Origin of the sequence: Streptomyces sp. NPDC059852, assembly GCF_042731455.1 — a bacterium.
GTDB lineage: Bacteria > Actinomycetota > Actinomycetes > Streptomycetales > Streptomycetaceae > Streptomyces.
Window position 1 is genome coordinate 428,664 of sequence record NZ_JBHWJK010000001.1, and the last position, 57,671, is coordinate 486,334.

Here is a 57,671-nt window from a genome sequence, read left to right on the forward strand (position 1 = left end):
CCCCGCGGGCAGAACTCCGTGTGCACGGTGACCTCCCCGCCCGGCTCGACCGAGGACGGGAACACCTCCAGGCCGCCGCTGTCCCCGCCGTGGGCGGGGGTGACGACGAGCCCCACGGCGCCGGCGGCCAGCGCGGCGCCGGTCAGCAGACGGGCGGTACGTCGCATCGATGCTCCTCCGAGCGGAACACGGCCCGCGGCATCCCCATGTGCCACCGTCTCGGCCGAGCCCCTGCCCTTCCGAGGAAAGTCGCAGCGGCGCGTGAGCGCTTGTCGAGACCGGTCCGTGAGCGGGGTGAACGGGTGCCGCGGGGGCCGCCCATGACCCCGGCGCGGGCGCCGTTTCAGCAGGTCACCGGGTCATCGGCGGGACCGGAGGAAGCGAATCGGTTGTCCGGCGGGACACGCGTGTGAACGGGTGACGCGACCCCCGTTCCATGAACCCCGGCCCCCCGCCCCCGTGTCACCGGTCGGCCAGTACCTCGGCCACCGTCCGCCGGGCCACGGTCGCCAGCACCGGGTTGGTGCCGTTGCCGCAGACGTCGCCGTAGTAGTGCTCCGCCGTGAGCCCGAACCGCAGGGCCCAGCCCCGGCCCCGCTCCCAGGTGGCGTCGTCGGCGCCCGCCGCCGCGCGGAAGACCTCACGGGTCCCGGCGTCCAGGACGGTCCAGGCCGGCATGAGGTCGGCGGCCGGGTCGCCGGTCCCGAAGCAGCCGAAGTCGATGACGGCGGTGAGCCGGCCGGAGGAGGTCAGCAGATTGCCCGGCAGGAGGTCGCCGTGCAGCCAGACGGGGGTGCCGTGCCGGTCGGGGACCCGGAGCACGTCCTCCCACACCCCGGTGGCCGCCCGCGCGTCCAGGGCGCCCGCCGCCCCCAGGTCACGGATCGCGGCCCGTACGTCCGCGTCGCCCGCACGGACCGGGCCGCCCCGGTACGACGGCGGGCCGCCGTCGGCGTCCACCGAGCGCAGCGCGGCGACGAAACGCCCCAGGTCACGGGCGGCCGTGGCGAGGTCGGCGGGCGGGGCGTCGAAGGCGTCCGCGCCGTCCAGCCAGGCGTACACCCCCCACGGCAGCCCGTATCCGGTGTCCGGCTCGCCCAGTGCGAGCGGCGCCGGGACCGTGAGCGGGAGGTGCGCGGCCAGCCGGGGCAGCCAGTGGTGCTCGGTGCCGACCTGCCGCCCCCCGCCGGGCAGCCGCGGCAGCCGTACGACGAGGTCGGGGCCGAGCCGGAACATCGCGTTGTCGGTCCCGGCGGACGCCACGCGCCGCACGGGGAGCCCGGCCCAGCGCGGGAACTGCCCGGCGACCAGCCGCTCCACCAGCGCCTCGTCGATGTCCAGTTCGCCGGCGCGCATCCGGACCGGGGGCGACTCGGGGCTGGACGGCATACGGCTCCTCGGGACGGGCGGGCGGGTGTCGGCCGTCAAGGTACGGGTCCGCACGGCGGCGCGGCCAGCCGTTTTCGCCCCGGCCGGCCGCGCCCACCACCCGCGCGGTCAGGCCACGTTGACGGCCTTCCAGGCGGCGCCGACCGCCGCGTACTCCGCGCCGCCGGCCCCGTACAGGTCCTTCGCCGCGTTCAGCGTGGCCGTACGGGCGCCCGCGTAGGTCGTGGAGGAGGTCATGTAGACCGTCAGCGCGCGGTACCAGATCCTGCCGAGCTTGGCCCGGCCGATGCCGGTGACCGTCGAGCCGTCGCAGGTGGGGGAGTCGTACCGGACGCCGTTGAGGGTCTTGGCGCCGCTGCCCTCGGCCAGCAGGTACGCGAAGTGGTTGCCGACACCGGACGAGTAGTGGACGTCGAGCCCGGAGACGGACGAGCTCCAGCAGTCCGCGGACTTGCCGTCCCGGGACGGCTTGTCCATGTACCGCAGGGCGTCCCGGCCGAGTCCGGACCGCACGACCCGCTCGCCGATCAGGTAGTCGCCGGGCTCGGCGGCGTTGTCCGCGTGGAACTCCACCAGAGTCCCGAAGACGTCGGAGGTCGCCTCGTTCAGGCCGCCCGACTCGCCCGAGTACGTCAGACCCGCCGTCTTGGACGTCACGCCGTGCGACATCTCGTGCCCGGCGACGTCCAGCGACACCAGCGGGCCGAGCTGGGTGCCGTCACCGTCGCCGTAGGTCATGCAGAAGCAACTGTCGTCCCAGAACGCGTTGTTGTAGTCGTTGCCGTAGTGCACGCGGTTGAACGAGCCCTTGCCGTCGCCGGCGATGCCGTCGCGGCCGTGCACGTCCCGGTAGTAGTCCCAGGTGACGTCCGTGCCGTACTGCGCGTCCACGGCGACCGTCGAACGGTCGCCGGTGGTGCCGTCGCCCCAGTGGTCGTCGGCGTCGGTGAACGCCGTGGCCGGGGCGCGGTCCAGGCAGATCGTCAGGATGCACAGGTCCGTCTTGTTCGCGGCGTCACCCGTGTACGTGTTCCCGCGCGTCGGGTCCTTGAGCTGGTACGCCGGCTGGGAGCCCGAGGTGGTGAGCGGGACCGTGCCCGAGTACAGCGACTTCCCGTCGCCGGTCGCGGTCTCGATGCCGTCCCACGCGTCGATCCGGGCGCCGGTGCGGGCGTCGGTGAGCACCGTGCGGGCGACCGGGTTGCCGAGGGAGTCCTGGGCGGCGGCGTCGGTCCGCCAGGCCAGCTTCGGGGTGCCGTGCAGGGCGTCGACGACCAGCTCGGGCCGGGCGGTGAGCCGCCGCAGCGTCTGTCCGGCGTGGACGGCGCGCAGCACGCTCGCCGCGAGGTCGGCCGCCTTCGGCGCGGCGATCCGCGGGGTGACGCTCGGCAGGGAGAGGGAGCCGCGCGTGGCGCGGGAGGCGCTCCGGTAGGTGCCGTCCTTCGCCAGGTGGACGACGAAGTCGCCGCCGAGGACGGGCAGTCCGCGGTAGGTGCGGTCGTAGCGGACGTGCTGGGTGCCGTCGGCGTCGACGACGACGTCCCGCACGGACGTGTCCTGATGGGCCGTCAGGCCCAGGGTGCCCGGGAGGTCCTCGAGGACCGCCGCCGCGTTCCGCAGCGCGGTGGCCCGGGTGGGTGTCTCGTCCGCACCGGCGGTGGGGGACAAGGCGGTGGCCATGAGGGCGGCGACGGCGACGGCGACGCCCGCCACGGCCGGACGGGAACCCTTGAAGTACGGCCGTATTCGGCTCATCGCTCTCCTCGATCTCGGCGGTGACCAAGATTCAAGAGGGCGTGCACATGCCATGACCAGGGTGACGCCGTGGAGGTGTGTGAGGAGAGAGAATCGTTTCCGTGACCCTCTCTCCCCGACTGCCGTTCTTCGTCTACGGCACCCTGCGCCCCGGCGAGCCCCACCACGGCACCCTGCTGCGCGGCCGCACCCTCACCGAGGAGCCGGGACGCCTGCTCGGAGCGCTGCTGTACGACGGCCCCGGCTACCCGTACGCCGTGGAGGAGCGGGGCGCCGGCACCGTCGAGGGCGACCTCGTCACCGTCCGGCCCGAGGACTACCCGCAGTTGCTCGCCGCGCTCGACCGGCTGGAGGAGTACCGCCCGGGCGACCCGCGCAACCTCTACGAGCGGGTCGCCCGCGAGGTCCTGCGCACGGGCGACGGCACGGCCGTACGGGCCTGGGTGTACGTCGCCGCACCCGCCGTCGCCGCCCGCCTGCGCACCCACGGCACACCGCTGGCGAGCGGCGACTGGAAGACGCGGTGACCCTCTAGGTCGTGTCCGCAAAGTCCTGCCTGCCGAGCGGCGGACACGACCTAGGCCGTCTCCAGCCGTACCGCGCACGTCTTGAACTCCGGCATCCGGGACGTCGGGTCGAGCGCCGGGTTGGTCAGGGTGTTGGCGCGGCCCTCGCCCGGCCAGTGGAACGGCATGAAGACCGTGTCGGGGCGGATGCCAGAGGTGACCCGGGCGGGCGCCACCGCCCGGCCCCGGCGCGACACCACGGCCACCGGATCGCCCTCGGCCACCCCGAGCCGCGCAGCCAGGCGCGGATGCAGCTCCACGAACGGCCCCGGCGCCGCGTTGTTCAGCTCCTCTACCCGGCGGGTCTGCGCACCCGACTGGTACTGGGCCACGACCCGGCCCGTCGTCAGCAGTACCGGGTACTCCTCGTCGGGCTCCTCCGCCGCCGCCCGGTGCGCCACCGGCACGAACCGGGCCCGCCCGTCGGGCGTGGCGAACCGGTCCAGGAACAGCCGGGGCGTGCCCGGGTGCGGGACGGCACCCGCCTCGTCGCCGGCGGCGTCGTCCTCACGGGCCGGGTCGTCCGCGTGCTCGGTGACGCCGTCGGCGTCCGGCGGCGCGGGGCACGGCCAGAAGACGCCGTTCTCCTCCGCCAGCCGCTCGTAGGTGATCCCCGAGTAGTCCGCGGCGCCGCCCGCGCTCGCCCGCCGCAGCTCCGCGAAGACCTCCTCCGCGTCGACGGGGAAGCCCTTCTCCAGCCCTTCGTCCGCGCCGAGCCGCGCCGCGAGCTCGTGCAGGACCTCCAGGTCGCTGCGCACCCCCGGCGGCGGGTCGATCGCCCGGCGGCGCAGCAGGACCCGGCCCTCCAGGTTCGTCGTCGTCCCCGTCTCCTCCGCCCACTGCGTCACCGGCAGCACCACGTCGGCGAGTTCGGCCGTCTCCGACAGCACGACGTCGCACACGGCGAGGAAGTCCAGCGACCTGATCCGCTCCTCGACATGGGCGGCGCGCGGCGCCGACACCACCGGGTTGGAACCCATGAGCAGCAGCGACCTGATGTCACCGCCCAGCGCGTCCAGCAGCTCGTACGCGCTGCGGCCGGGGCCCGGCAGCCGGTCCGGGTCGACGCCCCAGACCCCCGCGACGTACCGGCGGGCGGCCGGGTCGTCCAGCTTGCGGTACCCGGGCAACTGGTCGGCCTTCTGGCCGTGTTCGCGTCCGCCCTGCCCGTTGCCCTGCCCGGTCAGACAGCCGTACCCGGACAGCGGCCGGCCCGCCCGGCCCGTCGCCAGGCACAGATTGATCCAGGCGCCCACCGTGTCGGTGCCCTTGGACTGCTGCTCGGGCCCGCGCGCGGTCAGCACCATCGCGTGCTCCGGCGCGCAGAACATCCGTACCGCCTCCCGCAGTTCCGGAACGGACACCCCCGTGATCCGCTCCACGTACTCCGGCCAGTGCGCCATCGCCGCGGCCCGCGCGTCCTCCCAGCCGGCCGTGCGCTCGCGCACGTACTCCTCGTCGACCCGGCCCTCGGCGACGACCAGGTGCAGCAGCCCGAGGGCCAGCGCGAGATCCGTGCCGGGGCGGGGCGCGAGGTGCAGGTCGGCCTGTTCGGCGGTCTTCGTGCGGCGAGGGTCGACGACGATCAGGGTGCCGCCGTTGTCCCGCAGCTCCTGGAAGAACCGCAGCGCCGGCGGCATGGTCTCCGCGAGGTTGGAGCCGACGAGGATGACACAGCCGGTGCGCGGGATGTCCTCCAGCGGGAACGGCAGCCCCCGGTCGAGGCCGAACGCCCTGATCCCGGCCGCGGCCGCCGACGACATGCAGAACCGGCCGTTGTAGTCGATCTGCGAGGTGCCGAGCACGATCCGCGCGAACTTGCCGAGGCTGTACGCCTTCTCGTTGGTCAGCCCGCCCCCGCCGAACACCGCGCACGCGTCCGGGCCGTGTTCGGCGCGGGTGCGGGCCAGCCCGTCGGCGATCCGGTCGAGGGCCTCGGGCCAGCTCGCCGGCACGAGCGCCCCGCCGGACCGCACCAGCGGCGTGGTCAGCCGGACCCCGGAGGCCAGCACCGCGGGCGCCGTACGGCCCTTGCCGCACAGCGCGCCCCGGTTGACGGGGAAGTCCGGGCGCTCGACCACCGCGACGCCCCCGTCCTGCGAGGGCGTGAGGTTCATACCGCACTGCAGGGCGCAGTACGGGCAGTGCGTGGGCGTCGCGATGTTCGGCATGCCGTTCAGCGTGCGTCGGCCGTGTTACGTGCGCGGCGGCTCCCCGGTTACACGGGCGGCACGGTGACCTCCCCGCCCGCCCGGCGCCGCCGTGAGGCCCCGCTACCCGGCCGTGGCCAGCGCGTCCGCGACCCCGGTCTCGCGCCGGCCGAGGAAGCGCGGGTCCGGTTCGACGACGGCGTCCAACGCCGCCTTGCCGGCCGCGAACAGCTCCCGCACCCCGCCGTAGTACCAGGTGACGTCGTGCCGGGCGGCCACCCCGACGCCGTAGCTCGCGACCCCGGCCTCCTCGCACAGCGCCACCGCCCGCCGGATGTGGAAGTCCTGGCTGATCAGCACCGCCTCGTCGACCCCGAAGATCTTCTTGGCCCGGACACAGGAGTCCCAGGTGTCGAAGCCCGCGTAGTCGCTGACGATCCGGGCGCCGGGCACCCCGTGCCGGACCAGGTAGGCGCGCATCGCGTCGGGCTCGTCGTAGTCCTCGCGGCTGTTGTCCCCGGTGACGAGGACGACCTCGATCCGTCCCGCCCGGTACAGCCGGGCCGCCGTGTCCAGCCGGTGCGCGAGGTACGGCGACGGCTCGCCGTCCCACAGCCCGGCCCCGAAGACGACGGCGACGTCCGTGCGCGGCACGTCGGCGGCGGTGCGCAGCCGGCCCTCGGTGGCCAGACGTGTCCAGGTGGCCGGCAGCAGCGCCAGCACGCTCGCGGCCATCAGGGCCTGCACGAGCCGCCGGCGCCCGGCGCGGGTGCGCGGCAGACGCGGCCTCCGCAGACGCATCCCGGCCCCCTTCCTGTACGGCTCCCCGTGAGCCTCCGGTTCCCAGGACGCCCCGGCGGCGGGCGCGGTTCACCCGCCCCCGCGTGACAGTCTTCACCCGGCCCGAACGGAACCGCAGGTCAGGGGGCCTCACACCGGCGCCGGCCCGGACCGTGAACCCGGCGTAAGAACCCGTCATTGGCGTGAAACGGCACAGCAACCTGGCCCCGCCACCATCGGTCCATGACGGCGTCGAACCCCCTGCACGACCAGTCCCCGACGGCCCACCTCGACAGTACGGCGCACCTCATGAACCGGATCAGCAGCCAGCTCGCCCGCCAGCTCACCCTCGTCGGCCCCGACGGCAGGCGCCGCCCCGACCCACCCGCGCTCGTCGTCGTCGCCCACGGCAGCCGTGACCCGCGCGCCCTGCGCACGGTGACCGCGCTGCTCGACGAGGTCCGCGCGCTGCGCCCCGGACTGCCGGTCCACCTCGGGCACATCGAGCTGAACGAGCCGCTGCTCGCGGACACCCTGGCCGGCCTCGGCGACCGCGAGGCGATCCTCGTCCCCCTGCTCCTCGGCCGCGGCTACCACATCAAGCGGGACATCCCCGGGACGGCCGCCGCCTCCCGGGTCCGCGCCCGCGTGGCCGGCGCGCTCGGCCCGCACCCGCTCCTCGCGGAGGCGCTTCACGCCCGTCTGACGGAGGCCGGCTGGCGCACGCCCGAGGACGAGGCCACCCGCCGCACGACCGCCGTCGTCCTGGCGGCGGCCGGTTCCCGCGACCCCGAGTCCAAGGTGGACACCGCCCGCACGGCCCGCCTCCTCACGGCCCGCCTGGGCGTCCCGGTCGTCCCCGCCTACGCGACGACGGCGTCCCCGTCCGTCCCCGACGCGCTCGCGGCCCTCGCCGCGCGGGGCCGCACCCGGGTCGCGGTGGCGTCGTACTTCACGGCCCCCGGCCGCTTCGCGACCCAGTGCGCCGACCAGGCCCCCTGGCTCGCGTCGGCCCCCCTGGGCACCCACCCGGCCATGGCCCACCTCCTCCTCCACCGCTACGACCGCACGACCACCCCGGCGGCGACGACCCCGTCCCTGGCCTCGGCCTGAACCCCGGGCCCACCCCGCCAGGCCCCCCTCGCCGCTCGTCTGGCCGTACTGTCGGGGCATGTACTACGACGAGTCGGCAGTCGAACGCTGGGCACCGGAACCCGACAAGCGGCCCGGGCGCACGGCCTTCCAACGGGACCGGGCCCGTGTGCTGCACTCGGCCGCGCTGCGCAGGCTCGCCGGCAAGACGCAGGTCGTGACGCCCGGCACCCACAGCAACGCCTGGGACCCCAGCCCCCGTACCCGCCTCACCCACTCCCTGGAGTGCGCCCAGGTCGGCCGGGAGCTCGGCGAGGCACTCGGGTGCGACCCCGACCTGGTGGAGGCCGCCTGCCTCTCCCACGACCTCGGCCACCCCCCGTTCGGCCACAACGGCGAGGTCGCGCTCAACGAGTTCGCCGAGGACTGCGGCGGGTTCGAGGGCAACGCCCAGTCCCTGCGCCTGCTCACCCGGATCGAGCCCAAGCGGTTCACCCCGGAGGGCTCCGTGGGCCTCAACCTCACCCGCGCCACCCTCGACGCCGCCACCAAGTACCCGTGGCCCCGCGGCGGCCACCCCACCGACCCGCACTCGCGGAAGTTCGGCGTCTACGAGGACGACCGGCCCGTCTTCGACTGGATCCGCAAGGACGCCCCCGGCACCCGCACCACGTTCGAGGCCCAGGTCATGGACTGGGCCGACGACGTGGCGTACTCCGTGCACGACGTGGAGGACGGCCTGCACGCCGGGCACGTCGACCCGAACTGCCTGCACGCCGAGCCGGAACGCCAGGCCGTCTTCGCCGTCGCCATCGGCCGGTACGTGCCCGCGGACACCGACCCCGCCGAGCTCGCCGAGGCCCTGGACCGGCTCCTCGACCAGGAGTGGTGGCCGCACGGCTACGACGGCTCGGCCGTCGCCCAGGCCCGCCTCAAGGACGCCACCAGCCAGCTCATCGGCCGGTTCTGCCTGGCCGCCGAGGGGGCGACCCGCGCCGCGTACGGCGGCGGACGGCTCACCCGCTACGCCGCCGAACTCGTCGTGCCGCGCGAGACCCGGATGGAGTGCGCGGTCCTCAAGGCCGTCGCCGACCGGTACGTCATGCAGCGCGCCGAGCAGGAGCGGCTGCGCGCCGACCAGCGCGTCGTCGTCGCCGAGCTGGCCGAGGCGCTGACGGCCCGCGCCCCCGACGGACTGGACCCGCAGTTCCGCGCCCTGTTCGACGCGGCCGGCGACGACCGCGCCCGCAAGCGCGTCGTCGTCGACCAGATCGCCAACCTGACGGACGCCTCGGCCCGCGCCCTGCACGCCCGCCTCAGCGGCCGGGCCTGAACCCGCCCCCGCCCGGGCACCCGGGCACCCGGGCACCCGAAAGTGACCCTGCGTGGCCTGATCGGGTCACCCCCCCTTCCCGCATCACGCTGCGTGCGGGACGCTCGTGGGGCGGCACCTTACGAGGAGGCATGAAGTGGTCGACGCGGATCAGACATTCGTCATCGTCGGAGGCGGGCTGGCCGGCGCCAAAGCGGCCGAGACGCTCCGCGCGGAGGGCTTCACCGGGCGGGTGATACTGATCTGCGACGAGCGCGACCACCCCTACGAGCGGCCGCCCCTGTCCAAGGGGTACGTCCTCGGCAAGGAGGAGCGCGACACCGTCTTCGTGCACGAGCCCGCCTGGTACGCGCGCAACGACATCGAGCTGCACCTCGGGCAGACCGTCGACGCCATCGACCGCACCGCGAAGACGGTCCGGTTCGGCGAGGACGGCACCGTCGTCCACTACGACAAGCTGCTGCTCGCGACCGGCGCCGAGCCCCGCCGCCTGGACATCCCCGGCACCGATCTGGCCGGCGTGCACCACCTGCGCCGGCTCGCGCACGCCGAGCGCCTCAAGGGCGTCCTGACCTCCCTCGGCCGGGACAACGGGCACCTCGTGATCGCCGGCGCCGGCTGGATCGGCCTGGAGATCGCGGCGGCTGCCCGCGAGTACGGGGCCGAGGTCACCGTGGTCGAGCACGGGCCGACCCCGCTGCACGGCGTGCTCGGCCCCGAGCTCGGCGCGGTCTTCGCCGACCTGCACCGCGAGCACGGCGTGCGGTTCCACTTCGGCCGGCGGCTGACGGAGATCGTCGGACAGGACGGCATGGTGCTGGCCGCCCGCACCGACGACGGCGAGGAGCACCCGGCGCACGACGTCCTCGCGGCCATCGGCGCCGCCCCGCGCACCGCCCTCGCCGAGGCCGCCGGCCTGGAGATCGCCGACGCCGCGCACGGCCGGGGCGTCGTGGTCGACGAACGGCTGCGCACCTCCGACCCCGACATCTACGCGGCCGGAGACGTGGCCTCCTTCCCGCACGCCCTGTTCGACACCCGGCTGCGGGTGGAGCACTGGGCCAACGCGCTCAACGGCGGCCCGGCAGCGGCCCGCGCGATGCTCGGCCGGGACGTCACCTACGACCGCGTGCCCTACTTCTTCTCCGACCAGTACGACCTGGGCATGGAGTACAGCGGATGGGCGCCCGCGGGGTCGTACGACCAGGTCGTGATCCGCGGGGACGCCGGCAAGCGCGAGTTCATCGCCTTCTGGGTGAAGGAGGGCCGGGTGCTCGCCGGGATGAACGTGAACGTGTGGGACGTGACCGAACCCATCCAGAAACTGATCCGCTCCAAGGCCCAGGTGGACACCGAGAACCTGGCGAACCCCCACATCCCACTCGAAGACCTCATCCCTTGAGTGTCCGACCGGCCCCGTAGAATTCACGCGTGGCAGGACGGATCAACGACGACGACGTGAAGGCGGTACGGGACGCGGTCCCGATCGACGCCGTCGTCTCCGAGTACCTCCAGCTGCGCAACGCCGGCGGCGGGAACCTGAAGGGGCTGTGCCCCTTCCACGACGAGAAGTCGCCGTCCTTCCAGGTCAGCCCCAGCAAGGGTCTCTTCCACTGCTTCGGCTGCCAGGAGGGCGGCGACACCATCACCTTCGTGATGAAGGTGGACCACCTCTCCTTCTCCGAGGCCGTCGAGCGCCTCGCCGCCCAGGCCGGCATCACCCTGCGCTACGAGGAGGGCGGCTACAACCCCTCCCACCAGCGCGGCGAGCGCATCCGCCTGGTCGAGGCCCACAAGATCGCCGCCGACTGGTACATGGAGCAGCTGGCGAACAGCCCGGAGGCCGACACCGGCCGCCAGTTCCTCGCCGAGCGCGGCTTCGACCAGGCCGCCGCCCAGCGCTTCTCCGTCGGCTACAGCCCGCAGGGCTGGGACCACCTCACGCGCTTCCTGCGCGGCAAGGGCTTCACCGACAAGGAGCTCGTCCTCTCCGGTCTGTCGCAGGAGGGCCGCCGCGGCCCCATCGACCGCTTCCGGGGCCGCCTGATGTGGCCGATCCGCGACATCGGCGGCGACGTCGTCGGCTTCGGCGCCCGCAAGCTCTACGAGGCGGACAACGGCCCGAAGTACCTGAACACCCCCGACACGGCGATCTACCGCAAGTCCCAGGTCCTGTACGGCATCGACCTCGCCAAGAAGGACATCGCGAAGGCGTCCCGCGCGGTCGTCGTCGAGGGCTACACCGACGTCATGGCCTGCCACCTCGCCGGGGTCACCACGGCCATCGCGACCTGCGGCACCGCCTTCGGCAACGACCACATCAAGATCCTGCGCCGGCTCCTGATGGACAACGGCTCGGCCCGCGTGATCTTCACCTTCGACGGCGACGCCGCCGGCCAGAAGGCGGCCCTGCGCGCCTTCGAGGACGACCAGAAGTTCGCCGCCGAGACCTACATCGCGATCGCCCCGGACGGCATGGACCCCTGCGAGCTGCGCCTCGCCAAGGGCGACGACGCCGTCGCCGACCTGGTCGAACCACGCACCCCGCTCTTCGAGTTCGCGCTGCGCCAGATCGTCGTCCGCTACGACCTGGACACCCCGGCGGGCCGCGCCGCCGCCCTGGACGAGGCCGCCCCGATCGTGGCCCGCATCAAGAACAGCGGCGCCCAGCACGAGGTCGCCGTCCAGCTCGCCGGCATGCTCGGCATCCTCGACACCCAGTTCGTGGTCAAGCGGGTCGCCCAGCTCGCCCGGTGGGCCCGCGAGCGCGGCGGCCGCGGCCCGGCCCCGTCGTCCCGCGGCCCGCAGCAGCCGTACGACGCCGCGCCCCGGCCCCGCGCCACCGGCCCGGCCCTCACCCTGCGCAACCCCGTCTACGCCACCGAACGCGAACTGCTGAAGCTCGCCCTCCAGCGCCCCGAGCTGGTCTCCCCGGCGTTCGACGCGTACGGCGTCGACGAGTTCACCGCCGCCCCCTACGCCGCCGTCCGCCAGGCGATCATGGACGCGGGCGGCGCGGAGTTCGGCATCCAGGACCCGCAGGAGTACCTGGTCCGCGTCCGCGACGCGGCCCCCGACGACCAGGTCCGCGCGATGGTCACCGAGCTCGCCGTCGAGGCGATCATGCGCAGGACCGTCGACGAGAACTACGCGGGCGAACAGCTCGTCACCGTCCGCCGCCGGGCCGTCGAGCGCCGGGTCCGTGACATCCAGAGCCAGCTGACCCGCCTCGGCGCGGGCGGCGACCCGGCCCAGCTCGCCGCCGTGCAGAACGAGCTGTGGGTGCTCCAGCAGTACGACCAGGCGCTACGCGCCCACGGGGCCGCCGCCCTCTGACCGGCCCGCGAAAGTCGGCGTCACCGCCCGGACCAGCCGGTCCACGAACGCCTGCTCGGCGTCGGCGTACTGCGGATACTCGGTGACGAAGTGCCGCCACTCGACGCACCGCAGCGCCTCCACCACATCGTCGAAGCCGACGTACTCCTGGTACGGGTAGGGCCACTCGCCCGAGAGCCGGAACACCTCGTGCAGCAGCTCGTACGGCAGCGGGTGCCGCTCGGCGAGCAGCACGGCGTCGTACAGGTCCTTGCCCTGCGCGTAGGCGTCGTTGATCAGCCACATCAGCTTCCAGGCCAACGACAGCGCGGGCGTGGCCGCCCGGACGACGGCGCCGCCCGGCAGCTCCACGGGCCCGGGCGGCTCGGGCAGCCGCTCGTTGAAGACGAAGTCGAGCTGGACGTGCCCCTCGGGCAGCCCCGGCGCGCTCCACGGCAGCACCATGCGGCGGCCCGGCACCCGCTCATAGGTCCAGATGTCCTCCACGGCGGCGCCCCCGGCCGACACCCGCACGCCGTCCCCGGACGCCTCCTCGGCCGCCCGCGCGATCCCCTCGAGCATCCGCGCGGTGCGCTCCTCCTCCATCCGCCAGGTCTCCGGCACGACGACGAAGTCCAGGTCACCGGGCTCCCGGGCGGCCTCGCCGAACCAGACGGACATCAGCACGCTGCCGCGCAGCACCAGGGCGTCGGCCCACTCCGACCCGGCGATCGCGCCGAGGACCAGGTCCAGGGCCCGGCGCCGGGCCGCCCGCCAGGCGTCCGTGCGGGCGGGGTCGGCGAACGCGGGGTCGGTGGCGCGGTAGGCGTTCTGATGCTGCTTCATGCTCGGGTCGAAGACCAGGCGCTGCGAGACGTCCTCGCCGGGCACCGTCCGCAGCGTCAGCGGCAGATCCTTGTCCCGCCGCGTGGCGTCGTCCAGCTCCTCCCGCGGCATCTCACGCCACAGCCCCCACTCCCGCCAGGACCCGCTCATCGCCGCCCCTCCCGCGTCATGACGCCCCCGGCACTCGCGCCGGAGGTCTCCTCGGCCCCTCCGCCGGCCCACCCGTCGATCCATCCGTCGTCCACGGACAGATCGCTGTCGTACAGCACGAACTCCCGCTCCACGTCCACCACGTCGAGCCCCGCCAGTTCGGCCAGCAGCCCCTCCAGGGCGCGTCCGGCTCCGGCCGCGTCCACCCCGCGGCACCGCTGCGTCACGAACCGCTCGTGCCGGGCGCCCACGACCCGGCGCGCGTTCCACGACAGATGCGCCCCGTACGGCACCACCCGGGCCGCCAGGGAGCCCAGGTCCGTGTCGGCGGGCAGCCGCAGCTTCACATGGTGCTCGAAGTACTGCCCGCCGCCGCACGGCCCGGCCGGCACCTCCGGCGCCCAGGGCGCCGACTCGATCTTGACGCGCACCGGGCTGAACCCGCCCGCCCGCAGCCGCGCCGCGACCTCCTCGGCGCCGGCCGCCGCCGCGGCCCACGAGGGCGCGCCGGTCAGCGTGAGCATCGGCTGCGACGGCACCCGGCCGCGGGCCAGTTCGATACAGGTCAGCTTCAGACCCGCGGCGGCCGCCCAGCGGCGCAGCCGCCCGGACCCGGCCGCGTCGGCGCAGGCCACCGTCACATGGGTCTCGTACAAGGATCCGGACACCGCCGCATCGTGTCAGACCCCGCCGCGCACGGGCATCCGGGTTTCCCCGCCGACATCACCCCGTGGTCACGGCCCGATCGCAAAAAGTCACCGCACGCCCCTCGTGGCGGCGATGTGTCGTACCCCACACTGGGGGCGGTGCCTGAGTCCTCGGAGCGCGGCCGGTCCGTCCCCCACGGATCCCACACCCCCGCGGTTCCGCTCATCGCGTACGGGACGGACAGCGGCGAGGCCGCCGACTCCGCCCTCGAAGCAGCGCTGCCGTACGCCTCGGCAGCGATCACCCTGGAGGTCGCCCCCGTGCAGACCCAGACCCTCGTCGAGACCGAGTCCCGTCCGGACGGCGCGGCGCCGGACGCGGACGACGACGTGCTCGCCGCGGTCCCCCCGCAGAACCGCGTCGCGCACCACCCGGAGTCGGAGCCGCAGGCTTCGCCCGAGCCGCCCGACCCGCCCGCGGAGGCGCTGGACGAGGCCACCGAGCCGGTCGAGGCGCCGCTCCCGGCCCGGGTCCGCCCCGACACCGCGGGCCCCACCTCCGACCTGTTCCGCCAGTACCTGCGGGAGATCGGGCGGATCCCGCTGCTCACCGCCGCCGAGGAGGTCGAGCTCGCCCGCCGGGTCGAGGCCGGCCTGTTCGCGGAGGAGAAGCTCGCCCGCACCCCCGACCTGGAGAGCCGGCTCGCCCAGGACCTGGACCGGCTGGTCGTCCTGGGCCGGATGGCCAAACGGCGGCTCATCGAGGCCAATCTGCGGCTCGTCGTGTCCGTCGCCAAACGGTACGTCGGACGCGGCCTGACCATGCTCGACCTCGTCCAGGAGGGCAACCTCGGACTGATCCGCGCCGTCGAGAAGTTCGACTACGCCCGCGGCTACAAGTTCTCCACGTACGCCACCTGGTGGATACGGCAGGCCATGTCCCGGGCCCTCGCCGACCAGGCCCGCACCATCCGTGTGCCCGTGCACGTCGTGGAGCTGATCAACCGGGTCGTCCGCGTGCAGCGCCGCATGCTCCAGGAACGCGGCTACGAGCCGACGCCGCAGGAGGTCGCCGCCCACCTCGACCTGCCCCCCGAGCGGGTCAGCGAGGTGCTGCGCCTCGCGCAGGAGCCCGTCTCCCTGCACGCCCCGGTGGGTGAGGAGGAGGACGTCGCCCTCGGCGACCTCATCGAGGACGGCGACGCCACCTCGCCGGTGGAGTCGGCGGCGTTCCTGCTGCTGCGCGAACACCTCGAGGCGGTGCTGTCGACGCTGGGGGAGCGCGAACGCAAGGTGGTGCAGCTGCGGTACGGGCTCGCGGACGGCCGCCCGCGCACCCTGGAGGAGATAGGCCGCATCTTCGGCGTGACCCGCGAACGCATCCGCCAGATCGAGTCCAAGACCCTCAACAAGCTGCGCGACCACGCCTTCGCGGACCAGCTGCGCGGCTATCTGGACTGAGCAGGGGCCGCTCACCCCGGGCGAGCGGCCCCCTGGAACCGTTCCTCAGTCCACCTCGGCCACGGCCTGCGCGAACTGCGCCTTGTACAGCCGCGCGTAGGCCCCGTCCGCCGCCAGCAGCTCGGCGTGCGCGCCCTGTTCGACGATCGCGCCGCTCTCCATGACGAGGATGGTGTCCGCGTCCCGGATCGTCGACAGCCGGTGCGCGATGACGAACGACGTCCGCCCGTGCGCCAGTTTGGCCATCGCCTTCTGGATCAGCACCTCGGTCCGGGTGTCGACGGACGACGTCGCCTCGTCCAGCACCAGGATGACCGGGTCCGACAGGAAGGCCCGCGCGATCGTGATGAGCTGCTTCTCGCCCGCGCTGACCCCCGACCCCTCGTCGTCGATCACCGTGTCGTACCCGTCGGGCAGCGTACGGATGAACCGGTCGGCGTGCGCAGCCCGCGCCGCCTCCTCGATCTCGCCCCGGGTGACGTCCCGGGCCGCCCCGTACGCGATGTTCTCCGCGATGGTGCCGCCGAACAGCCAGGTGTCCTGCAGCACCATGCCGATCCCGGAGCGCAGTTCGTCCCGGGACATCCGCGCGATGTCGACGCCGTCGAGCGTGATGCGCCCCGACGACACGTCGTAGAACCGCATCAGCAGGTTGACCAGGGTCGTCTTGCCGGCGCCGGTCGGGCCGACGATGGCGACCGTGTGCCCGGGCTCCACCGTCAGCGACAGGTCCTCGATCAGCGGCTTGTCCGGCTCGTACCGGAACGACACCTTCTCCAGCGCCACCCGGCCGCGCAGCTCCTCCGGCCGCACCCCCGCCACCGGGTCCGCCGACTGCTCCTCGGCGTCCAGCAGTTCGAAGATCCGCTCGGCGGACGCCACACCGGACTGCACGAGGTTCGCCATCGACGCGACCTGCGTCAGCGGCATCGAGAACTGCCGCGAGTACTGGATGAACGCCTGCACGTCACCGATGGACAGCGCGCCCGACGCGACCCGCAGCCCGCCGACCACCGCGACCAGCACATAGTTGAGGTTCGACACGAACAGCATCAGCGGCTGCATGATCCCGCTGTTGAACTGCGCCTTGAACCCGGCCTCGTACAGCGCCTCGTTCTGCTCGGCGAACTGCCGCGCGGACTCCTCCTGCCGGCCGAACACCTTGACCAGCGTGTGCCCGGTGTACATCTCCTCGACGTGCGCGTTCAGCTTGCCGGTCGTCCGCCACTGCTGCACGAAGTGCGGCTGCGAGCGCTTGCCCACGCGGGTGGCCACGACGAACGACAGCGGCACCGTCACCAGCGCGACCAGCGCCAGCAGCCACGACACCCAGAACATCACGGCCAGCACGCCGATGATGGTCAGCACCGAGTTGATCAGCTGCCCCATCGACTGCTGGAGCGTCTGCCCGATGTTGTCGATGTCGTTGGTCGCCCGCGACAGCACCTCGCCGCGCTGCCGCTTGTCGAAGTACGACAGCGGCAGCCGCGACAGCTTCGTCTGCACGTCCTCGCGCATCCGGTACATCGTCCGGTTCACGGCCCGGTTCACCAGCCGGGTCGCCACCGCCATCAGCAGACCCGCGGCGGCGAACACCGCGAGCGCGACCAGCAGGACGTCCCCCACGGCCGTGAAGTCGATGCCCTGACCCGGCGTGAAGTCGGTGCTGCGCAGCATGTCGGCGATCCGGCCGTCACCGCGCTCCCGCATCGCCGCGAGGACCTGTTCCTTGGACATCCCGGGCTCGAACTGCCGCCCGACGATGCCCGCGAAGACCAGGTCGGTGGCCCGGCCGAGGATCTTCGGCCCGGCGACCGACAGCCCCACGCTCACCACGACGCACACCAGCAGCGTCCAGATGGTCAGCCGCTCCGGCTTGAACCGGGCGACGAGCCTGCGGCCCGACACCTTGAAGTCCAGCGAACGCTGGTCGGGACCGCCGCCGGCCATCATTCGTCCCATGGGCCCGGCCATCAGGCGGCCTCCGCTTCCGTCAGCTGGGAGAGCACGATCTCCCGGTACGTCTCGTTGTCCGCCATCAGCTCGTGGTGCCGGCCGGTGCCGACGACCTGCCCCTCGTCGAGCACGACGATCCGGTCCGCGTCCCGGATCGTCGCCACCCGCTGGGCGACGATGACGACGGTCGCCTCGGCGGTCTCCCGCGACAGCGCCGAGCGCAGCGCGGCGTCCGTGGCGTAGTCGAGGGCGGAGAAGGAGTCGTCGAACAGGTAGATCTCCGGGCGCTGCACCAGCGTCCGCGCGATCGCGAGCCGCTGCCGCTGCCCGCCGGAGACGTTCGTGCCGCCCTGGGCGACCGGCGCGTCCAGCCCGCCCGCCAGCCGCTCCACGAACTCCCTGGCCTGCGCCACCTCCAGCGCGTGCCACAGCTCGTCGTCCGTGGCGTCCGGATTGCCGTAGCGCAGGTTCGTCGCCACCGTGCCCGCGAACAGGTACGGCTTCTGCGGGACCAGGCCGACCGTGCGGGCGAGGAGCCGCGGGTCGATGCCGCCCACGTCCTCGCCGTCGACGAGGACCTGCCCTTCCGTGGCGTCGAACAGGCGGGGGACGAGCCCCAGCAGGGTCGACTTGCCGCTGCCGGTCGAGCCGATCACCGCGGTCACCTCACCGGGCCGGGCCACCAGGTCGATCGACTTCAGCACCGGCTCCTCGGCACCGGGGTAGCGGAAGCCCGCGCCCCGGATCTCCAGATGCCCGTGCCGGCGCAGCTCGGTCACCGGCGCCTTCGGCGGGACCACGCTGGAGGAGGTGTCCAGGACCTCCTGGATGCGCTCGGCGCACACCTCGGCGCGCGGCACCATCATGAACATGAAGGTGGCCATCATCACGGACATCACGATCTGCATCAGATAGGCGAGGAACGCCGTCAGATCGCCGATCTGCATCCCACCGCTGTCGATCCGGTGGGCGCCGAACCAGACGACCGCGATGGACGACAGATTCACCACCGTCATGACGATCGGGAACATCAGCGCGAGCAGCCGGCCCGTGCCCAGCGCCATGTCGGTGAGCTCGGTGTTGGCCTTCCGGAACCGCTGCTGCTCGTACTCGTCGCGGACGAACGCGCGAATCACCCGGTTGCCGGTGATCTGCTCGCGCAGCACCCGGTTCACCGTGTCGAGCCGCACCTGCATGGCCCGGAACAGCGGCCGCAGCCGGCGCACGATCAGCGTCACGCAGATGCCGAGCACCGGCACCACCGCGACCAGCACCCCGGACAGCGGCACGTCCAGACCGAGCGCGAGCACGATCCCGCCGACGCACATGATGGGCGCCGAGACCATCAGCGTGAACGTCATCAGCGCCAGCATCTGCACCTGCTGGACGTCGTTCGTGGTCCGCGTGATCAGCGAGGGCGCGCCGAACTGGCCCACCTCGCGCGCCGAGAACGACTGCACCCGGTCGAAGACGGCGGCCCGCACGTCCCGCCCCAGCGCCGAGGCGGTGCGGGCGCCGTAGTACACGGCACCGACGTTGCACACGACCTGCGCCAGCGAGATGCCGATCATCAGCGCGCCGAAGGACATGATGTAGCCGGTGTCGCCGGTGACGACGCCCTTGTCGATGATGTCCGCGTTCAGGGTGGGCAGGTAGAGGGTGGCGCACGTCTGCAGGAACTGCAGCAGCACCAGCCAGCCGATGGGTTTTCGGTAGGGCCTGAGATAGGTCCGCAGGAGTCGTATGAGCACGCTGCTTCTCTCGGAGTGATCGGGTCGGCGACGGGGCGGTGGCTTGGTTGCCCCTGGCCCCTATCGTCCGACACTCCCGCGGCGTTACCTCAACCGATTAAGCCGTCGGCGGCGCTCCGTACGGCCATCCGGTGCGCCTTCCTACCGGCCTCTTACCTTCCGCTCACGTCCGGCCCTCCGGGGCGCCTACGGAACGCCCCGGGGTGCGTCTGCTCCCGCACCGACACGAACTGCTGGCGCACCGCCTGGCCCACGGCCAGTTCGTCGCCGGGCTCCAGCACCTGCCCCGCCGGGCCCTGCCAGATGGGCGGGGTCCGCGGGTCGAGGGTGCCCTGCGTGGCACCCAGCGCCCACGCCGCCTGCCGGGCCGCGCCGATCGCCGCGTAGTCGGCGGGCTGCGGGACCACGACCTGCGCCCCGAACAGCGACGGCGCCGCCGCCTGCACGGCCGGCAGCTCGGCGGCCGCCCCCAGCAGGAAGACCCGCCGCACCTCCACGCCCCGCCCGCGCAGCACGTCCAGCGCGTCGGCGAGCCCGCACAGCATGCCCTCGAACGCCGCCCGCGCCAGATGCTCCGGCTTCATCGACTCCCGGCGCAGCCCCGACAGCGTGCCCGCGGTGTGCGGCAGGCTCGGCGTCCGCTCACCCTCCAGATAGGGGAGCAGGACCAGGCCGTGGGCGCCCGGCGTCGACTTCATCGCGAGGTCGGACAGGCTCTCCAGGTCGGGCAGCGAGAGGAGTTCGGCGGTGCCGCGCAGCGTGCGCACCGCGTTGAGCGTGGTGACGACCGGCAGATGCATACCGGTCGCGTCGGCCAGGGAGGTGATGATCCCGGAGCCGTCCATGAGCGCCTCGGGGTGCACGGCCATCACGGACCCGGACGCGCCGAGCGAGACCACCGCGTCGCCCAGCCCGATACCGAGCCCGAACGCGGCGGCCATGGTCTCGCCGGTCCCCGCGGAGATCAGCAGCCCCTCCGGCGTCGTACCGGCCGCCTGGGAGGGGCCGATCACCTCGGGCAGCATGGCCGCGTGGCCCAGCGCCAGCTCCACCAGGTCGGAACGGTAGACACCGCCCGCCGCCGACCAGTACCCGGTGCTGGAGGCCCCGCCCCGGTCCGTGGTGCGCCGCACCGGCCGGCCGAGCAGCTGCCACACCAGCCAGTCGTGCGCCTGCAGCAGGACGGCGGTACGCGCCGCGTGCTCCGGCTCGGTCTTCGCGAGCCAGCGCAGCTTGGTGACCGGTTGCGCCGCCTGCGGCACGCACCCCACCGCCTGCGCCCACGCCTCGCGCCCGCCGAGCGCGTCGATCAGATCGGCCGCCGCGACCTGGGCCCGTTTGTCGCCGCCGACCATCGCGGGGCGCACCGTGTTGCCCTGCGCGTCCACCGGCACCAGCGCGTTCTGCTGCGCGGACACGCCGATGGCCTGCACGCCCTCCAGCAGTCCGCCGCCGGCGGCCTCACCGAGGGAGAGCAGCCACGCCTGCGGGTCGACGTCGGAGGGGCGCCCGCCGTCCGGCGACTCCACCGGGTGCGGGGCATACCCCTGCCTGAGCACGGCACCCGTGTCCGTGTCACAGACGACGATGCGAGTGAAATCGGGCGAACTGTCCAGCCCGGCGACTATCCCCATGGCCCAGATTGTGCCGCAGTATCGCGCCGGGCCGGGCCGGGGGCCGCTCAGGTGTTGCTGGTGCCCCAGTCGTCCTCGGCGCCTCCGTTGTGCGCGCTGCGTTCACGGAGGTTGCGGACGCGATCGGCGACGGACGCGGGAACGCGGTCCCCGACCTTGTCGCTGACCGTGTGGTACGCCTTGCCCGCGAAGACCCGGCCCTGCTGGGCCGCCGTCTCGGCGGTGTTGCGCACCGCGGGGTTGTGCGAGATCTCCCGGGCCGTCTTCTTCAGCTGCTCGTAGCGCTCGCGTCCGGCGCGAGTGCCGAGCACGTAACCGACGGCGAGTCCGACGACGAACGTGAGCCGGTAGCGCATGGCGGCCACCCTTCCCTTTGCGTAGGTCCCTGATACGGCGTCGGCGCCCCGGGGGGAACCGATTGGCGGAGCACCCCCCTGCTTGCGCTAATGTATGTGTCGCAGCGAGCGCACGCCCCCTGGCGAATACCCAGGTAGGTACGTTCGATGCAACGAGGCATTCCTCCGTAGCTCAATTGGCAGAGCAGCCGGCTGTTAACCGGCAGGTTACTGGTTCGAGTCCAGTCGGGGGAGCTCGGTCCTCCGTAGCTCAATTGGCAGAGCAGCCGGCTGTTAACCGGCAGGTTACTGGTTCGAGTCCAGTCGGGGGAGCATGCTGAACGAGGACCCCCGAAGGGGTCCTTTTTCATGTCTTCCCCTCTGCGGCGGGAACCGCGCAGGTCGGGGCGGTGTCCTTCAGGGCATGCGAAGTCGACCATGCGAAGCAGGAGATCGTATGAGCGGCTATGCTGCGGCAGACGGCGCGCACACATGTACGCGACACGCCGCTATGGGGCGGTAGCTCAGCCGGTTAGAGCAGCGGACTCATAATCCGTCGGCCGTGGGTTCGAGTCCCACCCGCCCCACCAGGCGCCACCCGTGCAGAAACGATGCGACCAGCCCGTTGCCGGGGAATCACTCGCAGACGATCTCGTCCCGCGGGTCGTAGTGCGTGCGGAACGGCTCCCGCTTCACCACCCGCCCGTCCTGGACGAAGACCCGCTGCACGGTGACGTCGAATCCCTCCAGTGGAGTCTGCGGGACGCACTGGTCGCCGCTCAGGACCTTCCGCTCCGGCTGCTTCACGTTGTCGCGCGGGCCCTTCACCGAGCCGATCTCGTCGTACTTGCGGGTGCCGAGGAACGAGACCGTCACCGAGTGGTCGGTGGACTCCGCCTGGATGTACAGGGCGTGCCCCGAGTCGTTGGTGAAGCGCAGGTCCAGGCTGCCCCAGGCGACCGTGGCCTCCCGGCCCTCCGGGTAGCGCTCGATGTAGAACGAGTGGGCGCCGTGCTCGACCGGCTTGACGCCCGCGAACCACAGCGCGTTGTAGACGGTCGTGGCGACGGCGGAGACACCGCCGCCGGGCGCCTTACGGAACTCGTCGTCGTAGATCATGATGCCGTCGACGAAGCCGTTCTCCGGAGTGCGTTCGCCGACCCTGCGGTTGAAGCTCCACGTCTCGCCGGGCATCACGACCGAGCCGTTGATCAGCTCCACCGCGCGGCCGATATTGCGGGTGCGGTAGGGCGCCGGCTCGAAGTTCACCGTGAACGACGACATCCGCTCGCGCAGCCCCAGCCGCTCCACGTTGGCCCGGGTCACCTTGGGCTCGCTCACGCGCGTGGCGATCTCGCCGCTGCGCGCGGCGCCCCGCCGGGTCAGCAGCGGCAGCACGGCCTTGCCCAGCGCCTTGTCGGTGACCTCGTGGCCCGCGTGGCCGTCCTCGGCGACCCCGACCCGGTCGCCGACCAGGCGCAGCTCGGCGTCGGCGGCCCGGGTGGGCAGGGCGGACAGCGGCCTGGCCACGGCCGGGTCGGCGCGCAGCCCCGCCGCGTCCAGCTTCGGCTCGAGCCGGCCCTCGGCGTCCGGGCGCATCGTCAGATAGCGGCCGAGGACGGGCTGCTCGACGGTGAAGCGGTGCCCGGCCGCGGTGAGGGTGACGGGCGCCGACATGGCCGGACGGGCGAACTCGCGCACCGCCCGGTCCAGCTCGCGCTCCGTCACCTTCGGCGCGGTCGGGCGGGCCGGGAGCGCGGTGACGGCATGGGCGTCGCCGCGCTGGAAGGCGTCCCGCAGCGGGGCGACCGCCGCGTCCGTGTCCAGGGCGTACCCCGGGTGCGGGGCGACCGTGCGGACCTCGCCGTTCCCGAATGTGACGGCACCCTCGCGGACCTTCTGGTCGGCGTCCCGTGCGACCTTCCTCAGCTCGGCGTGGGCCTTGTCCTCGTCGACGCTCACCGACGGCTCGACCGGGCCGCCCGAGCGGAACAGGCCGCCGATCACGGTGAACGGGTCGAGGGCGCCGCTGCGGCTCGCCCGGTCGACGGTCCGCTCGTGGTCGAAGGTGATGCCCAGCCGGCGGGGGTCGACGGTGCCCTCGCGGTCGCCGACCGTCACCCGGAGCTTGCGGGCGGCGGCCGGGGCGAGACGGTCGTCCAGCCTGTGCACGGCCTCGGCGCGGCTCAGGCCGCCGATGTCCACGCCCCGCACGGTCGTCCCGTCCTCTATGTCCCCGCCGGCCGCGAGGAGCCCCGCGAGATACAGGCCGCCGAGGCCCACGGCCAGGGTGCCGCCGGCCAGGACGTAGGGGCGGGCGGAGGCCGCGCGGGACGACGGGCCCTTTCGCAGTGATGAGGGGGCGCGCAGGCGCATGGGTCTCCCGGGCGGACGGATCGGCTGGACGGAGCGTCGCTCGATGCGGCGCTGTGCGCGAAGGCAAACACATCCAGCTAGCCATAAGCGGATGAAAACGCCTATGTCGAACACCACGTATGGTCCGGATCACGCCTGCGCCGTAGCCGTACGGCCCCGTGAACACGCCCCTCACGCCGTGCGCGGAGTGATCCGACTCACGTCCCCGTCCGGGCCTTCTCGGACCGCTGCGGCTCGGCGTCCCCGGCCGCCGCGAGCGCCCTGTTGCGGCGCACGGACGCCAGGAAGGACGAGGCGATCAGGACCACGCCGACCAGGCCCGTGATCACCTCGTTGATCTCGTACCGGATGGTGACCAGCAGGATCACGGCGAGGGCGCCGATGGCGTAGTGGGCGCCGTGCTCCAGGTAGACGTAGTCGTCGAGGGTGCCCTGGCGGACCAGGTAGACCGTGAGGGACCGGACGTAGAGGGCGCCGATGCCCAGGCCGAGCGCCATCCAGAAGATGTGGTTGGTGATGGCGAAGGCGCCGATCACCCCGTCGAAGGAGAACGACGCGTCCAGGACCTCCAGATAGAGGAAGAGGAAGAACGCCGCCTTGCCGGCGAGGGCGGCCACCGGCCGTCCGCCCCCGGTCCGGGCCCGCTGCTCCTCCTCCTCGTGCTCGCGTTCCTCCTCCGCCTCCAGACGGTTCTCGAAGTGCGAGGACAGACCGCCCACGGCGAGATAGGTGATCAGCCCGGCGACCCCGGCGAGCAGGACCGTGGCCGCCTTGTCCGCGTGGCCCCCGCTGACGTGCGCGTGCCCGGCGACCGTCATGGCCGCGACCAGCAGCACGATCAGCGCCACGCAGGGCGCCAGCAGGTCGATCCGCCCGAGCCGGGCCAGCGGGCGCTCCAGCCGGGACAGCCAGGTGATCTCCCGCTCCTCCAGGATGAACTCCAGGAAGATCATCAGCAGGAACATGCCGCCGAACGCGGCGATCGCCGGATGCGCGTCGGTGACGAGGGCCTCGTAGCGGTCCGGATCGTCCAACGCCAGCCGTACGGCCTCGGCGGGCCCGACCCGGGCGCTGATGGCGACGATCACGACCGGGAACACCAGCCGCATGCCGAACACGGCGATCAGCACGCCGACGGTCAGGAAGATCCGCTGCCAGAAGGCGTTCATCCGCTTCAGGATCCCGGCGTTGACGACCGCGTTGTCGAAGGACAGCGAGATCTCCAGCACGGACAGGATCAGCACGACCCCGAACGCCTCCCAGCCCCACAGCCACGCCGCGAGGACGAGGCCGATCACCGTGACGCCCATCGACCAGCCGAAGGTCTTCAGCAGCATCGCTCTCCAGGGGGTCGGGCGGCGCTCGGCGCGCGCGGCGGACGGACGACGGCCCCACCAGTACCAGGGGGATCACGGTGTAAACCGGGCCGGGCGGGCTCAGGGGCGTTCCCAGGCCCCTCCCGTCGTGCGGTCGGCCGGGCCGGCCAGCGCGACGATGTCGTCGGAGGCGACGTCGTGCAGCCGCAGCGCCAGGTCCTCCAGGGCGCGGCAGGCGGCCAGCTCGTCGCCGATCTCGGGGACGCTGCGGTCCACGGGATTGCGGTGGGCCGTGCCCCGGCCGGTGACGGTCGACGTGTCCGGGGTCGTCAGCACGGCTTCGGCGAGGGTGTCGTCGCCGTCCTCGGTGATGTGGATGCGGACGGTCCAGTTCTTGTCATCCATCGCGATCACTTCCGTGGGAAGAGGTCCCTACGCACGAGCGTGCGCCTGTTCCCCCGGCCGGGTCCACTCCGCCTTCCCCCGGGGGCCGTCTCCACCCACGGGAGCACATCCGCTCCAACCACTCCCTCCACGGAGGCATGACAACTGCCTGCGTGGGCACGATGTGCCGAAAGGTTGCGAAGAGAAGACTGGTCGCAACGGACCCGACGGACCAGGAGGGCGCCATGAAGGGCCAGACGTACGTACGCGTTCGGGTCACCCGCCGGCCGGCCGCTCCCCGTGACACGCGGGGCGAGATCGACCGGCGCACTCCCTCGGGCCGGATCCTTCCCTACTGACCGGCTCGGGCTCAGGTCGCCGGGTCCAGCTCCAGCGGCTCGATCCGGCCCTCCAGCATGGTGCCGAGGCCCTGTACGGCGCAGACGTCGGGCCGTTCGGCGATGTGCACCGGCATGCTGGTGGCCTGCCGCAGCATCTCGTCGAAACCGGGGAGCAGGGCGCTGCCGCCGACCATCATGATCCCGCGGTCGGCGAGGTCGGCGACCAGGTCGGGCGGGCAGTCGCGCAGCACCTTGCCGATGCTGTCGAGGACGGCGGTGAGCGGTGTCTGGATGGCGTCCCGCACGGCCGCGGTGTCGACCCGCACGGACCGGGCGAGCCCGGTGCAGACGTCCCGGCCATGGATCTCCGTGGACGCGGGGCCCTGCGCGGTGAGCCCGTTGCCGGACAGCGCGAGCTGGAGCGGCCGTACGTTCTGACTGGGCAGCATCAGTTCGTGCTGGTGCCGCAGGTGCTGCACGATCGCGTGGTCCACGGCCTCGCCGCCGACCCGGATCCGTTCGGCCGTCACGATGTTGCCCAGCGACAGCACGGCCACCTCGGTCGCGGCGGCCCCGCACACCATGATCATGCTGGCCTCGGGCTGCTCCACGGGCAGTCCGCAGCCGACGGCGGCGGCGATCAGGGTGTCCACCAGCTCCACCCGGCGGGCGCCGAGGCCGACCAGCGTCTCGATGGCGGCGCGCTGGGCGAGCGGATCGGCGTCGTGCGGGGTGCACACGGCGGCCCGCAGGAAGGGCCTGCGGCGCAGACCGCGGCGCATCTTGTCGCCCAGGAGGTGCCGCAGCATGCGCTGCGCCATCTCGATGTCGACGACGGTGCCTCCCGAGACGGGCCGCACGACGCGGATGTAGTCCGGGGTGCGGCCGGTCATCCGCTCCGCGAACTCGCCGACCGCGATGAGCGCGCCGGTACGGGTGTTGACGGCGGCGGCGGACGGCTGGTCGACGACGAGCCCCGCGCCCTTCACATAGACGCGGGTCCTGGCCGCCCCCAGATCGACGGCGAAGTGGCAGCGTCGCAGCTGCTCCAGCGTGGCGGTCATGGCGGTCCTCCCGAGAGCGCAGACCATGGGTCCGCCGGGTGGGTGGCGGGCCTCGCGTGGGGTGCGTGGTCGTGGTGTCGCGAGACCGTGCGTGGAGCGGCCTCCCTCGCATCGTGCGCGCCGCCGGGTGCCGGTCGCCTTCTGGAGGGGGCCGGGCGGGGTGCCGCTGAATGGGGGGTTCTGTCCCTGAGGGGGCGTCAGGGAGCGTGTCGGAGCGAGGGGAGCGGGGCCGGTTCGGGTACGGCCACCGCGTCCCCCGAGGCACGTCACTCGCCTTCGACGACGCCCCGGATCAGCCCCGCCTCGGCGAGGTCCTGCGGGCGCAGACGCAGCTGGTCCGCCGTCGCGTCCACCTCGTGCGGGCCGCGCTTGAGGATGGCCGCCGCGAGCTCCGGCGCGATCACCGAGAAGTAGCTGTCCGGTGTGGCCCAGGTGTTGCCCGGTGCCGCGAGGGCGAGCGCGCCGCCGGAGCCGCCCTCGCCGATCAGCAGGGTCGTCACCGGGGTGCGGGCGGACGCCAGCACCGTGAAGAGGTCCGCGATGGCGGCGCCGACGCCCGCGCGCTCCGCCTCCGCGTCGTTCGCGGCGCCCGGCGTGTCCACCAGGGTGAGCACCGGGATGCCGAGCCGGTCGGCGAGCCGGATCAGCCGGGCGGCGGTGCGGTACCCGGCGGGCCGGGTGGCCGTCCCGGTCTGCGCGGCGTACGCGACCGTCCGGCCGCCGTGCTCGCCGAAGCCGCACAGCATGCCCTCGGGGTCCGCGCCGCCGCACCGGTCGCCGCTGAGGGTGACGCGGTGCGTGAAGTAGGCGTCCAGATAGCGTGCCGCGCCCGGGCGTTCGGGCGCACGGGCGCGCCGCACCGCGTCCCGGCCGGAGACCGGCGCCCCGGTGTCACCGCCGAGCGCGCGCGGCGGGGGTGCCGCCTCGCCGGAGGGTGCCGTCAGCAGCCGCAGCCAGCGGCCCAGTTCATGGCGCAGCCGGCCGGGCCGGACCAGCGCGTCCACCGCGCCGGACGCCAGCTGGGCCTCGGCCGTGTAGGCGGCCGGGTCCGCGTCCTGCGGGCGGACCCGGGAACCGGCGAAGCCGACCTGGGCGCCGGGCAGCGCGAGCGTCACGTCGGCGCCCGCGCCCAGCGTCGCCCAGCCGCCGCCGGTCGTCGGGTCCCGCAGCACCGCGATCTGCGCCAGCCCTGCCTCCCGGGTGAGCGCCGACTGCCGTGCCACCCGCTGGAGCTGGGTGAGGGCGAGCATGCCCTCCTGCATCCGGCTGCCGCCCGTCGCCACCAGCGGCACCACCGGCAGGCGGTGGGCGCGGGCGTGCCGGTACGCCGCCTCCAGCCGGTCGCCGGTGCGCACGCCGAGCGAGCCGCCGAGATAGCCGAACTCGAAGGCGATCAGCACCACGCGGGTGCCCTCGACGCTGCCGGTGCCGCACACCACGGACTCCTGCTCACCGGTGCGGGCTCCGGCCAGGGCGCGGGCGTCGCCGTAGCCCCGCCAGTCCAGCGGGCCGTCGGGGCGGTCGCCGGGCGGCGGGCCGTCGAGGCGCAGTTCGGTGAAGTCCCCGGCCACCAGCGAGATGACCTGGCGGGCCGTCAGGCGTTCCGTCATGCGCCCAGCGCCCGCTTCATGATCTTCCCCATGTCGTTGCGGGGCAGGACGTCGAGGTACCGCACCCGGCGCGGGCGCTTGTGCGGGGCGAGCCGCCCGGCGACATGGTCCGCGAGTTCCTCCGCCGACGGGGGCGCCTGCGGGTCCGCCGGGACCACCCAGGCCACGATCCGCTCGCCGAGGTCCGCGTCCGGCTCCCCGGTGACCGCCGCCTCCCGCACCCCGGGGTGCTCCAGCAGGGCGTTCTCGATCTCCCCGGCGCCGATCTTGTACCCGCCGCTCTTGATCAGGTCGGTGGCCTTGCGGCCGACGATGCGCACGTACCCGTCCGGCTCGCGCACCGCCATGTCACCGGTGCGGAACCAGCCGTCCGCCGTGAAGGCGTCCCGGGTGGCGTCGGGCCGGTTCAGGTACGCGGTGAACAGGTTCGGGCCGCGCACCTGGATCTCGCCGACGCTCTCACCGTCGTACGACGTCAGCGGGGTGCCGTCCTCCTCGACCAGCCGCAGCTCCACCCCGGGCAGCGGGACGCCGACCGTGCCGGCGCGGCGCTCGCCGTCGGCGCGGACGCTGGTGTTCATCAGCGTCTCCGTCATGCCGTACCGCTCGACGACCCGCTGCCCGGTCGCGGCGGTGATCCGCTCGTGGTCGTGGACGGGCAGCGCCGCCGAACCGGAGACGAGCAGACGGGCCTTGCCCAGCGCCTGCGCCAGGCCCGGATCGTCCGGCAGGGCCTGCGCGATCCGGTGGTACATCGTCGGCACCCCGAACAGCATGGTCGCGCCGTCGTGCAGCTCCCGCGCGACCCCCTCGGTGCCGAACCGGCCGAGGTGGCGCAGCGAGCCGCCGCGGCGCAGCGGGCCGAGCACGCCGAGGACGAGACCGTGCACATGGAACAGCGGCAGCCCGTGCACGAGGACGTCCTTGCCGGTCCACGCCCAGGCGTCCGCGAGCGCGTCCAGGGTGTGCGCGACGGCCCGGCGGGGGATCACGGCGCCCTTGGGCGGGCCGGTGGTGCCGGACGTGTAGACGATCAGCGCCGCCGCCTCGTCGGGCACCTCGGCGCCGGGGAGCGGACCGGCGGCGCGTACGTCCACGTCGACGCGCTCCAGAGCGGCCGGCGCGGCGGGCAGTTCGTCGCCCGGGGCGGCGAGCACCGCCGAAGGCGCGCTGTCGGACAGGATGTGCCCCAGCTCCCGGTCCCCGGACCTCGGGTTGAGCGGGACGGCGGCGACCCCCGCCTCCAGCGCCGCCACCACCGCCACGGCGGTCTCCAGCGCGGGCGTCGCCCAGACCGCGACGCGGCCCGCGCCGCGGATCCGCGCGGCGAGGGCACCGGCCGCGGCACCCAGCTCGCCGTAGGTCAGGGCACGGTCGCCGAACCGCAGGGCGGCCCGCCCCGCCGGGGCGTCCACGAGGGCCGGGAAGAGAGAGGACACGCGTCGTACTCCTTGACTGCTCGACGGGGACGGCAGACCGGCCGTCCGAAGGACACCGCGGGCATCACGGCCACCACGATTCCTCCGTACACCATCTGCCGCCGGAAGAAACGCTCCCGGTCCGCGCCGGGCGCGCAGGCCGGGAGGGGGGACCGGCACGCCGACAAGGTCAGCCCTGGTCCCGGCGCCGCACCCCCACCAGCGCCGCCAGATCCCCGGCGAGCGGCAACTCCACCGTGTCCAGGGCCGGGTGCCGCAGCCAGTGCATCCGGGGCCGGTCCACCTCACCGGCGTACCGCGGGGGCCAGCCGGTGGCCGGGGTGAAGTCGTCGACGACGACCCGGCCGCCCGGCACGAGCAGCCGGGCCGGGTCGGCCGCGTCGTCGGCGCCGCCCTTGGCGGCACCGCCCCCGTCGAGCACCAGCAGGTCGTACCGCCCCCGCTCCGCGATCCGCCGCCAGTCGCCGTGCAGGACCTCCACCTCGGGCCGGCCGGCGAACACCTCGGCGGCGAGCCGGGCGCGCTCCGCGTCCCGCTCCACACCGACCAGCCGCACCCCCGGCCGGGCGCCCTCGGCCAGCCAGGCCAGGCCCACCCCGCAGCCCGTGCCCGTCTCACCGATCAGCCGCCCGGCGCCACCCGCGAGCGCGTACAGCAGCCGGCCCTGCTCCGGGCGGCAGGAGTGGACGAACCCATGGGCACGGGCCACGGCGAGGGCGCGCTCCACCAGCGGTGGGAGCTGAACTTCCATGGCGTAGGCGTCCGTTCCGGCGAGCGACATGGCACCGATCCTGCCGTACCGGCCGCCCGCCGGGGCGCGATCAGGCCGCGCGGTCGACCACGTCCGCCACCACACAGCTGACGTTGTCCGGGCCGCCGGCCCCGTTCGCCGCCTCGATCAGGGCCCGTACGGTGTCGTCGGGGCCCCCGGCGGAGGCGAGCAGTGCGCGGATACGGGCGTCGGGGACGGCGGTGGTCAGGCCGTCCGAACAGACCAGGTAGCGGTCGCCGGGCTGCGCGTCCTGGAGCCGCAGATCCGGTTGGGTGCCGCAGGACAGGGCCTTCACCAGCAGCGACCGCTGCGGATGCGCGACGGCCTCCTCCGGCGTCAGCCGGCCCTCGTCGATCAGCGACTGCACCATCGTGTGGTCCTCGGTGATACGGAACAGGGCCCCGTCGCGCAGCACGTACGCGCGGCTGTCCCCGATGTGCACCAGCGCCAGCCGCGAACCCGTCCACAGCAGGGCCGTCAGCGTCGTCCCCGCCTCCTCGCCGCCGTCGGCCGCGTCCCGGACCGCCTCCGTGGCACCCCGGACCGCCTCCTCCAGCACGTTCAGCACGTTCCCCGCCGGGAGTTCGTCCGTGTCCAGGACGCGCAGCGCCTCCACGGCGGCGGCGCTCGCGGGCGCGCCCGCCGGGCCGAACCCGTCGGCCACCGCGAGCAGCCGGCCGCCCGCGTAGGCGGTGTCCTGGTTGGCGGGTCGGACCAGGCCCCGGTCCGATCGAGCGCTGTGACGCAGCTCCAGCATGGTGTCGTCCTTCCTCGGTTCCGTCAGCAGATGTCCGACGAGGAACCCGGCGAGATCGCGCCGCGCGGCCGTCTCCGCCTCGACCCGCGCCCAGTAGGCGCGGATCTCCCGGGCGGCGGCGGCCGGGGGCAGCGCGCACACCTCGCGGATGCGGGCCAGCGGCATCCCCAGCCGGCGCAGCCACGCCACCAGCCGGGCCTGCTCCAACTGGCCCACCGCGTAGTAGCGGTAGCCGGTGTCCGGGTCGACCCGGCGCGGTCGCAGCAGCCGCAGTTCGTCGTAGAGCCGCAGGGCCTTGGGCGACAGCCGGCAGGCCCGCGCGAAGGCCCCGATCGTCAGCTCGTCCTCGCGCATCCGGTTCCCCCTTCGTCGTTCGCACCGATGCTGTGGCCTCCCCGAAGGGGAAGGTCAAGCGGCCCGTCCCGGTTCCCTCCGGCGCGCTTGCTAGCCTGCGCATCGCAACGTCCCCTCAGCCCGGAGGAACTCGTCGTGCCGCCCCGCATAGCCCTGGTCACCTGCCGTCCCCGGCCCGACGTCAGCGAGGACCGGGACCTGCCGGTGCTGGTGTGGGCCCTGCGCGAGGCGGGGGCCGGCGCCGACGCCGTGTTCTGGGACGACGAGGGCGTCGACTGGGGCGCCTACGACCTCGCGGTGATCCGCTCCACATGGGACTACAGCTGGCGGGCCGCCGAGTTCCTGGACTGGGCCGAGCGGTGCGGCGCGGCGACCCGGCTCGCCAACCCGGCGGCCGTGGTGCGCTGGAACGCCGACAAGCGCTACCTCGGCGATCTCGCGGCGGCCGGCGTCCCCGTCGTCCCCACCCGTTACGTCGCCCCCGGTGACACCCCCGGCCTGCCCGACGGGCACGAGTTCGTCGTGAAGCCCACGTCCGGCGCGGGCGCCCGGTTCGCCGCGCGGTACGCGCCGCACGAGCACGGCACCGCGCTGCGGCAGCTCGCCCGGATGCACGCCGACGGCCTCACCGCGATGGTCCAGCCCTATGTGCGGGCCATCGACACCGGCGGTGAGCGGGCCCTGCAGTACTACGGCGGGCGCCTGCTGCACGCCAGCCGCAAGGGAGCCGTCCTCACCTCCGGCACCCCCTACGACCAGCGCAAGGTCGCCCACCCCGGCCTCGGACCCTGGACGCCCACCCCGGCCGAGCTCTCCGTCGCCGAGCGCGCCCTGGCGGCCGTACCGGACGCGGCCGGGCTGCTGTACGCGCGCGTGGACCTCGTCGACGGGGACGACGGGCGGCCCCGGGTGATGGAACTCGAACTCGTCGAGCCGAACCTCTTCCTGTCCGTGCACCCCGCCTCGGTGCCCCGGGTGACCGAGGCGATCCTCGCCGCCGCCGGCTAGGGCCTCTCGTTTGGATCATGCCGGGCTCGCGGGGTCCGGCACCGCACCTCGCCGCGTTGTCGTCGGTTGCCATGGCTCCGCCATGGCGCCCTCCTCCGCCTTGCGATGCACGGCACCAGACCCCGCTCCCTGATCCGGCCTGATCCAAACGAAAGACCCTAGTCGGCCACCGCCACCCTTTGCAGCAGCCCCCAGGTGAACTCGGCGGCCGCCTCCCGCCGCACCCCCGAGCCGTCCGGTGCCGTGAACGACAGGCCCCAGCGGGTCGGGGCGCTGCCCTCCAGCGGGCGGGCCGGCGCGAAGGCGCGGGCCGCCTCGTCGACCGTGCAGGACCAGGGCGTCAGATCGTCCAGGGTGCGCAGCACCGGCGCCGGGACGTCCGGGGCGCGCACCAGCCACTCGTTCCACACCGCGCCGCCCGGTGCGAGCAGCACCTCGAAGCGCAGCGTCGGCCACAGCGGCACCGGCCACCGCCACGCCTCGCAGTCCAGGTCCCCGACCCTGCGGGACACCACCGACTCGGGCGCGCCCAGCACCGAGCGGTAGCGGGCGGCGGAGCCGCGCGCCCGGGGTGAGCGGACCATCGCCTGCCAGCGCTTGTTCGCCTCGCGCATGTCGGCCAGGGACACCCCCAGCTCACGTCGGGCGTCCTCGACCAGACCGGGGTTGTGGTCGGCCATCCGGCGCAGCAGGACGAGCTGGAAGTGCAGGGGGGTGAACGGACCGGCGGCGTGCGGTCCGCCGGCGGGGCGCTTTCCGGAGGGCATGGGACCCATGCTCGCGCACCGGGCCGCCGGGACGGCGGCCGTCCGGCAGGAACAGCACCGAGTCGACGCAGCGGGGCCCGCGGCAACGCCCCGATGGCTGCCCCGTCAGGCGGCCTGGCGGACCCGTCGCCCCGTGGCCGACCGGGCGCGGGCCGCCTCCTCGCGCTGCCGGCGCCCGCGCCGGGTGAGGCCCCAGGGCTTCAGCACCGAGATCACCGTCATGAAGACGTACGCGGACAGGGACACCACCGGGCCCATCAGGACGTCCTGCGTGTCCGGCAGCGGCCCGCCCGCGGCGACCTCCGCGACGGCGGCGTTCACGGCGGGCCGCAGGACGAGGGCGGTGGCCGCGGTGGTGGCCAGGGTCAGCCAGAACTTCGTGTACACCCAGCGGTGCCGGGCCAGCCCCCAGTGCGTGCCCAGCGACAGCACGAGCCCGCTGACCAGGGTGAGCACGGCGAGCGGCAGCAGCAGCCAGTCGGCGAACAGCTTCATGGCCCGCACGGACGCCTCCACGGCCGCCGCGGACCCGGTGGTCGCCGCGGTGGTCCCGAGCGCCAGCAGTCCGAGCGTGAGCCCGAGCCAGCCGGCGGAGGCGATGACATGGACGACGAGGAGGCCCCGGCGGGCCGGGCGGCTCAGCCTCGTGGCGGTGGGGGAAGCGGTGGACGACATGGGCACCACGGTGCCGCGGACCGGCCCCGGCGGCGTCTGACGGCGGGAGTAACCCGGCGTACGGGCGAGGGAGTAGGCGCGCGGCCATTGCCGGGGTGAAGGGCTCCGACTAGCCTGTGTTCGTCATTCCGATCGGCTGTTGAAATATCGAACGCAGCCTCTTCGACACCCAAGGAGGAGGCCGGACGTGGGACGCCTCGTACCTGCCGTGACCCGGGCTCTGGACATCCTCGAGCTCTTCCTCGACGGGGACGGCACGCTCTCCGCCCCCGACATCGTGCGCCGGCTCCAGCTGCCGCGCACCACCGTGCACGAGCTCGTCACCACCCTCGCCGCCCGGTCGTACATCGTGCAGGTGCCGGGCCAGCCGGGCCGGTACCGGCTGGGCGTACGGCCGTACCAGCTCGGCAGCCGGTACGCCGAGCAGCTCGACCTCGCCGCCGAGGGCCAGCAGGTCGCCCGGTCCGTCGCCGAGACCTGCGACGAGACCGTGCACGTGGCCATCCTGGAGGGCACCGACGTCATCTACATCGCCAAGGTCGACTCGACGCACGCCGTGCGCATGGTGTCCGCCGCCGGGCGCAGGCTGCCCGCCCACTGCACATCGGTCGGCAAGATGCTGCTCGCCTCCCTCCCCGAGGCGGAGCTCGCCTCCCGCCTCCCCGACGGCGCCGGACTCGCCGCGATGACACCGAACAGCATCACCGACCCGGCCGCGCTGCGCGAGGCCCTCGCCGGGATCCGCGAGCGGCAGATCGCCGTCGAGAACCGCGAGTCCAACCCGGACGTCTCCTGTGTGGCCGCGCCCGTACGGGACCGCACCGGGCAGGTCGTCGCCGCCCTGTCCATCTCCGTCCCCATGATCCGCTGGAGCGAGGAGCGCCGCGCCGAGCTGGAACAACTCGCCGTGAAGGGTGCCGCCGAGCTGTCGGAGCGCCTCGGCCACCGGGGTGCGGCATGAGCGCGGCGTACGAGGTGGCGGTGCGGGCGGAGGCCCGGCTGGGCGAGGGGCCGACCTGGGACCCCGCGGGCGGCCGCCTGCTGTGGATCGACATCCTGAACTCCCGTCTCCACACCTACGACCCCGTCTCCGGGCACCGCTCCGTGCGGACCGCCCCGCAGCACATCGGCGCCGTCAAGCCCCGCAAGGGCGGCGGACTCGTGCTGAACCTGAGGGACGGCGTGGGACTGCTGGACCCGGACGGCGGCTTCCGCTGGCTGCACCACGAACCGGTACCGGGCCGCCGCGCCAACGACGCCGCCGTCGCCCCCGACGGCTCGCTGTGGGCCGGCACCATGCGCTACGACGAGGCACCCGGCGGCGGCACCCTGTCCCGCATCACCGGGGACGGCACGGCGGAGGTCGTCCTCGACGACGTGACGGTGAGCAACGGCACCGGCTGGAGCCCCGACGGACGGCTCCTGTACTACATCGACACGCCGACCCGCCGGGTGGACGTCTTCGACCACGACGGCGGCCGGGTGACGAACCGGCGGACCTTCGCCGAGATCGAGGACGGCGCCGGATACCCGGACGGGCTGACCGTCGACGCCGAGGGCGCCGTCTGGGTGGCCCTGTGGGACGGCTCCGCGGTCCGCCGGTACACCCCCGACGGGGCGCTGGACCGGGTGATCGCCTTCCCGGTGCCCCGTGTGACGGCCTGCGCGTTCGGCGGGCCCGGCCTGACCGACCTGTACGTCACCACGGCCCGGGTCGGACTGGACACGCCCCCGCCCCTGGCCGGCTCCCTGTTCGTGGTGCCGGGCGCGGGCAAGGGGCAGGCGCAGCCGGCCTTCGCCGGATAGCGCCCAGGCCGTGTCCGCGAAGTCCCGCCCTTGGCGGACACGACCTAGGAGAGCCCCGCGTTCTTCCTCTCCTCGGCGGTCAGCGGCGGCCCGGTGAGCCGGGGCTTCAACGGCCCCACCGCCGCCGCCAGCAGCACCGAGGGGCCCAGCAGCACCTCCGCCCGCCGCTCCAGCGACGTCACGTCGGTGACGCGGCGGGCGATGCGCCCGTTGCCGGTGGCCGTGTGCATCAGCCGGTCCACGTACCCCGCCACCAGCCGGTCCCGCAGGGTCGGCCCGGTCTCGGTGGCGCCCGGGTAGAAGACGTCCTGGCCGATCGCCAGGTCCCAGGCCGCCCCGACCGGCCGCGCCACGGCCTTCTGGATCCGCCGGGCCAGCCCGGCCGCGCCCCAGCCGTACCGCCGGACCGTCTCACGCAGGATCAGCGCGCTCTGCGCCCCGACCGCCAGCCCGTGCCCGTACACCGGGTTGTACGCGGCCAGCGCGTCACCGAGGACCGTGAAGTTCTCCGGCCAGGCCGGCATCCGCTCGTAGTAGTGACGGCGGTTGGCGGTCGTACGGGTGAAGGACACACCGGACAGCGGCTCGGCCCGCGCGAGCAGGTCGCCGATGACCGGGTGCCGCAGTTCCTCTCGGGCGAACCGGACGAAGTCGTCGTCGGCGGAGCCCGGTTCACCGCCGCGCGTGCCGCTGAGCGTGACGAGCCAGCGGCCGTTCTCGATGGGCAGCAGCACCCCCGCCCGGCCGGGGCCGCCCGCGCGCGGGTCGGCCTGCACGTTCACCACCGGGAAGCCGTCCCGGGCCGGCTCGGGCGCGAGGTGCAGCCGGCTGGCGTACGCGAGCCCGGAGTCGACCTCGCGCCGCACCGGCGCGGGAAGCCCGAGCGCGGCCAGCCAGCGCGGCGCCGCCGAACCCCGGCCGGTGGCGTCCACGACCAGCCCCGCCTCCAGGGTGCTCTCCCGCCCGTCGCGTCCCCGCAGCCGTACGCCCGTGACCGCCCCCGCGTCTCCGAGCAGGGCCACGACCTCGGTGCCGTCGCGGAGTTCGATCCGCTCGTCGGCCAGGACGCGTGAACGCACGGTCGCGTCGAGGAGGTCCCGCCCGGCCAGGACGATGTGGTGCGACTCGGGCCAGCGCCGGAACCAGCCGCGCGGCGACAGCGCGACCATGTCCGTGGTGATCGGCGCCCGGCGGGCCCCGGCCGCGCGCAGCGCCTCGCCGATGCCCGGCAGCAGCTCCTCCATCGCCCGCACCCCGCCCGACCACAGCAGATGCACATGGCGGGACTGCGGCAGGCCCTTGCGCGGGTCGGGCCCGGCGGGCAGCACGTCGCGCTCCACCACGACCACGCGGTCGGCGGACCCGGTCAGGGCCCGCGCCGCGAGCATGCCGGTATGCGATCCCCCGAGGACCACGGCGACTCTGGCGGGGGAGGGACGTTCACTCATGCGCGGACATGCTCTCTGCCGGGACGGCCGCGCGGGCGCGGACCGCCTTGATCTCGTCGGGCCTGCGCAGGACGCCGGAGACGGCGTGGATCTCGCGCAGCAGATAGGTGGTGTCGGGCTCGGCGGCGCCGTCGCCGTCCGGGACCCGCCGGCCGCTCTCGACGGCGTCGAGGATGGTCACGGCGACGGCCAGCGCCTGGGCCCGGTCCGGGCCGGCGCCGAGTCCGAGGGCGGCGGCGTGGGCGCGCCGGCGCAGATCGTCGTCGAGGTGGCGGGAGAGCTGGAGCAGCGCGTCACGGATGTAGGTCTCCCGGCGGATCAGCCGGATCTCGGGCGCGGCCCGCAGCACGAACGGCTCGTGCCGGCCGGCGACCGGCCGCAGCAGCCGGGCCAGCGGCCTCAGCCCACGGCGCCGGCGCCGGACCAGCAGCCGCTCCTGGAGGTACTGGCCGGCGTGCGGGACGATCACGCCGACGGCGACCATGGTCGCGCCGATGCAGGCGGCGGACGGGGCGACGTTGGTGTTCAGCCAGTCCAGGTCGTGCCCGGTCCAGCGGGCGACGATGGCGGTGAACTTGGCCGCGCTGAACGCCAGGTTGGTGACATAGCCGACGCTGAGGAACCGCAGCCCCCAGCGCAGCCAGCCGTCCAGGCCCTCGGTGCGGATCCAGGTCCAGATCAGCCGGGCGGTGATGAGACAGGCCACCGTGTGCACGATCAGGTAGAGGAGGATCTCCTCGCGCATGAACGGCGTGGACGCGTAGTAGGTGTCCAGGTCCTCGATCTGCTCCACGGGGACGTCGGCGAGCGCGAACAGCACCCACAGCGCGACCACCACGGTCGCGTACACGGAGACCACCCAGCGGGTCGCGCGCCGGGTCCGCTCCCGGCGGTCGGTGTGGCCGCCGCCGCGCCAGTGCACCACGAGCAGCAGCCAGGACGCGGACAGCGCGGTGATCAGGGAGTACACCCAGGGCGCGGCGATGTTGGGGATGCCGACGACCCGGTTGGTCCAGGCGATGGTGCCGGGGGCCGCGAAGACGAACACCATGCAGGCGAGCAGCAGCAGACCGCCCACGGCCCGCAGCAGCGGGTCGCGCCACAGCTTCACGATGCTGGGCAGCTTGATCGCCAGGGCCGCGCCGAGGACGAGGCCCGGGAGCCAGAAGGAGATGTACAGGCCGGAGAGGAACTCGACCGGGCTTTCGGCCAGTTGCGGGTGGGTCACCGCGTCCTGCCTCCGCGTCCGCGATAGCCGAGCGAGCGGTGGACCGGGTCGGGCGAGGCGCCTTCTTCCTCGCCGGGCACCAGGGTCCGTACGGCGGCGGCCAGCCGGTGACCGAAGTCGTCCGCCTCCGCCTCGTCGGTCTGCCGGGAGCCGTCGCGCGCCGCCACGGTGAGGGCCACGTCGTCCCAGCCGGGCCGGCCGGCGAACGCGTGCGCGGCGGCGGTGCCGACGCCGTGGTGGTGGTGCCGGTGCCCGGCGTGCAGATGCCACAGCTCGTGGCCCAGTATCACCAGTTGCTGGATCGATTCGGCGCGCTCCTCGACGATGACGAGGTCGAAGTCCTGGAACTCCACCCAGAGTCCGGTCACCTCGATCTCGTCGGGGAACCGCTCGAAGCGCAGTTCGACGGGCCGGCCGCCGCGTCGGGCGCTCATCCGCGCGCATAGCGCGTGGCACACCTCGCGCACCCCGGCCGGGGCGTGGTCCGCGGACCGCACGGCGGCGCTCAGGTCGCGGATCAGGTGCCGCATGGCGACGCCGGTGTGGGCACGCCGCAGCCGTAGCGCCGAAGCGACCCGGGCCGCCGTCGTGCGCGCGCCCGCGATGTCCATCGCACCCCCTGTTCCCCCCGCCGCCTCGACGGGCTGTTCGAGCCTACGCGGCCCCCGGCGTCCCCGTCATGCGGTCCGGCGACCGTCGTTCAACGACGAACGACCGCACCCTCCTGATCCTCCCCCGGGCCATTGACGGGCAAGCGCCTGCACCCTACGGTCCCGGCCGAAGTCACGTACAGAGTCCGGTATCTCGTACAGGCGGCAGCCCGTCCCGCACCCGAGAGGCGCCCATGACCACCGCCCGCTTCACCCTCGACCCCGCCTTCACCGTCGGCGACGTCGACCCCCGGCTCTTCGGGTCCTTCGTCGAGCACCTCGGCCGCTGCGTCTACACCGGCGTCTTCGAACCGGACCACCCCACCGCCGACGAGCGGGGGCTGCGCCGGGACGTCCTCGCCCTCGTCCGGGAGCTCGGCGTCACCGTGGTGCGCTACCCCGGTGGCAACTTCGTCTCCGGCCACCGCTGGGAGGACTCCGTGGGGCCCGCGCACGAGCGCCCCCGCCGCCTCGACCTGGCCTGGCACTCCACCGAGACGAACCGTTTCGGCCTCTCCGAGTACCTGGACTTCCTGCGCAAGACGGGCGCCGAGCCCATGGGGGCGGTCAACCTCGGCACGCGCGGCGTCACCGAGGCGCTGGAGCTCCAGGAGTACGCGAACCACCCCGCGGGCACCGCCCTGTCCGACCCGCGGGTCGCGCACGGCGACAAGGACCCCTTCGGCATCCGGCTGTGGTGCCTCGGCAACGAGATGGACGGCCCCTGGCAGACCGGGCACAGGACGGCCCGCGAGTACGGCCGGATCGCGGCGGAGACGGCCCGTGCCATGCGCCAGTTCGACCCCGGCGCCGAGCTCGTCGTCTGCGGCTCCTCCAGCCGCTCCATGCCGACCTTCGCCGCGTGGGAGGCGACCGTCCTGGAGGAGACGTACGACCTGATCGACCACATATCGCTGCACGCCTACTACTGGCCCGAGGACGGCGACGCCTTCGCCCAGGCCGCGCGGTACGGCCGCGGCACGCCCTCGCGGACGCGGACCCGGACGCCCGCAACACCCTGGACGACCCCGAGCGGGTCCTGCCGCACCCCGTCGAGGGCACGGCGGTGCGGAACGGCCGGCTCACGGCGGTGCTGGAACCGCTCTCCTGGAACGTGATCCGGCTGGCCTGAGCCGGGGGCGGGGCGGCGGCTGCACACTACAGTCGATTTGCTTTCAACTACCATATAAATGGCTGGAGTTGGCCCCTGTGGAGGGCGCTTTCCGCCCCCTACGATGCGTACGCCTTCGGCCTTCACAGAAACCCCACCTTTTCTTCAAAGGTTCAATCAGGGTGGGCCGGGCCGGGGGCGCAGCCACCCCCCATCCCGAGGAGAGATCCATGGCACGTGGACTCCTGAGACTGCTGCTGAGCGGAGGCGCGCTGACCGCCCTGCTCACCGCGGCCCTGCCCGCCCACGCGGACCCGGCGTTCGAGGACCCGCCGCCGGACAAGATCGTCATCAAGGTCGCCACCGTGAACGGCTCCGGCTGTCCCCAGGGCACCACGGCGGTCGCCGTGTCCGAGGACAACACCGCCTTCACCGTGACCTACAGCGACTACCTCGCCCAGGTCGGCGGCAACTCCGACCCGACGGCGTTCCGCAAGAACTGCCAGCTCAGCCTGGTCGTGCACGTCCCCGGCGGGTTCACGTACGCCATCGCCAGCGCCGACTATCGCGGCTTCGCCGCCCTCCAGCCCGGCGCCAACGCCATGCAGCGGGCCTCGTACTACTTCCAGGGCTCCCCGAGCACCCAGTTCCGCAACCACCCCTTCAACGGCCCGCTCAACGACAACTGGCAGGCCACCGACGAGACCGACTGGGCCCAACTGGTCTGGGCGCCCTGCGGAGTCCAGCGCAACTTCAACATCAACACCGAACTGCGCGTCAACCTCGGCTCGTCCTCCCCGAGCAAGGTCAGCTTCATGACCATGGACTCGACCGACGGCGACATCAGCACGGTCTACCACCTGGCCTGGAAGGAGTGCCCGAAGAAATAGCCCCCGCCCCGCGGACACGGCCGGCCCCGAACCCTCCCGCGGGGCCGGCCTTCACGCGGACGGCGGCTTCTCCACGCCACCCCCGGCGGGCCGCCGGACGTCCAGCTCCCAGTCGATCTCCCACAGCCGTACGACCCGGTCGTCACCCCCGGACACGGCGAAGCGGCCGTCGGCGCTCAGGACCGCTGCGGCGACCTCGCCCGTGTGTCCTCGGAGGGTGTGCAGGCAGGAGCCGTCGGTCACGTCCCACAGCCGCACGGTGCCGTCCCAGCTCCCGGAGAGCGCGAAACGGCCGTCGGCGCTCAGGCACACCGCGTAGACCTCCCCCGTGTGCCCGACGAACGGGCGCACACAGCGACCCGAGGGCAGAGCCCACAGCCGCATGACGTGATCCCCGTTGCCGGTGAGCACGAATCCGCCGTCCGCGCTCAGCGCCGCCGCGCCCAGCGAGGAGGGGGTGTCCAGGGTGTGCACGGGGTGACCCGTCTCCACGTCCCAGACCCGCACGGTGTTGTTGCCGCCCAGGGTGAGTGCCAGCCGGCCGTCGGCGCTCAGCCGACCGGGACCACCGCTCACCTTCCCTTCAAGGGTGTGCAGGACGCGCCCGGTCTCCAGCTCCCACACCGCCGTCGTCGCGGCGGCCCCGCCTCCCCGGCCCACGAGAGCCAGCCGGTCCCCGGCACCCATCGCCACCGAGCCGATGACACCCGGGGGTGTCTCCAGGCGGTGCACCACCCGGCCGCTCTCCGCCTCGCGCAGGCGCACGGCGCCGTCGTCGGTCCGGATGAGCGCGAGCCGGCCGTCGGCGCTGAGACAACTCGAGTCGAGCCCGTTGGGGCCCTCGAACACCCGGAGACAGCGGCCGGTCGACACCTCCCAGAGCCGGACGGTCCCGTCCCAGCTGCCCGACAGCACCAGCCGCCCGTCGGCGCTCGGCGACACGGAGTGCACCCGGTCGGTGTGCCCCTCCAGAGCCGTGGACTGCCAGACCGCCCGGACTCCCACCCGCACCGAGGACAGCGCGAGGGCGTGCCAGGCGTCCAGCGCCCGAGGGTGGCGTTCGTGACGCGGGGAGGACCTGGCCTTCTCCACCTGCCGACGCGCCGCGGCCCAGCGCCCCCCGGCGAGGTGCCGCTCGGCGGAGTCGAGCAGGCGCTCCACGCGCAGGTCCAGCTGGGCCAGCTCGGCGTGCGAGCGCGGCCGGCTCGGCCGGAGCGGGGCCACGTGGCGGTCGTCGCCCCGCGCCTGCCACACCCACACGTCGCCGTTCTCGCCTGCGGACAGCACCCGGCGGCCGTCCGCGCTGACGGCGACCGCGTAGACGGCACCGGTGTGTTCGCCGAACGTGCGCAGACATCGGCCGGTGGCCACGTCCCACAGTCGTACGGTGGTGTCCCGTCCCCCGGAGACGACCGTACGGGTGTCGGCGCTGATCCGGACCGCGTTCACCGCGCCCGAGTGCCCCGACAGGACGCGCAGGCAGCGGCCCGTGGCGACGTCCCACACCCGGACGGTGCCGTCGACGCAACCCGAGACGGCCATGGTGCCGTCGTCGCTCATGCACACCGCACCGACGGACCGGTCGTGCCCTTCGAAGGTGCCCAGGCAGCCGCCGCCGGCCACGTCCCAGAGCCCCAGCACCCCGTCCAGTCTCGCGGACAGCACCGCCCGGCCGTCGGAGCTCGGCCAGACGGGATGCACATCGAGTGTGTGCGACTGGAGGGGCTCACCGAGAACACACCAGCGGCCTTCCGAATCCCACAGGCGCACGGTCGGGCCGTTGCTCCCGAACACGATCAACTGGTCCTCGGCGCTCAGCCGTACGGCATGCACGGCCGTGTCGCTCACGTGCTCCCAGACGCAGGTGCCCGTCTCCGTGTCCCACAGGCGCACCGTGTGGTGCCAGCCGCCGTACACCTGCTCCATCCCCGCCGAGAGGATCAGCGTTCCGTCGCCGCCGAGACACAGCGAGAACACGTCGCTCCGGTGGGCGTGGAAGATCTGGAGAGGCTCGCCGGTCTCCGCGTCCCACAGCCGGACGAGTCCCTCCGCGTCCCCGGTCGCCGCCAAGCGCCCGTCCGCACTCAGATCGCCGGTGGCCGTCCCGGAGTGACCGAGCCTGTGCAGCGGACCGGCGGTCGCCAGGCCAGGGGAGCGGGCGTGCTCCAGTGCCGCCCGTACCTCCGTGTTCTCCGGCTCGTCCCGGGCCGCCTCCTCCAGCAGGGGCAGCGCCTCCTCCAGGGAGCCGCGTTCCAGGTGCACCTCGGCGAGCAGGTGCCGCTTCGCCCGGGCGGCGGCCTCCGTGGAGGCGGGCACGCTCTCGACCGCGTGCACGAGCGCGTCGTCGGTCAGCCGTCCCGCCCGCCACCGCAGCAGACCGAAGTCGTACGTGGCCTCCAGATGCCGTGGGTCCGTCGCGAGCGCCTCGGCGAACGCCGCCTCGGCCTCCGCGAACCGGCCGAGGTCGAGCAGCGACAGCCCGCGGTTGTTCAGCTCGTCGGCCCGCAGCCGCACCGCCCCGGGAGCCGGACGCGGATGGGAACGGCCCACCTGCGACGCGTGGACGGCGAGGAGCCGTGCGGTGATCTCGGCCATGTCGCGCGGCCGTTCGGCGGGATCCTCGCGCAGACAGTCCGCCAGCACCTCCGCCAGCGGCTCCGGCATCGCGAGCGGGCCGCCGGACGCACGGCCCCGCCGCCGGAGGTCCGTGAGCGCCGCCGCGGCGGACGGGCCCGCGAACCAGGTGATCCGGCCGAGGAACATCTCCAGCACCGTGACCGCGAAGCTCCACACGTCGCTGCGCCGGTCCAGCGGCCGGCCGGCGACCTGCTCGGGCGAGGCGTACGCGGGGGTCATGCCGCCCACGGTGACGAGGACGGCGGGGTCGGGCGGCGCTCCCGGCCCGGTCGTGCCGCCCCGCCCCCGCGCCGTCCGCGCCAGGCCGAAGTCGGTGACGCGTGCGGTGCCTCCGGAGTCCAGGACAATGTTCGCCGGCTTGACGTCCTGGTGGACCACGCCGCGCTCGTGCGCGTGCCGCAGGCCCCAGGCCGTCTGGATCGCGATGTCGAGCACCCGGGCCAGCACCTTGCGGGAGCCACCGCGGTACAGCCTGCCGTCGTCGATCCAGTCGCGCAGGCTGCCGCCGTCCAGGTACTCGGCGAACACGCGGGGGACGCCGCCGAGGGTGCGCACGTAGTGGCAGGTGCAGACGTGCGGGTGCAGACCCAGGGACACCCAGGTCTCGGCCTCCCGGACGAAGCTCTCGCGATCGTCCTGGTGCTCGAGCACGTCCGCGAGCGGCGTCTTGACGGCGAGGTCGGTGTTCCAGGCCAGATGCCGGACCCGGTGGACCACCCCCGTCATCCCCTGCCCGAGGACGTCCCCCACCTCGTACAGACCGGCGACGGTGTCGCCCGGGGACCACAGGGCGCCGGTGCCGTCCGCCGATCCGTCGGGTGATCCGCCCGTCCCTTCGGCCGGGAGGGACGCCGGCACCGTCGCACGGGGGTCGGGACGCCCGCCCGGGGCGCGCCCCGCCGCGTCACTCGTCCGTCTGCGCCACATAGAGCGGTGTGCCCACGACGACGTTCAGCTCCTGTCCCTGATCGTCGGTGATCACCCCCGACAGCAGCCGGCGTGCGAGGAACTCGGAGGGCTCGCCCGGCCCGCGCAGACGCCGGCCGAGCCGTGCGACCTCGCGCAGCGTCCCCTCCTTGCTCCGGGCCGACCCCCCACGAAGAGCACCGTCTGGGTCCGTCATCAGCCGGTCGTCGGCGCCCCGTTGCACCAGCTCGAACAAGGCGGGCAGCATCGAGTGACCCACGAGCCCGGACTCGGGCGCCACCCGTCGCCCGACGAGGTGGTGCGCCGAGCCGATGAGGGCGACGACCGTCCCGGCCTCCCGGCCCATCATGAGGAGCGGCCCGTCGGGAGCCGGGCCGAACCCGGACATCCGCAGCTCGCACTCCCCGCGGAACCAGGCGGAGGGCTCGGACATCCAGGAGATGTCGTGGTCGCGGTCGAGGTACGCCTCGACGATGTCGAGCCGGCCGTACAGGCCCGTGTCGGCGGGGCCCTTCTGGACCGTCAGGCCGACGACCTGCAGATCGATCTTCAACTCGGTCGCGAGACCGGACAGCAGCCTGGGCGGGATCTGCCCGAACAGCATGTCCACCTTCGCCTCGGACACGTAGTTGTAGTAGCGCACGATCCCCCCGGTCGTCGTCCTGTCCCACACGGTCTCACGGCATGACCGCCGTGAGCAGGGTAACCAGAGATCGCGGGCGAACGTGCACCATCGTGCGGGGAGTTGAATTGGGCGGCCGCTACCCCGTCTGCCCCATCCCCGCCGCGTTCGGCCAGCTCTGGGCCTGGGGCCAGCCGGTGGCCGGGGCCGGGGCGAGGCCCGGGACCGGGCCCGTGGTGCCGCGGACCTGGGCCGCGGTGAGGCCGCCGCGGGCCGGGACGCCGGGCGGGGTGGGGCCGGGCGGCACCATCGTCGCGGCCGGTGCCACCGGTGACGGGAACGGCATCGGGGTGGGAGTGGGCGCGGGGGCCGGGGCCGCCGCGGCCGGTACCGGGGCGGGTGCCGGCATGGGGGCGGGTGCGGGCGCCACCGGCGCGGGAGCGGGGGTGGGCGCGGGAGCGGGGGCCACCGGCATCGGGGCCGGCATGGGGGCGCCGCCCTGCGGTACCGGCTGGGGCGCCGGCTGCGGCTGGGGCACCGCCGTGAAGCCGGCCCCGTTGGTGGAGCCCACCAGGCGGTCCACGGCCGCTGTACCCGAGCTGTAGCTGGTCCCGTTGCTCAGCTCGGGTACGGCGGCTCCCCTCCTGGACCCGTAGAGCACCTGCTCCAGGCCGGACACCAGGCGACGCACGTCGACCTGGGGGCGCACCACGAGTCGCAGGAAGCGGCTGGACGAACCGATCTTGTTGCCGCACTCGCGGACCAGGATCCGGTGCTCGGTGAGCAGCCGGTCGCGGACCACGGTGCCCTCGGCGCCCACGGGAAGGCGCACGAAGAGGAAGTTGCCCTGGGACGGGTACACCGTCAGACCGGGCAGCGCCGAGAGGGCCCCCGCCATCTCCAGCCGGTCCTTGCGCACCTGCTGGAGGCTCTGCGCGTACTCGGCGCCATGGTCCCGCAGCATGAACACCACGTGCTCGGCGAAGGAGTTGAGGTTCCACTTCGGCAGCATCGAGCGGACCATCCGGGCGAGCGCCGGGTTGGCCACCAGGTAGCCGAAACGGATGCCGTGCAGGCCGAAGTTCTTGCCGAGGCTGCGCAGCACGATGACGTTGGGCCGCAGCATGGCCTCCTGGACGACCGACGGCTCCTGCTCGGCGTCCGCGAACTCCAGGAAGCTCTCGTCCACGACGATCAGGTCCAGATCGGCCATGGCGTCCATGAACTGCACGATCGCGTGCTTGTGCAGGAAGCCGCCGTCGGGGTTGTTCGGGTTGCAGATCACCGCGACCCGCGTCCCCCTGGCCCGGATGAACTCGGCGTACTGCGCGAGGTCCAGGGCGAACCCGCTGGACTCCTGGAGCGGGAACATGTCGACCCGCTTGCCGGTCTCCATCGGCTGGTCGGTCCAGCGGCCGAAGGTGGGGACGGGGACGGCCAGGGACTCCCGGACCATCAGATGGTCGATCCAGGTGATCAGCTCCGTGGAGCCGTTGCCCATCGCCACGCACTGCGGCGGAAGCTGGAGCAGGCTGCACAGCTCGGCCGTGATGGTGTCGGCGCTGCTCGGGTAGTACGTGATGATGTCCCGCAGCTTCCCCGCCATGTCCTCGAACATCTCGGGCGTCGGGAAGTACGGGTTGCAGGGGATGCAGAAGTCGACCGGGCCGGCCCCGTCGCCGCCCTCGCGTGTCAGCGCCGCCATCGACGGGCTGTGTGCCGCGGTGCTGCGGAACAGCGAGGTGACGTTGTCGGCCATGGAACCTCCGTAGGGGGCGGGCCCGGCGGGGACGACCGGGCCCGTCGTGCTCGGGTGGCCCGCGCGGGGGAGCACGGGCCGCCCCTACATACGGAGGACTGGGTGACGCCGTTCAATCACCGGTGAATCAGCGGGTGAACGAGTGCACCGTCGTGGATCGGTAGGTCTGGCCCGGCCGCAGGACCGTCGACGGGAACGACGGACGGTTCGGCGAGTCCGGGAAGTGCTGGGTCTCCAGGCACAGTCCGTCGCCCTGCCGGTAGACCCGGCCGCCCGTGCCGACGAGGGTGCCGTCGAGGAAGTTGCCCGAGTAGAACTGGAGCCCCGGCTCGGTCGTCGCGATGCGCAGGGTGCGCCCCGAGGACGGGTCCTTGAGGGTGGCGACCCACTCCGGGCGCGGAGAGATCCCCTTGTCCAGCACCCAGTTGTGGTCGATGCCCTTGCCGTACAGGAGCTGCTGGTGGGGTGCGCGCAGGTCCTCGCCGATCGCCTTGGAACGGCGGAAGTCGAAGGGGGTGCCCGCGACGCGCGCCAGTTCGCCGGTCGGGATGAGGCCCGAGTCGACGGGGGTGTAGCGGGAGCCGTCGATCTTCAGCTCGTGGTTCTCGATCGTGCCGCTGCCCTCGCCGGCGAGGTTCCAGTAGACGTGGTTGGTCAGGTTGACGACGGTCGCCTTGTCGGTGGTGGCCGCGTAGTCGATGCGCCAGTCGCCGTACTTGGTGAGCGTGTACGTCACCTTCACGCGCAGGGTGCCCGGGTAGCCCATCTCGCCGTCGAGGGACGTGTAGTGGAGACGCAGGCCGACGTCGGTGCCCTGGGCGAACGGCTCGACGTCCCACACCCGCTTGTCGAACCCCTTGGCGCCGCCGTGCAGGCTGTTCTCGCCGTCGTTGACGTCGACCTGGTAGGTCTTGCCGTCGAGGGTGAAGCGCCCCTTGCCGATCCGGTTGCCGTACCGGCCGATCAGCGCGCCGAAGTACGGGCTCGACGCGACGTAGTCGTCGAGGGAGCGGAAGCCGAGGGAGACGTTGGCGTACCGGCCCCGGCGGTCCGGGACCTCCAGGGACTGCACCACACCGCCGTAGGAGAGGACCTTCATCCGGGTGCCGCCGTTGGCGAGCGACCAGCTGTGGACCTTGGTGCCGTCGGGGAGGGTGCCGAAGAGGGACCGGACCGGGGTCCTGCCTCCCGTGGCGTGCGCGCTGCCGAGGGTCGCGGCGGTGATGCCCGCCGCCGCGGCACCGGCGATGACCGTGCGTCTGCTCATGTCCATGTGCGGCTCCTGTTCAGGAAGACGGGCCCCGCCCGAGCGGCGGGGCCCGTGCGTGGACCTACGAACCGACCTTGCGCTTGTTCCACACGTCGAAGCCGACCGCCGCCAGCAGCACCAGGCCCTTGATGACCTGCTGCCAGTCGGTGCCGATGCCGACGAGGTTCATGCCGTTGTTCAGCACACCCAGGACCAGACCGCCGATGATCGCGCCGAGGACGGTGCCGACACCGCCGCTCATCGACGCGCCGCCGATGAACGAGGCCGCGATCGCCTCCAGCTCGAAGTTCAGTCCGGCCTTGGGGGAGGCCGCGTTGAAGCGGGCGGCGAAGACCAGACCCGCCAGGGCCGCGAGCATGCCCATGTTCAGGAAGACCAGGAAGGTGACCTTCTTGTCCTTCACACCCGACAGCTTGGCCGCGGGCAGGTTGCCGCCGATCGCGTAGATGTGACGGCCGATGATCGCGTTGCGCATCACGTAGCCGAACCCGACGAGCAGCACCCCGAGGATGAGCAGCACGATCGGGGCGCCCTTGTAGCTCGCGAGCAGCATCGTCAGCGTCAGGATGGCGGCGGCCAGCGCCACCAGCTTCAGCAGGAACAGGTTGAACGGCGGGACGTCCAGCGAGAACTCCTGCTGCCGGCGGCGGTCCCGGAACTCCTGGAAGACGACGACCGCGATCATCGCGAAGCCGAGCAGCAGCGTGAGGTTGTGGTAGTTGGTGTCCGGGCCGACCGCGGGCAGGAAGCCGTTGGCGACCTTCTGCAGCCCCTCCGGGAACGGGCCGAGGGTCTGGCCCTCCAGGAAGATCTCCGTCAGACCGCGGAAGATCAGCATGCCCGCCAGGGTCACGATGAACGACGGTATGCCGCCGTACGCGATGAAGAAGCCCTGCGCCGCGCCCGCGAGCGCGCCGATCGCCAGGCACAGCAGCACCGCGAGCGGCCATGGCATGTCGTGCTTGACCATGAACACGGCGGCCATGGAGCCGACGAACGCCGTCAGCGACCCCACCGACAGGTCGATGTGGCCGGCGATGATGACCAGCATCATGCCGATCGCGAGGATCAGGATGTAGCTGTTCTGCAGCACCAGGTTGGAGACGTTGCGCGGCAGCAGCAGGTCGCCGTCGGTCCACACCGCGAACAGCACCACGATCAGGCCGAGCGCGATCAGCATGCCGTACTGGCGCATGTTGCGGCGCAGGCCCTCCAGCACCAGCTGGAGCAGTCCGTCGCCGCCGTCCCGCGCGCTCTTCCCCGGCGGCGCGGGGGCCGGGCTCTTGGCGGTCACATCCGTGCTCATCGGGTTACCTCTTTGTCCTTCGTCATCTGACGCATCAGCGATTCCTGCGAGGCCTCTTCGCGGGAGAACTCGCCGGTCAGCCGGCCCGCGGCCATCGTGTAGATGCGGTCGCACATGCCGAGCAGCTCGGGCAGCTCGGAGGAGATGAAGACGACCGCCTTGCCCTGGGCGGCCAGCTGGTCGATGACCGTGTAGATCTCGTACTTGGCGCCGACGTCGATCCCGCGCGTGGGCTCGTCCAGGATCAGCACATCGGGCCCCGCGAAGATCCACTTGCTGAGGACGACCTTCTGCTGGTTGCCGCCGGACAGCTTGCCCACCGGCTCGAAGACGGTCGGCGCCTTGATGTTCATGGACTTCCGGAAGCCCTCGGCGACCTGCCGCTCGCCGTGCTCGTCGACCACGCCCCGCCGGGCGACCTTGCCCAGCGCGCTGAGCGAGATGTTGCGGTTGATGGTGTCGATGAGGTTCAGGCCGTAGTGCTTGCGGTCCTCGGTGACGTACGCGATGCCGTGCTTGACCGCCTCGGGGACGGTCTTGGTGCGGATCTCCTTGCCGTCCTTGAGGACCGTGCCACCGTGGTAGCGGCCGTAGGTGCGCCCGAAGACGCTCATCGCCAGCTCGGTGCGGCCGGCGCCCATCAGCCCCGCGATGCCCACGATCTCGCCGCGCCGCACCTGGATCGACACGTCGTCGACGACCTTGCGCTGCTGGTCGATCGGGTGGTGCACGGTCCAGTTGCGGATCTCCAGGGCCGGGGCGGCGCCCTCCTCCGGCTCGTGCGGGGTGCGCTCGGGGAAGCGGTGCTCCAGGTCCCGGCCGACCATCCCGCTGATGATCCGGTCCTCGGTGGTCTCCGGGGCCTTCACGTCGAGCGTCTCGATGGTCCGCCCGTCGCGCAGGATCGTCACCGAGTCGGCGACCCTGCGGATCTCGTTGAGCTTGTGGGAGATGATGATCGAGGTGATGCCCTGGTTCTTCAGCTCCAGGATCAGGTCCAGGAGCTTGCCGCTGTCCTCGTCGTTGAGGGCCGCGGTCGGCTCGTCGAGGATGAGCAGCTTCACCTTCTTCGACAGCGCCTTCGCGATCTCCACGAGCTGCTGCTTGCCCACGCCGATGTCGGCGACGCGGGTGTCGGGGTGGTCGGAGAGCCCCACCCGGCGCAGCAGTTCGGTGGCGTGCCGCAGCGTCTCCCGCCAGTCGATGAAGCCGCCCCGGGCGTGCTCGTTGCCGAGGAAGATGTTCTCCGCGAGGGAGAGGAACGGCGACAGCGCCAGCTCCTGGTGGATGATGACGATGCCGCGCTGCTCGCTCGCCCGGATGTCCTTGAACTCGCAGAGCTCGCCCTCGAAGAGGATGTCCCCCTCGTAGGTGCCGTGCGGGTGGACGCCGGAGAGGACCTTCATCAGCGTGGACTTGCCGGCGCCGTTCTCCCCGCAGATGGCGTGGACCTCGCCCTGCCGGACGGTCAGCGTGACGTCCGACAGCGCCTTGACGCCGGGAAAGGTCTTGACGATCGAGCGCATTTCCAGGACGGGTCCCGCCATGGTCGTGCCTTCCAATCAGAGTGGGCCGGCGGTTAGTTGAGGTCGCTCGCCTTGATGTAGCCGGAGTCCACGACTTCCTTCTGGTAGTTGGTCTTGTCCACGGCGACCGGCTCCAGCAGGTAGGCCGGGACGACCTTCGAGCCGTTGTCGTAGGTCTTGGTGTCGTTGACCTCGGGCTTCTTCTTGTTGAGCAGGGCGTCGACCATGTTCGAGGCCACCTTGGCGAGTTCGCGGGTGTCCTTGTAGACGGTCATCGACTGCTCGTCGGCGATGATCGACTTCACCGAGGCGACCTCGGCGTCCTGACCGGTGACGACCGGCAGCGGCTTGTTCTTGGAGCCGTAGTCGTCCGACTTCAGGGCGGAGAGGATGCCGATGGAGATGCCGTCGTACGGCGAGAGCACCGCGTCGACGCGCTCGCTCTTGTACGCCGAGGTGAGGATGTCGTCCATGCGCTTCTGGGCGGTGCCGCCGTCCCAGCGCAGCGTGGTGACCTGGTTGAGCGCGGTCTGCTTGGACCGGACGACGAGCTGCTTCTTGTCGATGTAGGGCTGGAGCACCTTCATCGCGCCGCCGAAGAAGTAGCGGGTGTTGTTGTCGTCGTTGGAGCCGGCGAACAGCTCGATGTTGAACGGGCCCTTCTTGCCGTCCTCCAGGCCCAGCTTGTCGACGATGTAGCTGGCCTGGAGCTGGCCGACCTTCTCGTTGTCGAAGGAGGCGTAGTAGTCGACGTTCGGGGTGCCGAGGATCAGGCGGTCGTAGGAGATGACCGGGATGTTCGCGTCCTTGGCCTGCTGGAGGACGTTGTTCATCGACTTGTTGTCGATGGCCGCCACGATCAGCGCCTTGACGCCCTGGGTGATCAGGTTCTCGATCTGCGAGACCTGCTGGTCGGGGTCGTCCTCGCCGTAGACCAGCTTGGTCTTGTAGCCCTTGGACTCGAGGTTCTTCACGACGTTGTTGCCGTCGGCGATCCAGCGCTCGGAGGACTTGGTGGGCATCGCGATGCCGATCGTCGCCCCCTTCGTGCTGCCGTTGTCGTCCTTGCTGCCGCCCTCGCTGTCCTGGCCGCAGGCGGTCAGGGTGAGCGCGAGGGAGGCGACGGAGGCCATGGCGGCGAGTGCGGCTCTGCGACTACGCATGATCATCATCCTTGATGTGAGTGGAGCGGGGCTCGGTCGTGCTCGGTCCGGTCGGTCCGGGTGCCGCCTGGGCGGTGCGGGGACGTGTCCGGGGCTGTTCGGGTCGGCTGGTCGGTCGCCCGAGGGTGTGTGGGATTGTGTTCGCCTGCGTCCGCTTCTGTGAAGGGGGTTTCGCCGGAACGTTATGCGCGCGTTTCGAAACGCGTCAGCGTTCCGGGCAGTCGTGAGCCGAGCGGCGCCATCGCGTCGTCGGCCCCGTGCCGCGCCAGCAGGTCCAGGGCCAGCCGTCCGCGCCGGACGCGTTCCCGGGCGGTGGCCAGCGTCAGCTCTCTCATGTGGTGGCCGTAGGGATAGATGCCGGGGGCCTTGGAGAGCCCGAACTTCAGGTACAGCGGGGCGCCGCGCCGGATCAGCTCGGCGACCTCGTACATGCGCACATAGCCGCCGAGGTCGTCGGGGGCCTCGATGTACATGTCCATGGGGGCGGCGGAGACCCGGCGGATCTCCGTGAGGTGGTCCAGCGTCAGGTCGCTCGGCACGTTCACCGAGTCGGCGCCCAGCCGCTCGTACACCGCGTACGCGGCCGGGTTGACCGGGCCGATCAGGGCGCTGACCTTCAGGGTGGTGTCGGCCGGGATGATGCCCGTGGCGCGCGCCCGGTGCAGCGTCCACAGCACGCCCTCGTCGGCGACCAGCAGGCACTTCACGCCCAGTTCGGTGGCGCGCACGGCGTCCTCGACGCAGCCGGCCACCGCGTCGTGGCCGCGGGCGCGCAGCCCGGCCCCGCGGGAGTCGGTGCGGGTGGAGCCGCCGATGTCCCAGGTGCCGCGTGGACCGGTGAACAGGCAGAGCTCGATGTCCCGTTCGGCCGTCGCCTCGACCATCTCGGTGATCTCGGCGTCGGTCAGCATCCACACGCCGCTGCCCTGGCTGATCCGGTGGATCGGCACGTCCAGCCGCGAGGCTTCCTTCAGGACGACGGCCAGCGCCTCGGGGCCCTCGCAGGAGGGGATCTCGGTGCGCCAGCGGCCTCCGCCGGGGAAGGTGTGGGGCGAGGCGTCGGCGGGGGAGAGGTCGGGCGCGCCCAGGCCGAGGGCGGCGAGTGCCTGCTCGCCGGGTCGTCGGGCTGCGGAGGCGTGGGTCACGGGATGTCCTTAGTGTTCGGTATTTCGGACGAGGTTCGCGTCTTCGGGTGTGCGGGACCTCGGGGGTACGCCGGCACGGGGACCGTCAGGGTGTCCCCGTCCCGGCGTACGGCGGAGGCCGCTCAGGGCCGGAGGAGAACCTTGCCCACCTTCGGGTCGCCGGAGCCCACGAGTTCGATCGCCTGCGGGAACTCCGTCAGCGGCAGTTCGTGCGTGACCAGCGGCAGCGGGTCGAGGAGACCGGCGGAGAACACCCGCACGGCGTGCGCCCAGGCGTCCGGCGGCGCCCCGAAGACGGTGTGCACCTCCAACTGGCGTACGACGAGATCGGTCGGGTCGAGCCCTCGCGCGCCCGGCGCCGGGATGCCGGTGAGCACCAGGCGCCCGCCCCGCCGCAGCAGCGCGGCCGAGGTGCGCGCGGCGTCGGCGGACCCGGCGGTCTCCACGACGACGTCGAAACCGCCCGGCAGTTCCTCGTCCTTGGTGCGGAAGGCGGTGGCCCCGTACGCCCGCGACAGCTCCTCGCGGTCGCGGCGCGTCCCCACCACCAGCAGCTCGCCGGGCGAGCCCGCCGCCAGGAACTGCACGGCGAACATCCCGAGCGTCCCGGTGCCGACCACCGCGACCCGCTCGCCCGGCCGGGCGCCCGCCTTCAGCGCGGCCGCCGCGATACAGGCGGCCGGCTCCAGCAGGGCGGCGGCGGTGAGGTCGCAGTCGTCCGGCAGGACGTGCAGCAGCCGGGCCGGGAGTGTGAGCGTGGCCGCCATGGCCCCGGGCTGGGTGAACCCGGTCTCCTCGTACCCGGCCTCGCACAGCGTCGTCTCACCGGCGTGGCAGCGGTCGCAGACCTGGCAGTTGCGGAACCCCTCGCCGACGACCTTCCGGCCGACGAGCCGCTCCGGCACCCCGGCGCCGACGGCGGCGACGGTCCCGGACCACTCGTGGCCCGGCGTCAGCGGGTAACGGACGTACCCCTCCGGCCGGTTGCCCTGGTACAGCTCCCGATCGCTGCCGCAGATGCCGGCCGCGTGCACCCGGACCAGCGCCTCGCCCGGACCGGGGTCACGGGGCGTGTGGGCGGCGAGCCGGTGCCGGCCGGGCGCCTCGACGACGACGGAGGTGCTCATCGCGTCCCCTTGGGCTTGCGCTGCTCCCAGCCCTCGGCCCACAGGTCGAACCGGGCCTGCTGCTGCGGGAACTCGGCGGCGGCGTCGGCGTCGAACTCCACCCCGAGCCCGGGGGCGTCGGAGAGGTGGAAGTAGCCGTCCACCACCTGCGGTGCCCCCTTGACCACCTTCTTGATCTCCGCGTCGGCGAAGTCGTTGAAGTGCTCCAGGATCTTGAAGTTCGGGGAGGTGAACCCGACCTGGAGGGAGGCGGCGGTGAGCACCGAACCGCCGACGTTGTGCGGGGCGACGAGCATGTAGTGGGTCTCGGAGGTCGCGGCCAGCTTGCGGGTCTCCCAGATGCCGCCGATGTGGCCGACGTCGGGCTGGATGATGTCGACGGCCTGGCTCTCGAACAGCTCCCGGAACTCGATCCGGTCGTGGATGCGCTCACCGGTGGCGACCGGGATGTCGACCTTGGCGGCGACCTTCTCCAGCGCCTTCAGGTTCTCCGGCGGGCAGGGCTCCTCCAGCCAGGCGGGCTTGAACGGCGCCAGCTCGTGCGCGAGCCGGACGGCGGTGGCCGGGGAGAAGCGGCCGTGCATCTCCAGCATCAGCTCGGCGTCGGGGCCGATGGCGTCCCGCACGGCCTCGATGAGGGAGACGGCGTACAGGCTCTGCTGGTGGTCGAGCTCGAAGTGCCCGGTGCCGAAGGGGTCGATCTTCAGCGCCTTGTACCCGCGCTCCATCACCGCGCGGGCGGCCTTGTGGTATGCCTCGGGCGTGCGCTCGGTGGTGTACCAGCCGTTCGCGTACGCCTTCACCTTGTCGGTGACCTTGCCGCCGAGGAGCTGCCACACCGGCACCCCGAGCGCCTTGCCCTTGATGTCCCAGCAGGCCATCTCGATCACGGCGATGCCGGACATCACGATCTCGCCCGCGCGGCCGTAGTCGCCGTACTTCATACGGCGCACCAGGTCCTCGACGGCGAACGGGTCGGAGCCGAGGATGTGATTGGCCTCGGCCTCCCGCAGATAGCCGATCAGCGCGTCGGTGTGGCCCAGCATCCGGGTCTCGCCGACTCCGGTCAGCCCCTCGTCGGTGTGCACCTGGACGTAGGTCAGATTGCGCCACGGCGTCCCGACCACATGTGTGCTGATTCCGGTGATACGCACGGCAGTTGCCCCTTGCTGCGTCGTCGGCCCATTCGGTTGTGCACCCGGCGATGTTCGATATTTCGTCACGCGTTCGAAATGCTGACGTGACAGTAGGGAGGGGGTGACGGGGGTGTCAATGGGTCGCGCGCATAACGGTTTCGACACTGCTTGCGGCCCTCGATCCGGCCGCTTCGTCGCGGAGCGTGCGGGGCGTGTCTGGCGTGTCCTGGCATATCCGCCAACTGGCCATGCCTCTGCGCATTGTTGTCCACAAAACTTTCACAGGGGTGACTAGGAACGGTACGCGTCCGGAACCTAGTCTTCCCGCGTCATGGACTACTGCCACCCGTGCCGACGGCACCTGAACGGCGCACTCGCCTGTCCGGGGTGCGGCGCCACGACCGAACAGCCGCATGTGTACGCGTACGCCCTGGCCGGTGCCGCGTACCCTCCGCCGGCCGAGCGGTCCCCGGGCGCGCCCGCGGCGTACGCGGGGCAGTACACCGGCGCGGAACCGGACGCTCCCGAGGACCCGCACGCCCCCGGTGACACCGGCGAGCTCGCGGAGGCGGCACCGGTGGGCGGCCGGGCCGCGCGCCGGGCGGCGCAGCGACGCGGCCGGAGCCGCCGGCGCGGCCACGACGAGCGTGACGTCCCCGGCGTCCCGGACGACGAGCACACGGGCCCGGACCCGGACGGCCACGACGACTCCGAGGAGTACGACGACCCGGAGGCGTACGACGACGAGGACGACGGCGGCGACGAGGCCGGGGCCGGCACGAGCCGCCGGGACCGCAAGGCCGCCGCGCACCGCCGCAGACGGCGCCGGACCCTGCTCGTCGCCGCGGGCTTCGTCCTGGCCGCCGGCGGCCTGAGCCTCGCCGAACTCGGCATGGACGCCCCCGGCGACACCCCCCCGACGGCCGCCGCCGGCGACTCCTCGGCGGACGGTGGCGCCGAGGGCGAGGTGCAGGCGTCGCCCGGCGCCACCGGCGCCGCCGTCCGCACCGGGGCGGGTGCGGCCTCGGGGAACCCGTCCGCGTCCCCCTCGGCCTCCGCGTCCGGCAAGGACGGGGACGAGGACAAGGACGACGAGGACGGGAAGGAGGACGCGGACGGGGACGGCACCCCGGACCCGGAGTCCGCGTCGGCGACGGCGGGCACCGGCGCCGACACGCCGCCCCCGGCCCCCGACCCCACGCCGACCTCGGGCGGCGGAGGCGGCCCCGACCCGACGGAGGACCCGGCCACCTCGGAGCCGACGCCCGACCCCAAGCCGACGGAGTGCAAGCGTTTCCTGTGGTGGTGCACCTAGGGGGTGTCTTGTCGATCAGGCCGGGCTCCCGGCGTCCGGCCTGATCCGAACGAAGGACCCCAGGCGCTCGCCGGGGGCGCGGGCGTCAGTCCGCCAGCATCCGGCGCAGCAGATCGCGCAGCGCCAGCCGCTCGTCGTCCGACAGGCCCGCCAGCGGCTCCCGGGCGAACCGCAGGGACTCCCGCAGGCTCCGGGCCACCTGACGGCCCTCCTCGGTCGCGGCCGCCAGCTTCACCCGCCGGTCCGCCGGGTCCGGACGGCGCTCCACCAGGCCCCGTGACTCCAGCCGGTCCACGATGCCGGTCACGTTCGACGGCTCGCAGCGCAGCCGCTGGGCCAGCTTGCGCATCGGCAGCGGCTCCAGCGAGAGCAGGCTCAGCAGCCGGGCCTGGGCGCCGGTGAGCGCGTGCTCCGCGGCCGCCTCCTCGTACTCCGCGTGATAGCGGGCCACGACCGCGCCGATGAGATCGACGACCTCGAAGGTCAGCGCATCCGGGCGGTTCGTCCTGGGTGGAGTGGTCACTCGTCCAGGGTAACGGGTTACTTGACATCCTGAAATATTCAGGCGCATGGTTGTTTCAG

At 73.0% G+C, this 57,671-nt stretch carries 46 protein-coding genes, 3 tRNA genes and 1 pseudogene (1 of these 50 only partly in view); 15 read left to right on the forward strand and 35 right to left on the reverse strand.

Annotated features, from left to right (window positions below):
* From ACFV46_RS01945 to ACFV46_RS01955, 3 genes are all read right to left on the reverse strand, one after another.
* On the reverse strand, positions 1–167 hold the 5' end (the start) of the coding sequence (locus ACFV46_RS01945) for a hypothetical protein (protein WP_361923720.1). Its footprint begins 352 nt before the window's first position; only the first 167 of its 519 coding nucleotides appear in the window; the start codon lies at positions 165–167; its stop codon lies off the left edge, out of view.
* Positions 168–462: 295 nt separating this feature from the next.
* Entirely contained in the window at positions 463–1,389 is a 927-nt protein-coding gene (locus ACFV46_RS01950; protein WP_385496718.1) for an aminoglycoside phosphotransferase family protein, read from the reverse strand.
* A 108-nt stretch (positions 1,390–1,497) separates the two neighbouring features.
* Entirely contained in the window at positions 1,498–3,144 is a 1,647-nt protein-coding gene (locus ACFV46_RS01955; protein ID WP_385496719.1) for a M4 family metallopeptidase, read from the reverse strand.
* Positions 3,145–3,245: 101 nt separating this feature from the next.
* Between ACFV46_RS01955 and ACFV46_RS01960 the strand changes: the two genes are divergently transcribed.
* Positions 3,246–3,671, forward strand: coding sequence for a gamma-glutamylcyclotransferase family protein (locus tag ACFV46_RS01960; protein WP_385496720.1), 426 nt, complete (start codon positions 3,246–3,248; stop codon positions 3,669–3,671).
* A 50-nt stretch (positions 3,672–3,721) separates the two neighbouring features.
* Here the strand turns inward: ACFV46_RS01960 and ACFV46_RS01965 are convergent, their stop codons facing one another.
* Complete coding sequence (locus ACFV46_RS01965; RefSeq protein WP_385496721.1) at positions 3,722–5,881, reverse strand: molybdopterin oxidoreductase family protein; 2,160 nt, start codon at positions 5,879–5,881, stop codon at positions 3,722–3,724.
* A 102-nt stretch (positions 5,882–5,983) separates the two neighbouring features.
* On the reverse strand, positions 5,984–6,661 hold the full coding sequence (locus ACFV46_RS01970) for an ElyC/SanA/YdcF family protein (RefSeq protein ID WP_361935156.1): 678 nt from the start codon (positions 6,659–6,661) through the stop codon (positions 5,984–5,986).
* A gap of 222 nt (positions 6,662–6,883) precedes the next feature.
* Between ACFV46_RS01970 and ACFV46_RS01975 the strand changes: the two genes are divergently transcribed.
* From ACFV46_RS01975 to dnaG, 4 genes are all read left to right on the forward strand, one after another.
* Positions 6,884–7,753 (forward strand): sirohydrochlorin chelatase, encoded by an 870-nt coding sequence (locus ACFV46_RS01975; protein WP_385496722.1) that lies wholly within the window; start codon positions 6,884–6,886, stop codon positions 7,751–7,753.
* Positions 7,754–7,811: 58 nt separating this feature from the next.
* Positions 7,812–9,065, forward strand: coding sequence for a deoxyguanosinetriphosphate triphosphohydrolase (locus tag ACFV46_RS01980; protein ID WP_385496723.1), 1,254 nt, complete (start codon positions 7,812–7,814; stop codon positions 9,063–9,065).
* Between the two features lie 136 nt (positions 9,066–9,201).
* Complete coding sequence (locus tag ACFV46_RS01985) at positions 9,202–10,467, forward strand: FAD-dependent oxidoreductase (RefSeq protein WP_361935165.1); 1,266 nt, start codon at positions 9,202–9,204, stop codon at positions 10,465–10,467.
* A gap of 29 nt (positions 10,468–10,496) precedes the next feature.
* Positions 10,497–12,401, forward strand: coding sequence for a DNA primase (gene dnaG / locus ACFV46_RS01990; protein WP_361935168.1), 1,905 nt, complete (start codon positions 10,497–10,499; stop codon positions 12,399–12,401).
* Here the strand turns inward: dnaG and ACFV46_RS01995 are convergent.
* The gene (locus ACFV46_RS01995; protein WP_361935171.1) at positions 12,372–13,376 is read right to left on the reverse strand and encodes a nucleotidyl transferase AbiEii/AbiGii toxin family protein; all 1,005 of its coding nucleotides are present in this window, start codon (positions 13,374–13,376) and stop codon (positions 12,372–12,374) included. The genes dnaG and ACFV46_RS01995 overlap by 30 nt on opposite strands.
* On the reverse strand, positions 13,373–14,044 hold the full coding sequence (locus ACFV46_RS02000) for a hypothetical protein (RefSeq protein ID WP_385496724.1): 672 nt from the start codon (positions 14,042–14,044) through the stop codon (positions 13,373–13,375). The genes ACFV46_RS01995 and ACFV46_RS02000 overlap by 4 nt, the downstream gene beginning before the upstream one ends.
* Positions 14,045–14,182: 138 nt before the next feature.
* Here ACFV46_RS02000 and ACFV46_RS02005 point away from each other — a divergent pair, with 138 nt between their 5' ends.
* Complete coding sequence (locus tag ACFV46_RS02005; RefSeq protein ID WP_385496725.1) at positions 14,183–15,484, forward strand: RNA polymerase sigma factor; 1,302 nt, start codon at positions 14,183–14,185, stop codon at positions 15,482–15,484.
* A gap of 45 nt (positions 15,485–15,529) precedes the next feature.
* On the opposite strand, the gene ACFV46_RS02010 is transcribed toward ACFV46_RS02005, so the two are convergent.
* From ACFV46_RS02010 to ACFV46_RS02025, 4 genes are all read right to left on the reverse strand, one after another.
* Entirely contained in the window at positions 15,530–17,458 is a 1,929-nt protein-coding gene (locus ACFV46_RS02010) for an ABC transporter ATP-binding protein (protein WP_385496726.1), read from the reverse strand.
* Entirely contained in the window at positions 17,458–19,191 is a 1,734-nt protein-coding gene (locus ACFV46_RS02015; protein ID WP_385496727.1) for an ABC transporter ATP-binding protein, read from the reverse strand. Before ACFV46_RS02015 ends, ACFV46_RS02010 begins: the two co-directional genes overlap by 1 nt.
* Before the next feature lie 152 nt (positions 19,192–19,343).
* A complete protein-coding gene (locus ACFV46_RS02020; protein WP_385496728.1) occupies positions 19,344–20,825 on the reverse strand; it encodes an FGGY-family carbohydrate kinase in 1,482 nt (493 codons plus the stop codon).
* A gap of 47 nt (positions 20,826–20,872) precedes the next feature.
* Complete coding sequence (locus ACFV46_RS02025; protein WP_055620812.1) at positions 20,873–21,181, reverse strand: hypothetical protein; 309 nt, start codon at positions 21,179–21,181, stop codon at positions 20,873–20,875.
* Between the two features lie 161 nt (positions 21,182–21,342).
* Here ACFV46_RS02025 and ACFV46_RS02030 point away from each other — a divergent pair.
* The 3 genes from ACFV46_RS02030 to ACFV46_RS02040 all read left to right on the forward strand — a co-directional run bounded on the left by ACFV46_RS02030 (position 21,343) and on the right by ACFV46_RS02040 (position 21,750).
* Positions 21,343–21,415, forward strand: a tRNA-Asn gene (locus ACFV46_RS02030).
* 5 nt (positions 21,416–21,420) lie between these two features.
* Positions 21,421–21,493, forward strand: a tRNA-Asn gene (locus ACFV46_RS02035).
* Positions 21,494–21,673: 180 nt separating this feature from the next.
* Positions 21,674–21,750, forward strand: a tRNA-Ile gene (locus tag ACFV46_RS02040).
* 46 nt (positions 21,751–21,796) lie between these two features.
* Here ACFV46_RS02040 and ACFV46_RS02045 read toward each other — a convergent pair.
* The 8 genes from ACFV46_RS02045 to ACFV46_RS02080 form a co-directional block, all read right to left on the reverse strand.
* Positions 21,797–23,536, reverse strand: coding sequence for a VanW family protein (locus ACFV46_RS02045; protein WP_385496729.1), 1,740 nt, complete (start codon positions 23,534–23,536; stop codon positions 21,797–21,799).
* Positions 23,537–23,733: 197 nt separating this feature from the next.
* Complete coding sequence (locus tag ACFV46_RS02050) at positions 23,734–24,873, reverse strand: DUF475 domain-containing protein (protein ID WP_361935192.1); 1,140 nt, start codon at positions 24,871–24,873, stop codon at positions 23,734–23,736.
* Positions 24,874–24,972: 99 nt separating this feature from the next.
* Positions 24,973–25,257, reverse strand: a complete 285-nt coding sequence (locus ACFV46_RS02055; RefSeq protein ID WP_361935195.1) for a DUF1876 domain-containing protein — start codon at positions 25,255–25,257, stop codon at positions 24,973–24,975.
* A gap of 349 nt (positions 25,258–25,606) precedes the next feature.
* Positions 25,607–26,641 (reverse strand): rod shape-determining protein, encoded by a 1,035-nt coding sequence (locus ACFV46_RS02060; protein ID WP_151783852.1) that lies wholly within the window; start codon positions 26,639–26,641, stop codon positions 25,607–25,609.
* 266 nt (positions 26,642–26,907) lie between these two features.
* Positions 26,908–28,251, reverse strand: a complete 1,344-nt coding sequence (locus ACFV46_RS02065; RefSeq protein WP_385496730.1) for a carboxyl transferase domain-containing protein — start codon at positions 28,249–28,251, stop codon at positions 26,908–26,910.
* Complete coding sequence (locus ACFV46_RS02070) at positions 28,248–29,690, reverse strand: acyl-CoA synthetase (protein ID WP_385496731.1); 1,443 nt, start codon at positions 29,688–29,690, stop codon at positions 28,248–28,250. Before ACFV46_RS02070 ends, ACFV46_RS02065 begins: the two co-directional genes overlap by 4 nt.
* Before the next feature lie 169 nt (positions 29,691–29,859).
* The gene (locus ACFV46_RS02075; protein WP_361935204.1) at positions 29,860–30,471 is read right to left on the reverse strand and encodes a class I SAM-dependent methyltransferase; all 612 of its coding nucleotides are present in this window, start codon (positions 30,469–30,471) and stop codon (positions 29,860–29,862) included.
* Positions 30,472–30,511: 40 nt separating this feature from the next.
* The gene (locus ACFV46_RS02080) at positions 30,512–31,573 is read right to left on the reverse strand and encodes a MerR family transcriptional regulator (RefSeq protein WP_361935207.1); all 1,062 of its coding nucleotides are present in this window, start codon (positions 31,571–31,573) and stop codon (positions 30,512–30,514) included.
* Positions 31,574–31,708: 135 nt separating this feature from the next.
* Between ACFV46_RS02080 and ACFV46_RS02085 the strand changes: the two genes are divergently transcribed.
* Positions 31,709–32,581, forward strand: a complete 873-nt coding sequence (locus ACFV46_RS02085; protein WP_385496732.1) for a RimK family alpha-L-glutamate ligase — start codon at positions 31,709–31,711, stop codon at positions 32,579–32,581.
* Between the two features lie 158 nt (positions 32,582–32,739).
* Here ACFV46_RS02085 and ACFV46_RS02090 read toward each other — a convergent pair whose 3' ends face one another.
* Both ACFV46_RS02090 and ACFV46_RS02095 read right to left on the reverse strand, forming a co-directional pair.
* Complete coding sequence (locus tag ACFV46_RS02090) at positions 32,740–33,357, reverse strand: hypothetical protein (protein WP_376728789.1); 618 nt, start codon at positions 33,355–33,357, stop codon at positions 32,740–32,742.
* Positions 33,358–33,453: 96 nt separating this feature from the next.
* Entirely contained in the window at positions 33,454–34,023 is a 570-nt protein-coding gene (locus ACFV46_RS02095) for a DUF2269 family protein (protein ID WP_385496734.1), read from the reverse strand.
* A gap of 187 nt (positions 34,024–34,210) precedes the next feature.
* On the opposite strand from ACFV46_RS02095, the gene ACFV46_RS02100 reads away from it, so the two are divergent.
* Together ACFV46_RS02100 and ACFV46_RS02105 are read left to right on the forward strand one after the other, a co-directional pair.
* Complete coding sequence (locus ACFV46_RS02100) at positions 34,211–34,984, forward strand: IclR family transcriptional regulator (RefSeq protein WP_361935219.1); 774 nt, start codon at positions 34,211–34,213, stop codon at positions 34,982–34,984.
* Positions 34,981–35,829: an SMP-30/gluconolactonase/LRE family protein gene (locus ACFV46_RS02105; protein WP_385496735.1), complete on the forward strand. Its 849-nt coding sequence runs from the start codon at positions 34,981–34,983 to the stop codon at positions 35,827–35,829. The genes ACFV46_RS02100 and ACFV46_RS02105 overlap by 4 nt, the downstream gene beginning before the upstream one ends.
* A 44-nt stretch (positions 35,830–35,873) precedes the next feature.
* On the opposite strand, the gene ACFV46_RS02110 is transcribed toward ACFV46_RS02105, so the two are convergent.
* The 3 genes from ACFV46_RS02110 to ACFV46_RS02120 are packed head-to-tail and all read right to left on the reverse strand — an operon-like array spanning position 35,874 to position 39,116.
* The gene (locus ACFV46_RS02110) at positions 35,874–37,277 is read right to left on the reverse strand and encodes an FAD-dependent monooxygenase (RefSeq protein ID WP_385496736.1); all 1,404 of its coding nucleotides are present in this window, start codon (positions 37,275–37,277) and stop codon (positions 35,874–35,876) included.
* A complete protein-coding gene (locus ACFV46_RS02115; protein WP_361935228.1) occupies positions 37,270–38,505 on the reverse strand; it encodes an MAB_1171c family putative transporter in 1,236 nt (411 codons plus the stop codon). Before ACFV46_RS02115 ends, ACFV46_RS02110 begins: the two co-directional genes overlap by 8 nt.
* Complete coding sequence (locus ACFV46_RS02120) at positions 38,502–39,116, reverse strand: toxin-antitoxin system, toxin component family protein (RefSeq protein WP_385496737.1); 615 nt, start codon at positions 39,114–39,116, stop codon at positions 38,502–38,504. The genes ACFV46_RS02115 and ACFV46_RS02120 overlap by 4 nt, the downstream gene beginning before the upstream one ends.
* Before the next feature lie 233 nt (positions 39,117–39,349).
* Here ACFV46_RS02120 and ACFV46_RS02125 point away from each other — a divergent pair.
* Positions 39,350–40,287 (forward strand): annotated as a pseudogene (locus ACFV46_RS02125) (hypothetical protein).
* 209 nt (positions 40,288–40,496) lie between these two features.
* The gene (locus tag ACFV46_RS02130) at positions 40,497–41,156 is read left to right on the forward strand and encodes a DUF4360 domain-containing protein (protein ID WP_086869864.1); all 660 of its coding nucleotides are present in this window, start codon (positions 40,497–40,499) and stop codon (positions 41,154–41,156) included.
* A gap of 51 nt (positions 41,157–41,207) precedes the next feature.
* Here the strand turns inward: ACFV46_RS02130 and ACFV46_RS02135 are convergent, their stop codons facing one another.
* From ACFV46_RS02135 to ACFV46_RS02180, 10 genes are all read right to left on the reverse strand, one after another.
* Entirely contained in the window at positions 41,208–44,651 is a 3,444-nt protein-coding gene (locus ACFV46_RS02135; protein WP_385496739.1) for a protein kinase, read from the reverse strand.
* Between the two features lie 46 nt (positions 44,652–44,697).
* The gene (locus tag ACFV46_RS02140; RefSeq protein WP_376728796.1) at positions 44,698–45,393 is read right to left on the reverse strand and encodes a DUF7019 family protein; all 696 of its coding nucleotides are present in this window, start codon (positions 45,391–45,393) and stop codon (positions 44,698–44,700) included.
* 88 nt (positions 45,394–45,481) lie between these two features.
* Complete coding sequence (locus tag ACFV46_RS02145; RefSeq protein WP_385496740.1) at positions 45,482–47,101, reverse strand: pyridoxal phosphate-dependent aminotransferase; 1,620 nt, start codon at positions 47,099–47,101, stop codon at positions 45,482–45,484.
* A gap of 127 nt (positions 47,102–47,228) precedes the next feature.
* Positions 47,229–48,374, reverse strand: a complete 1,146-nt coding sequence (locus ACFV46_RS02150; RefSeq protein WP_376728798.1) for an aldose epimerase family protein — start codon at positions 48,372–48,374, stop codon at positions 47,229–47,231.
* A gap of 58 nt (positions 48,375–48,432) precedes the next feature.
* The gene (mmsB, locus tag ACFV46_RS02155) at positions 48,433–49,677 is read right to left on the reverse strand and encodes a multiple monosaccharide ABC transporter permease (protein WP_361935245.1); all 1,245 of its coding nucleotides are present in this window, start codon (positions 49,675–49,677) and stop codon (positions 48,433–48,435) included.
* Positions 49,674–51,224, reverse strand: a complete 1,551-nt coding sequence (gene mmsA, locus ACFV46_RS02160) for a multiple monosaccharide ABC transporter ATP-binding protein (protein WP_361935248.1) — start codon at positions 51,222–51,224, stop codon at positions 49,674–49,676. The genes mmsB and mmsA overlap by 4 nt, the downstream gene beginning before the upstream one ends.
* A 32-nt stretch (positions 51,225–51,256) precedes the next feature.
* A complete protein-coding gene (chvE, locus tag ACFV46_RS02165; RefSeq protein WP_361935251.1) occupies positions 51,257–52,366 on the reverse strand; it encodes a multiple monosaccharide ABC transporter substrate-binding protein in 1,110 nt (369 codons plus the stop codon).
* A 182-nt stretch (positions 52,367–52,548) separates the two neighbouring features.
* Positions 52,549–53,511: a hypothetical protein gene (locus tag ACFV46_RS02170; protein WP_361935253.1), complete on the reverse strand. Its 963-nt coding sequence runs from the start codon at positions 53,509–53,511 to the stop codon at positions 52,549–52,551.
* Positions 53,512–53,633: 122 nt separating this feature from the next.
* Complete coding sequence (locus tag ACFV46_RS02175; protein WP_376728800.1) at positions 53,634–54,638, reverse strand: zinc-binding dehydrogenase; 1,005 nt, start codon at positions 54,636–54,638, stop codon at positions 53,634–53,636.
* The gene (locus ACFV46_RS02180) at positions 54,635–55,792 is read right to left on the reverse strand and encodes a mandelate racemase/muconate lactonizing enzyme family protein (protein WP_385496742.1); all 1,158 of its coding nucleotides are present in this window, start codon (positions 55,790–55,792) and stop codon (positions 54,635–54,637) included. Before ACFV46_RS02180 ends, ACFV46_RS02175 begins: the two co-directional genes overlap by 4 nt.
* Before the next feature lie 313 nt (positions 55,793–56,105).
* Here ACFV46_RS02180 and ACFV46_RS02185 point away from each other — a divergent pair, with 313 nt between their 5' ends.
* Entirely contained in the window at positions 56,106–57,089 is a 984-nt protein-coding gene (locus ACFV46_RS02185) for a hypothetical protein (RefSeq protein WP_385496743.1), read from the forward strand.
* An 85-nt stretch (positions 57,090–57,174) separates the two neighbouring features.
* Here ACFV46_RS02185 and ACFV46_RS02190 read toward each other — a convergent pair whose 3' ends face one another.
* Entirely contained in the window at positions 57,175–57,612 is a 438-nt protein-coding gene (locus tag ACFV46_RS02190; protein WP_361936134.1) for a MarR family transcriptional regulator, read from the reverse strand.
* Positions 57,613–57,671: the final 59 nt, after the last annotated feature.

Excerpts from the sequence above, each read along its gene's own strand:
- ACFV46_RS01965 (WP_385496721.1), bottom strand. The coding sequence starts at position 5,881 with ATGCCGAACATCGCGACGCCCACGCACTGCCCGTACTGCGCCCTGCAG.
- ACFV46_RS02130 (WP_086869864.1), top strand. The coding sequence starts at position 40,497 with ATGGCACGTGGACTCCTGAGACTGCTGCTGAGCGGAGGCGCGCTGACC.
- ACFV46_RS02055 (WP_361935195.1), bottom strand. The coding sequence starts at position 25,257 with ATGGATGACAAGAACTGGACCGTCCGCATCCACATCACCGAGGACGGC.
- ACFV46_RS02080 (WP_361935207.1), bottom strand. The coding sequence starts at position 31,573 with ATGCGCGAGGACGAGCTGACGATCGGGGCCTTCGCGCGGGCCTGCCGG.
- ACFV46_RS02075 (WP_361935204.1), bottom strand. The coding sequence starts at position 30,471 with ATGTCGCTCGCCGGAACGGACGCCTACGCCATGGAAGTTCAGCTCCCA.
- ACFV46_RS02060 (WP_151783852.1), bottom strand. The coding sequence starts at position 26,641 with ATGACCGCCACGCTGGAGCAGCTGCGACGCTGCCACTTCGCCGTCGAT.
- chvE (WP_361935251.1), bottom strand. The coding sequence starts at position 52,366 with ATGCGTAGTCGCAGAGCCGCACTCGCCGCCATGGCCTCCGTCGCCTCC.
- ACFV46_RS02020 (WP_385496728.1), bottom strand. The coding sequence starts at position 20,825 with ATGGGGATAGTCGCCGGGCTGGACAGTTCGCCCGATTTCACTCGCATC.
- ACFV46_RS02025 (WP_055620812.1), bottom strand. The coding sequence starts at position 21,181 with ATGCGCTACCGGCTCACGTTCGTCGTCGGACTCGCCGTCGGTTACGTG.
- ACFV46_RS02150 (WP_376728798.1), bottom strand. The coding sequence starts at position 48,374 with ATGGACATGAGCAGACGCACGGTCATCGCCGGTGCCGCGGCGGCGGGC.
- ACFV46_RS02045 (WP_385496729.1), bottom strand. The coding sequence starts at position 23,536 with ATGCGCCTGCGCGCCCCCTCATCACTGCGAAAGGGCCCGTCGTCCCGC.
- ACFV46_RS02110 (WP_385496736.1), bottom strand. The coding sequence starts at position 37,277 with ATGAGTGAACGTCCCTCCCCCGCCAGAGTCGCCGTGGTCCTCGGGGGA.
- ACFV46_RS01970 (WP_361935156.1), bottom strand. The coding sequence starts at position 6,661 with ATGCGTCTGCGGAGGCCGCGTCTGCCGCGCACCCGCGCCGGGCGCCGG.
- ACFV46_RS02105 (WP_385496735.1), top strand. The coding sequence starts at position 34,981 with ATGAGCGCGGCGTACGAGGTGGCGGTGCGGGCGGAGGCCCGGCTGGGC.
- ACFV46_RS02185 (WP_385496743.1), top strand. The coding sequence starts at position 56,106 with ATGGACTACTGCCACCCGTGCCGACGGCACCTGAACGGCGCACTCGCC.
- ACFV46_RS01980 (WP_385496723.1), top strand. The coding sequence starts at position 7,812 with ATGTACTACGACGAGTCGGCAGTCGAACGCTGGGCACCGGAACCCGAC.
- ACFV46_RS02145 (WP_385496740.1), bottom strand. The coding sequence starts at position 47,101 with ATGGCCGACAACGTCACCTCGCTGTTCCGCAGCACCGCGGCACACAGC.
- ACFV46_RS01955 (WP_385496719.1), bottom strand. The coding sequence starts at position 3,144 with ATGAGCCGAATACGGCCGTACTTCAAGGGTTCCCGTCCGGCCGTGGCG.
- ACFV46_RS02120 (WP_385496737.1), bottom strand. The coding sequence starts at position 39,116 with ATGGACATCGCGGGCGCGCGCACGACGGCGGCCCGGGTCGCTTCGGCG.
- ACFV46_RS01950 (WP_385496718.1), bottom strand. The coding sequence starts at position 1,389 with ATGCCGTCCAGCCCCGAGTCGCCCCCGGTCCGGATGCGCGCCGGCGAA.
- ACFV46_RS01975 (WP_385496722.1), top strand. The coding sequence starts at position 6,884 with ATGACGGCGTCGAACCCCCTGCACGACCAGTCCCCGACGGCCCACCTC.
- ACFV46_RS01995 (WP_361935171.1), bottom strand. The coding sequence starts at position 13,376 with ATGAGCGGGTCCTGGCGGGAGTGGGGGCTGTGGCGTGAGATGCCGCGG.
- ACFV46_RS02095 (WP_385496734.1), bottom strand. The coding sequence starts at position 34,023 with ATGTCGTCCACCGCTTCCCCCACCGCCACGAGGCTGAGCCGCCCGGCC.
- mmsA (WP_361935248.1), bottom strand. The coding sequence starts at position 51,224 with ATGGCGGGACCCGTCCTGGAAATGCGCTCGATCGTCAAGACCTTTCCC.
- mmsB (WP_361935245.1), bottom strand. The coding sequence starts at position 49,677 with ATGAGCACGGATGTGACCGCCAAGAGCCCGGCCCCCGCGCCGCCGGGG.
- ACFV46_RS02175 (WP_376728800.1), bottom strand. The coding sequence starts at position 54,638 with ATGAGCACCTCCGTCGTCGTCGAGGCGCCCGGCCGGCACCGGCTCGCC.
- ACFV46_RS02090 (WP_376728789.1), bottom strand. The coding sequence starts at position 33,357 with ATGGGTCCCATGCCCTCCGGAAAGCGCCCCGCCGGCGGACCGCACGCC.
- ACFV46_RS02050 (WP_361935192.1), bottom strand. The coding sequence starts at position 24,873 with ATGCTGCTGAAGACCTTCGGCTGGTCGATGGGCGTCACGGTGATCGGC.
- ACFV46_RS02065 (WP_385496730.1), bottom strand. The coding sequence starts at position 28,251 with ATGACGGAACGCCTGACGGCCCGCCAGGTCATCTCGCTGGTGGCCGGG.
- ACFV46_RS02010 (WP_385496726.1), bottom strand. The coding sequence starts at position 17,458 with ATGGCCGGGCCCATGGGACGAATGATGGCCGGCGGCGGTCCCGACCAG.